54 protein-coding genes (1 of these 54 only partly in view) are annotated in these 57,671 nt (G+C 36.6%); 26 read left to right on the forward strand and 28 right to left on the reverse strand.

All coding sequences use genetic code 11. From position 1 onward, the window contains the following. The 4 genes from acs to nhaA all read left to right on the forward strand — a co-directional run. Window positions 1–263, forward strand: partial view of an acetate--CoA ligase gene (acs, locus tag DBR39_RS20215; RefSeq protein WP_228447885.1) — the final stretch only. Its footprint begins 1,663 nt before the window's first position; only the last 263 of its 1,926 coding nucleotides appear in the window; its start codon lies beyond the left edge, outside the window; its stop codon occupies window positions 261–263. A gap of 345 nt (window positions 264–608) precedes the next feature. Next, window positions 609–974: a hypothetical protein gene (locus tag DBR39_RS20220; RefSeq protein ID WP_124536109.1), complete on the forward strand. Its 366-nt coding sequence runs from the start codon at window positions 609–611 to the stop codon at window positions 972–974. Between the two features lie 109 nt (window positions 975–1,083). Beyond that, window positions 1,084–3,294, forward strand: a complete 2,211-nt coding sequence (locus DBR39_RS20225; protein ID WP_109738169.1) for a RelA/SpoT family protein — start codon at window positions 1,084–1,086, stop codon at window positions 3,292–3,294. Window positions 3,295–3,296: 2 nt separating this feature from the next. Further along, entirely contained in the window at window positions 3,297–4,475 is a 1,179-nt protein-coding gene (gene nhaA / locus DBR39_RS20230; protein WP_124536111.1) for a Na+/H+ antiporter NhaA, read from the forward strand. Here nhaA and DBR39_RS20235 read toward each other — a convergent pair. Beyond that, window positions 4,472–5,485 (reverse strand): YihY/virulence factor BrkB family protein, encoded by a 1,014-nt coding sequence (locus DBR39_RS20235; protein ID WP_124536118.1) that lies wholly within the window; start codon window positions 5,483–5,485, stop codon window positions 4,472–4,474. The genes nhaA and DBR39_RS20235 overlap by 4 nt on opposite strands. A gap of 274 nt (window positions 5,486–5,759) precedes the next feature. Between DBR39_RS20235 and rlmH the strand changes: the two genes are divergently transcribed. Next, the gene (rlmH, locus tag DBR39_RS20240) at window positions 5,760–6,233 is read left to right on the forward strand and encodes a 23S rRNA (pseudouridine(1915)-N(3))-methyltransferase RlmH (protein WP_103234492.1); all 474 of its coding nucleotides are present in this window, start codon (window positions 5,760–5,762) and stop codon (window positions 6,231–6,233) included. Window positions 6,234–6,373: 140 nt separating this feature from the next. On the opposite strand, the gene DBR39_RS20245 is transcribed toward rlmH, so the two are convergent. The 4 genes from DBR39_RS20245 to DBR39_RS20260 all read right to left on the reverse strand — a co-directional run bounded on the left by DBR39_RS20245 (window position 6,374) and on the right by DBR39_RS20260 (window position 8,638). Further along, on the reverse strand, window positions 6,374–6,826 hold the full coding sequence (locus DBR39_RS20245) for a tRNA (cytidine(34)-2'-O)-methyltransferase (protein ID WP_124536120.1): 453 nt from the start codon (window positions 6,824–6,826) through the stop codon (window positions 6,374–6,376). Window positions 6,827–6,917: 91 nt separating this feature from the next. Next, complete coding sequence (locus DBR39_RS20250) at window positions 6,918–7,730, reverse strand: tetratricopeptide repeat protein (RefSeq protein WP_124536122.1); 813 nt, start codon at window positions 7,728–7,730, stop codon at window positions 6,918–6,920. Then, the gene (locus DBR39_RS20255; protein WP_103234495.1) at window positions 7,727–8,293 is read right to left on the reverse strand and encodes a phosphatase PAP2 family protein; all 567 of its coding nucleotides are present in this window, start codon (window positions 8,291–8,293) and stop codon (window positions 7,727–7,729) included. The genes DBR39_RS20250 and DBR39_RS20255 overlap by 4 nt, the downstream gene beginning before the upstream one ends. A 3-nt stretch (window positions 8,294–8,296) precedes the next feature. Continuing rightward, window positions 8,297–8,638, reverse strand: a complete 342-nt coding sequence (locus DBR39_RS20260) for a twin-arginine translocase TatA/TatE family subunit (RefSeq protein WP_124536124.1) — start codon at window positions 8,636–8,638, stop codon at window positions 8,297–8,299. Window positions 8,639–9,001: 363 nt separating this feature from the next. On the opposite strand from DBR39_RS20260, the gene DBR39_RS20265 reads away from it, so the two are divergent. Further along, a complete protein-coding gene (locus tag DBR39_RS20265; RefSeq protein WP_124536126.1) occupies window positions 9,002–9,952 on the forward strand; it encodes a hypothetical protein in 951 nt (316 codons plus the stop codon). Window positions 9,953–10,044: 92 nt separating this feature from the next. On the opposite strand, the gene DBR39_RS20270 is transcribed toward DBR39_RS20265, so the two are convergent. The 3 genes from DBR39_RS20270 to secD all read right to left on the reverse strand — a co-directional run bounded on the left by DBR39_RS20270 (window position 10,045) and on the right by secD (window position 15,337). Then, complete coding sequence (locus DBR39_RS20270) at window positions 10,045–10,845, reverse strand: arylamine N-acetyltransferase family protein (RefSeq protein WP_124536128.1); 801 nt, start codon at window positions 10,843–10,845, stop codon at window positions 10,045–10,047. Window positions 10,846–10,979: 134 nt separating this feature from the next. Beyond that, a complete protein-coding gene (locus DBR39_RS20275) occupies window positions 10,980–12,200 on the reverse strand; it encodes a TCR/Tet family MFS transporter (protein ID WP_103234499.1) in 1,221 nt (406 codons plus the stop codon). 227 nt (window positions 12,201–12,427) lie between these two features. After that, window positions 12,428–15,337, reverse strand: a complete 2,910-nt coding sequence (gene secD / locus DBR39_RS20280) for a protein translocase subunit SecD (RefSeq protein WP_124536130.1) — start codon at window positions 15,335–15,337, stop codon at window positions 12,428–12,430. A 216-nt stretch (window positions 15,338–15,553) separates the two neighbouring features. Here secD and DBR39_RS20285 point away from each other — a divergent pair, with 216 nt between their 5' ends. Further along, window positions 15,554–16,921: a PQQ-dependent sugar dehydrogenase gene (locus DBR39_RS20285; RefSeq protein WP_124536132.1), complete on the forward strand. Its 1,368-nt coding sequence runs from the start codon at window positions 15,554–15,556 to the stop codon at window positions 16,919–16,921. 134 nt (window positions 16,922–17,055) lie between these two features. On the opposite strand, the gene hemN is transcribed toward DBR39_RS20285, so the two are convergent. The 3 genes from hemN to DBR39_RS20300 all read right to left on the reverse strand — a co-directional run bounded on the left by hemN (window position 17,056) and on the right by DBR39_RS20300 (window position 21,171). Next, window positions 17,056–18,414, reverse strand: a complete 1,359-nt coding sequence (hemN, locus tag DBR39_RS20290) for an oxygen-independent coproporphyrinogen III oxidase (RefSeq protein ID WP_124536134.1) — start codon at window positions 18,412–18,414, stop codon at window positions 17,056–17,058. A gap of 178 nt (window positions 18,415–18,592) precedes the next feature. Then, window positions 18,593–19,606, reverse strand: coding sequence for a WD40/YVTN/BNR-like repeat-containing protein (locus DBR39_RS20295; RefSeq protein ID WP_124536136.1), 1,014 nt, complete (start codon window positions 19,604–19,606; stop codon window positions 18,593–18,595). Window positions 19,607–19,653: 47 nt separating this feature from the next. Further along, complete coding sequence (locus tag DBR39_RS20300; RefSeq protein WP_124536138.1) at window positions 19,654–21,171, reverse strand: amino acid permease; 1,518 nt, start codon at window positions 21,169–21,171, stop codon at window positions 19,654–19,656. Between the two features lie 165 nt (window positions 21,172–21,336). Between DBR39_RS20300 and pnuC the strand changes: the two genes are divergently transcribed. The 5 genes from pnuC to DBR39_RS20325 all read left to right on the forward strand — a co-directional run bounded on the left by pnuC (window position 21,337) and on the right by DBR39_RS20325 (window position 27,332). After that, window positions 21,337–22,014: a nicotinamide riboside transporter PnuC gene (gene pnuC, locus DBR39_RS20305; protein WP_124536140.1), complete on the forward strand. Its 678-nt coding sequence runs from the start codon at window positions 21,337–21,339 to the stop codon at window positions 22,012–22,014. Continuing rightward, complete coding sequence (locus DBR39_RS20310; RefSeq protein WP_124536142.1) at window positions 22,011–22,694, forward strand: hypothetical protein; 684 nt, start codon at window positions 22,011–22,013, stop codon at window positions 22,692–22,694. Before pnuC ends, DBR39_RS20310 begins: the two co-directional genes overlap by 4 nt. Before the next feature lie 89 nt (window positions 22,695–22,783). Further along, on the forward strand, window positions 22,784–23,551 hold the full coding sequence (gene dapF, locus DBR39_RS20315; protein ID WP_124536144.1) for a diaminopimelate epimerase: 768 nt from the start codon (window positions 22,784–22,786) through the stop codon (window positions 23,549–23,551). Window positions 23,552–23,584: 33 nt separating this feature from the next. After that, on the forward strand, window positions 23,585–24,610 hold the full coding sequence (gene mltG / locus DBR39_RS20320; protein ID WP_124536146.1) for an endolytic transglycosylase MltG: 1,026 nt from the start codon (window positions 23,585–23,587) through the stop codon (window positions 24,608–24,610). Window positions 24,611–24,743: 133 nt separating this feature from the next. Beyond that, the gene (locus DBR39_RS20325) at window positions 24,744–27,332 is read left to right on the forward strand and encodes a TonB-dependent receptor domain-containing protein (protein WP_124536147.1); all 2,589 of its coding nucleotides are present in this window, start codon (window positions 24,744–24,746) and stop codon (window positions 27,330–27,332) included. A 45-nt stretch (window positions 27,333–27,377) separates the two neighbouring features. On the opposite strand, the gene DBR39_RS20330 is transcribed toward DBR39_RS20325, so the two are convergent. The 4 genes from DBR39_RS20330 to DBR39_RS20345 all read right to left on the reverse strand — a co-directional run bounded on the left by DBR39_RS20330 (window position 27,378) and on the right by DBR39_RS20345 (window position 30,579). Then, window positions 27,378–27,830, reverse strand: a complete 453-nt coding sequence (locus tag DBR39_RS20330) for an adenylyltransferase/cytidyltransferase family protein (protein ID WP_124536150.1) — start codon at window positions 27,828–27,830, stop codon at window positions 27,378–27,380. A gap of 137 nt (window positions 27,831–27,967) precedes the next feature. Next, the gene (galE, locus tag DBR39_RS20335; protein ID WP_124536152.1) at window positions 27,968–28,990 is read right to left on the reverse strand and encodes a UDP-glucose 4-epimerase GalE; all 1,023 of its coding nucleotides are present in this window, start codon (window positions 28,988–28,990) and stop codon (window positions 27,968–27,970) included. An 8-nt stretch (window positions 28,991–28,998) separates the two neighbouring features. Further along, entirely contained in the window at window positions 28,999–29,451 is a 453-nt protein-coding gene (locus DBR39_RS20340) for a hypothetical protein (RefSeq protein WP_124536154.1), read from the reverse strand. Between the two features lie 3 nt (window positions 29,452–29,454). Further along, window positions 29,455–30,579, reverse strand: a complete 1,125-nt coding sequence (locus tag DBR39_RS20345; RefSeq protein WP_124536156.1) for a DegT/DnrJ/EryC1/StrS family aminotransferase — start codon at window positions 30,577–30,579, stop codon at window positions 29,455–29,457. A gap of 88 nt (window positions 30,580–30,667) precedes the next feature. On the opposite strand from DBR39_RS20345, the gene DBR39_RS20350 reads away from it, so the two are divergent. Beyond that, window positions 30,668–32,269 (forward strand): S8/S53 family peptidase, encoded by a 1,602-nt coding sequence (locus DBR39_RS20350; protein WP_124536158.1) that lies wholly within the window; start codon window positions 30,668–30,670, stop codon window positions 32,267–32,269. A gap of 190 nt (window positions 32,270–32,459) precedes the next feature. On the opposite strand, the gene DBR39_RS20355 is transcribed toward DBR39_RS20350, so the two are convergent. Further along, window positions 32,460–34,994: a phosphoenolpyruvate carboxylase gene (locus DBR39_RS20355; protein ID WP_124536160.1), complete on the reverse strand. Its 2,535-nt coding sequence runs from the start codon at window positions 34,992–34,994 to the stop codon at window positions 32,460–32,462. 132 nt (window positions 34,995–35,126) lie between these two features. Here DBR39_RS20355 and DBR39_RS20360 point away from each other — a divergent pair, with 132 nt between their 5' ends. The 5 genes from DBR39_RS20360 to DBR39_RS20380 all read left to right on the forward strand — a co-directional run bounded on the left by DBR39_RS20360 (window position 35,127) and on the right by DBR39_RS20380 (window position 38,322). Next, on the forward strand, window positions 35,127–35,858 hold the full coding sequence (locus tag DBR39_RS20360) for a hypothetical protein (RefSeq protein WP_124536162.1): 732 nt from the start codon (window positions 35,127–35,129) through the stop codon (window positions 35,856–35,858). Window positions 35,859–36,015: 157 nt separating this feature from the next. Then, entirely contained in the window at window positions 36,016–36,582 is a 567-nt protein-coding gene (locus DBR39_RS20365) for a Crp/Fnr family transcriptional regulator (protein ID WP_124536164.1), read from the forward strand. Between the two features lie 56 nt (window positions 36,583–36,638). Beyond that, window positions 36,639–37,220, forward strand: coding sequence for a peptide deformylase (gene def / locus DBR39_RS20370; RefSeq protein WP_124536166.1), 582 nt, complete (start codon window positions 36,639–36,641; stop codon window positions 37,218–37,220). A 54-nt stretch (window positions 37,221–37,274) separates the two neighbouring features. Beyond that, window positions 37,275–37,679, forward strand: a complete 405-nt coding sequence (locus DBR39_RS20375; RefSeq protein ID WP_124536168.1) for a hypothetical protein — start codon at window positions 37,275–37,277, stop codon at window positions 37,677–37,679. A 37-nt stretch (window positions 37,680–37,716) separates the two neighbouring features. Beyond that, a complete protein-coding gene (locus tag DBR39_RS20380) occupies window positions 37,717–38,322 on the forward strand; it encodes a hypothetical protein (RefSeq protein ID WP_124536170.1) in 606 nt (201 codons plus the stop codon). 251 nt (window positions 38,323–38,573) lie between these two features. On the opposite strand, the gene lpdA is transcribed toward DBR39_RS20380, so the two are convergent. Then, window positions 38,574–39,974, reverse strand: a complete 1,401-nt coding sequence (gene lpdA, locus DBR39_RS20385) for a dihydrolipoyl dehydrogenase (protein ID WP_124536172.1) — start codon at window positions 39,972–39,974, stop codon at window positions 38,574–38,576. A gap of 99 nt (window positions 39,975–40,073) precedes the next feature. Here lpdA and DBR39_RS20390 point away from each other — a divergent pair, with 99 nt between their 5' ends. The 5 genes from DBR39_RS20390 to DBR39_RS20410 all read left to right on the forward strand — a co-directional run bounded on the left by DBR39_RS20390 (window position 40,074) and on the right by DBR39_RS20410 (window position 44,258). Then, window positions 40,074–40,481: a winged helix-turn-helix transcriptional regulator gene (locus tag DBR39_RS20390; protein WP_124536174.1), complete on the forward strand. Its 408-nt coding sequence runs from the start codon at window positions 40,074–40,076 to the stop codon at window positions 40,479–40,481. A gap of 156 nt (window positions 40,482–40,637) precedes the next feature. Next, window positions 40,638–41,801 carry an iron-containing alcohol dehydrogenase gene (locus tag DBR39_RS20395; protein WP_124536176.1) on the forward strand — a complete coding sequence of 388 codons (1,164 nt, stop codon included), beginning with the start codon at window positions 40,638–40,640 and terminating at the stop codon, window positions 41,799–41,801. Between the two features lie 298 nt (window positions 41,802–42,099). Next, window positions 42,100–42,561 carry a lipocalin family protein gene (locus DBR39_RS20400; RefSeq protein ID WP_124536178.1) on the forward strand — a complete coding sequence of 154 codons (462 nt, stop codon included), beginning with the start codon at window positions 42,100–42,102 and terminating at the stop codon, window positions 42,559–42,561. A gap of 64 nt (window positions 42,562–42,625) precedes the next feature. Continuing rightward, entirely contained in the window at window positions 42,626–43,282 is a 657-nt protein-coding gene (locus DBR39_RS20405) for a GDSL-type esterase/lipase family protein (RefSeq protein ID WP_124536180.1), read from the forward strand. A gap of 10 nt (window positions 43,283–43,292) precedes the next feature. Then, on the forward strand, window positions 43,293–44,258 hold the full coding sequence (locus DBR39_RS20410; protein ID WP_124536182.1) for a tetratricopeptide repeat protein: 966 nt from the start codon (window positions 43,293–43,295) through the stop codon (window positions 44,256–44,258). Window positions 44,259–44,298: 40 nt separating this feature from the next. On the opposite strand, the gene DBR39_RS20415 is transcribed toward DBR39_RS20410, so the two are convergent. From DBR39_RS20415 to DBR39_RS20435, 5 genes are all read right to left on the reverse strand, one after another. Then, window positions 44,299–45,651 (reverse strand): DEAD/DEAH box helicase, encoded by a 1,353-nt coding sequence (locus DBR39_RS20415; protein WP_124536184.1) that lies wholly within the window; start codon window positions 45,649–45,651, stop codon window positions 44,299–44,301. Window positions 45,652–45,835: 184 nt separating this feature from the next. Further along, on the reverse strand, window positions 45,836–46,345 hold the full coding sequence (locus DBR39_RS20420) for a hypothetical protein (RefSeq protein WP_124536186.1): 510 nt from the start codon (window positions 46,343–46,345) through the stop codon (window positions 45,836–45,838). A gap of 63 nt (window positions 46,346–46,408) precedes the next feature. Next, window positions 46,409–48,058, reverse strand: a complete 1,650-nt coding sequence (locus DBR39_RS20425) for an ABC1 kinase family protein (protein WP_124536188.1) — start codon at window positions 48,056–48,058, stop codon at window positions 46,409–46,411. A 119-nt stretch (window positions 48,059–48,177) separates the two neighbouring features. After that, window positions 48,178–48,384 (reverse strand): cold-shock protein, encoded by a 207-nt coding sequence (locus DBR39_RS20430; protein WP_124536190.1) that lies wholly within the window; start codon window positions 48,382–48,384, stop codon window positions 48,178–48,180. A gap of 40 nt (window positions 48,385–48,424) precedes the next feature. Further along, window positions 48,425–48,634 (reverse strand): cold-shock protein, encoded by a 210-nt coding sequence (locus DBR39_RS20435; protein ID WP_124536192.1) that lies wholly within the window; start codon window positions 48,632–48,634, stop codon window positions 48,425–48,427. 183 nt (window positions 48,635–48,817) lie between these two features. Between DBR39_RS20435 and DBR39_RS24390 the strand changes: the two genes are divergently transcribed. Both DBR39_RS24390 and DBR39_RS20440 read left to right on the forward strand, forming a co-directional pair. Next, a complete protein-coding gene (locus DBR39_RS24390) occupies window positions 48,818–48,982 on the forward strand; it encodes a hypothetical protein (RefSeq protein ID WP_165790479.1) in 165 nt (54 codons plus the stop codon). 80 nt (window positions 48,983–49,062) lie between these two features. After that, window positions 49,063–49,245: a hypothetical protein gene (locus DBR39_RS20440; RefSeq protein ID WP_103231778.1), complete on the forward strand. Its 183-nt coding sequence runs from the start codon at window positions 49,063–49,065 to the stop codon at window positions 49,243–49,245. A gap of 58 nt (window positions 49,246–49,303) precedes the next feature. Here DBR39_RS20440 and DBR39_RS20445 read toward each other — a convergent pair whose 3' ends face one another. Further along, window positions 49,304–50,812, reverse strand: coding sequence for a carbon-nitrogen hydrolase family protein (locus DBR39_RS20445; protein WP_124536194.1), 1,509 nt, complete (start codon window positions 50,810–50,812; stop codon window positions 49,304–49,306). A gap of 84 nt (window positions 50,813–50,896) precedes the next feature. Here DBR39_RS20445 and DBR39_RS20450 point away from each other — a divergent pair, with 84 nt between their 5' ends. Beyond that, window positions 50,897–51,109 carry a hypothetical protein gene (locus tag DBR39_RS20450; protein ID WP_124536196.1) on the forward strand — a complete coding sequence of 71 codons (213 nt, stop codon included), beginning with the start codon at window positions 50,897–50,899 and terminating at the stop codon, window positions 51,107–51,109. A 51-nt stretch (window positions 51,110–51,160) separates the two neighbouring features. On the opposite strand, the gene guaA is transcribed toward DBR39_RS20450, so the two are convergent. From guaA to purM, 5 genes are all read right to left on the reverse strand, one after another. After that, complete coding sequence (guaA, locus tag DBR39_RS20455; protein ID WP_103231784.1) at window positions 51,161–52,690, reverse strand: glutamine-hydrolyzing GMP synthase; 1,530 nt, start codon at window positions 52,688–52,690, stop codon at window positions 51,161–51,163. 138 nt (window positions 52,691–52,828) lie between these two features. Further along, complete coding sequence (gene purD / locus DBR39_RS20460) at window positions 52,829–54,067, reverse strand: phosphoribosylamine--glycine ligase (protein ID WP_124536198.1); 1,239 nt, start codon at window positions 54,065–54,067, stop codon at window positions 52,829–52,831. Between the two features lie 90 nt (window positions 54,068–54,157). Continuing rightward, the gene (purH, locus tag DBR39_RS20465; protein WP_103231786.1) at window positions 54,158–55,675 is read right to left on the reverse strand and encodes a bifunctional phosphoribosylaminoimidazolecarboxamide formyltransferase/IMP cyclohydrolase; all 1,518 of its coding nucleotides are present in this window, start codon (window positions 55,673–55,675) and stop codon (window positions 54,158–54,160) included. A gap of 141 nt (window positions 55,676–55,816) precedes the next feature. Next, window positions 55,817–56,380, reverse strand: coding sequence for a phosphoribosylglycinamide formyltransferase (gene purN, locus DBR39_RS20470; protein ID WP_124536200.1), 564 nt, complete (start codon window positions 56,378–56,380; stop codon window positions 55,817–55,819). Between the two features lie 142 nt (window positions 56,381–56,522). Continuing rightward, the gene (purM, locus tag DBR39_RS20475; protein WP_124536202.1) at window positions 56,523–57,515 is read right to left on the reverse strand and encodes a phosphoribosylformylglycinamidine cyclo-ligase; all 993 of its coding nucleotides are present in this window, start codon (window positions 57,513–57,515) and stop codon (window positions 56,523–56,525) included. Between the last annotated feature and the right edge of the window lie 156 nt (window positions 57,516–57,671).

The raw sequence follows: 57,671 nt of genomic DNA on the forward strand, positions 1-57,671 counted from the left end.
ATGTCACCCTTAAAGAAACCGGTGAAGGGCGTGATAAAGAAAATCTTAAAAAAGAAATCAATCAGCTGATTGCCGATCAGATAGGACCTATTGCTAAACTGGATAAGATACAGTTTGTATCAGGGCTTCCGAAAACGCGTTCCGGGAAAATTATGCGTAGAATACTGAGAAAAATTGCAGAAGGCGACTTCAGTAATTTTGGAGATATCAGTACTCTGCTCAACCCTGAAATTGTAGAAGAAATCAAAAACGAAAGAATTTAATTAATCATTTTTTTAACCAATAGTGAGCCCTGGAAGTCATTTCCGGGGCTTTTATTTGCTTTAAAACGTTCAATTTTATCACAAATTAATTTCTTAAAACATTAGAGTTATATCGAATTAAGCCTTCTTATTTTTCCTAAAATCAAGAATATAATAGAAACATCAATTTCCAAATAGATACAATTACCCAATTGCTAAAATTAAACATCCGTTCAATAATTATTCTTAAACATTATCATTTTATATTGAAAACAGAATGTTAATTAACAAATTTTATTGACTTAAGCACAATAATAATCAGAAAATAATTACTAACTTTAGTCATAACTTTAAAACCAATGAACTATGTCACATATAATAGCTGGGCTATTTGAGCATCACAGCGACTACAAAAAACTAGAAAGTGATCTGGAAAACTCAGGATTTGAAAATGAAGATTACATGGTATACCTTAACAATGATTCCAATAACTCCCAATATATGGCGAGTGTTACTGTAAAGGATATTGATCAGATTGATCTTGCCCGGAATGTTTTCATTCAAAATGCAGCCTTAAAATCGTATTTATTTGAGAACATGAATATCAATGAAACGAATTATGACACGATTAAAAGGTATATAGATGTGCGAAACAGAGCTGAAATTCAGAACAGCCCTGATATTAAAATCAAAACGTCAAGTGACGGTATGAATTCTGAAGTTAAATTCTAAACGACATAAAATTCAATAGCTAAAGATCCGCAGGGCATTCTGCGGATCTTTTATGTTTGAAAAGACTAAAAAATTTCGTATTTTCGTCTTATTATAGGCATGTACACAAATGAGTTACGATTTAGAACAAGAAAATAAAGAAATCCTGGCCAGATATAAGGACTTGATTTCTAACACATACAGGACGTTGGATGAGGAAAATAACAAACTCATCAGAAAGGCATTCGATATTGCCCTGGACGCCCACAAGGATCAAAGGAGAAAATCCGGCGAGCCTTACATCTACCACCCTATTGCTGTTGCTAAAATTGTAGCGACAGAGATTGGTTTGGGTGCTACCTCTATTGCCTGTGCCCTTTTGCATGATGTAATTGAAGATTCCGATTATACCTACGAAGATCTGAAAAAAATCTTTGGAGAAAAGATAGCCAATATCGTGAATGGATTGACCAAAATATCCATCATGAATCATCAGAACATCTCTGTACAGTCTGAAAACTACAGGAAACTGTTATTGACATTATCCGAGGATTTCAGGGTTATTCTGATTAAAATTGCGGACCGTCTTCATAATATGAGGACACTGGAAAGCATGGCTCCGGATAAGCAGAAAAAAATTGCTTCGGAAACAGTCTATATCTATGCGCCGATGGCTCACCGTCTCGGATTGTACAACATCAAATCTGAGCTGGAAGATCTTTCCTTAAAATATAACAGCCCGGAAGTATATAACGAGATCACGGAAAAATTGGAACTTGCCAAAGAAAACCGTGAGCGATATATTAACGAGTTTACAAAAGAAGTATCAACAAGACTTGGGGAAGAAGGCTTAAATTTTAAAATCAAAGGCCGTGCAAAAGCCATCTCTTCCATTTACAGAAAGATGCTGAAACAGGGAGTTTCCTTTGAGGAAGTTTTTGACAACTATGCCATCAGGATTATTTATAAATCCGATGCGAAAAATGAAAAATTCCTGGCCTGGAAGATCTATTCTATTGTTACAGATGTATATCACAGTAACCCATCGAGAATGCGTGACTGGATTACACAGCCTCGTTCTACAGGATACGAAAGCTTACACTTAACGGTTTTAGGTCCTGACAGAAAATGGATTGAAGTACAGATCCGTTCAGAGCGAATGGATGAAATTGCTGAAAAAGGAGTTGCTGCCCATTATAAATACAAAGAAGGTTACAAACAAAGTTCTGATGACAGAAATTTTGAAAAATGGGTAACAGAGATCCGTGAAGTACTGGAACAACAGCAGAATCTTTCCACTTCGGAGCTTTTGGATAACATTAAGCTTAATTTATATTCTAAGGAGGTATTTGTCTTTACACCCAAAGGAGAAATTAAAATTCTGCCTACCAATGCTACTGCCCTGGATTTTGCTTTCTCGGTCCATTCAGATCTGGGAATGAAGTGTCTGGGTGCCAAAATCAATGGAAAACTGGTTCCTATTTCCTATATTCTTCAAAACGGAGATCAGATAGATATTCTTTCTTCACAGAATCAGAAACCAAAATCTGACTGGCTGGAATTTGTAGTAACATCAAAAGCCAAGTCCAAGATCAAAAGTTATCTGAACTCTCAGAAAAACCAACTGGTAGAGGAAGGGAAAGAAATTTTACAGAGAAAACTTCGTCATGCAAAAATCAACTTTAATGATGAAGAAATTAACAAACTTCAAAAGTTCTTTAATTTAAAATCTTCTCAGGAGTTATTTCTTAAATTCCAAAGCAATGAACTGGATGTAAGCAGTTTAAGAAAATACATTGAAAGCAAAAATGTATTTAACAATTTACTTTCAAGATTCAGAAAGTCACCTAGTAAAAATCACCATTTCGAGGAACCGAAAGAGGAAAACCTTGATATGATTGTCTTTGGGAAAGATGAAGAAAAACTAAACTATAGCTATGCAAAATGCTGTACAGTAATTCCTGGGGACAAAATTTTCGGATTCATCACCATTTCAGACGGAATTAAGGTTCACAGTGACACCTGTCCGAATGCCATTAACCTAAGAGCGCAGTATGACTATCGTGTCATTCCTGCCAAATGGGTGAACGCTGAAAGCTTCAAGAACAGAGTGAAAATTGAAATTGAAGGACTTGACAGAATGGGAATGATCAACGACATTACCACTGTTATCAGCGGAAGTATGGGAATGGATATGAAAAGTATGTCTATTGAATCCAACAATGGGGTTTTCACAGGAAATATAAATCTGGAAGTCAAAAATAAAGGTCAGCTGGAAGAGACCTTTAAAAAACTTAAAAATATTAATGGGGTTTCAAGAGTGAGACGACTACAATCATAGACATGAATTTATCTCTTTATTTTAAAAAATTTTTCAACAACAGTCAGTCCTCAGGAATTATTCTTATTTTCTGTGTACTTATTTCATTGCTTATTGCCAACTCCTCTGCTGCAGAGAATTTTCAGCACTTTTTAGACCAAGAAGTGGGTACTCACCTATTTGGGCTGGAATATCCTGTCAGCATCTGGATCAATGATGGATTGATGGCTGTTTTCTTTCTTTTGGTAGGCCTTGAAATAAAGCGGGAACTTGTAGAAGGAGAACTTTCATCCTTTAAAAATGCTTCGCTGCCCATTTTTGCAGCGGTGGGCGGAATGCTTATTCCGGCGGCAATCTACAGTATTTTCAACTCAGGAACAGAATATGGCAATGGCTGGGGAATTCCTATGGCTACCGATATCGCTTTCTCCTTGGCTATCATTTCGATGCTGGGTAAAAAGATCCCTAATTCTATTAAGATATTTTTAGCGGCATTGGCTATTGTAGACGATCTGGGAGCTATTCTTGTGATTGCAATTTTCTATACCGAGCAGATTCACTGGACCTATCTCCTGCTCTCTTTTGGGGTAACTGCTCTATTATTTATTTTAAACTTTTTAAAAGTAACAAAAACTATATTTTACATTATTCCGGGGTTATTTTTATGGTATTTCCTACATCATTCCGGAATTCATGCTACAATAGCGGGTGTTTTACTCGCGTTTTCAATTCCTACCAATGCTTCGAATGTAGAAATTTCGCCATTGGAAAAACTGGAGCATAAGCTTCACATCCCGGTAAGTTTTCTGATCATGCCTATATTTGCTTTGACGAATACCAACATCACTTTTTCCAGTGAGATGGTAGCAGGAGTTACAAGTACATTAGGATTGGGAATTATCTGCGGTTTGATATTAGGAAAACTGATTGGTATCAATTTATTCTCCCTGATCGCGATCAAATTAAAGCTTAGTTCTCTGCCTCAAAACAGCAACTGGCTTCAGATGATTGGTGTGGGTCTGCTTGCCGGAATTGGGTTTACCATGTCCATTTTTATCGCATTACTTTCATTTAAAGGTGAAATTGAGATTCAGGACGAAGCGAAGTTTGCCATTCTGATCGCTTCATTTATAGCTGCGGTTGCAGGATTTATCATATTAAGTATAAGTTCAAAAGAAAATCCCGAACTGGAAGAAAATTAATCTTTCTTCCGGTTTTCAAGTTTTCTATTATGCTCTTCATCGCTTTTAAAGTCAGGTTCTGTAATCTGAGTGTGATAGTGCAGCGTTTCTTTCTGAATCTCATCAGACAGCAATTTTTCAATTCTGAGTTTTCTGATGGCCATATTCAATTCGTTTCCGAATAGAAGCAGATATACATTCACATTCACCCAAACCATCAGCAGAATCATACTGCCAATAGATCCGTAAAGGACGTTATATCGTGCTATATCCTTTACATAAATCGCAAAAATATAAGTCGTAACCACAAACAGCACCGTTGTCAGAATAGCCCCCGGAACAGCCTGTCTGAATCTTGAGATTTTTACAGTTCCCAGCCAGTAAAATAAGGTCAAAAGTATAAAGTAAAAAAGCGGGAAAGAAACGAATCCAATAATTTTGGAAAGGTTGTCTACAAGCCATGTAACATCATAAGCAGGTGTAAAAAGCTTCATCACGACCTCCGCGTAATACACTCCGAAAAGGGTTAAAAAAACGATAGTAATAAAACCTATTGTAATAAAGAATGAAAGAATAAACTCTTTTACATCACTTAATTTTTCATCCGTATTTTCATTAAAACCATTAATCAGGGAAAATGTACCGTTCGTAGCAAAAACAAGCGCCAGTAAAATGGTCAGATTACTGATTCCCTTCATGTTCGGAATGATATTGTTTACGATATATCCTTTTACGTCTCCTTCCATGTTTGAAGGGAAAACATTATGCAGCAGTACATCAAAAATATAGAACTGCAGCTCATTATAAAGCGGCATATAAGGAAGAACCGAAAGCAGGAACAGAAGAAACGGAAATAAACTGATGGTAAAGCTCCACGAAATAGCCGCAGCCTTTCTTCCTATTTTTCCTTTGAAAATCCCGGAGATATAGATCTGAAACATCTGCCAAAGCGATATTCCCAAAACAGGAATATGAATGCCGTCAAAAAACTCTTGAATCTTCAAAATAAAATTAGGAACCTTTACACCCATCTATTTGTTTGTTTAATACAAATGTAGGGGAATTAAATGAAACAGGGAAAAGATGAGGGAGGTTAGACTTGAGATATTAGGTAGCAGGTGGCAGGGATTAGGTAATATTTGTCATGATGACTTATATTCAACTTCTCAACTCTAACTTCTAAATTAAGATATCCTGATAATAGGTGTCCGACTGGGAACTAGCAGCAAAAAATCATTAACCTTACCCCAAAACTTTGAACTTTGTATCCCGAAGACCTATCTTTGCCGTCTGAAACTTCTTACAATGCGAATCAGTTTACTTTGTATCGGTAAAACAGACGATAAGGAAATCACGTCTTTAATTAATTATTATCTCAACCGATTACCCAAACACTGGAATTTTGAAATTAATGAAATTCCGGATGTTAAAAATGCCAAGAACCTATCTCCCGACCTTCTTAAAAAAGAAGAAGCCAAATTATTTTTAAACCATATCGATAAAAACGATCTTGTAGTCATTCTTGATGAGAAAGGAAAACAATTTACCAGCCGTGAGTTTTCACAGAAAATTGATACCTGGATGAATTCTTCCGTGAAAAAAGTACACATCCTGATAGGTGGAGCTTATGGCTTTTCGGAAGAGATTTACAGCAGAGCCAATGAAAAAATGTCTTTATCCAAAATGACTTTTACTCATCAGATGATCCGCCTGTTTATTGTAGAACAGCTTTACCGTGCAGATCAGATCTTGCAAGGCAAGCCTTATCATAACGATTAAACCAAAAAAGGCTGTCCCAAAAGTCAAATTATTGCCTTTTGTCGTTCTGACGAAGGAAGAATCTTTTTGATATTTAATACACGAGATTCTTCACTACACTTCATTGCGTTCAGAATGACATTTTTGAGACAGCCTTCTTTTTATTTCAGATTGATCTGCCTTTTTGCTTCGCCAACGACAAAAGCAACAGAATTGGCAATATTAAAGCTTCGGATCAGCTTTGACATAGGAATAGTCAAATGATTCTCAAAACGGTCTAAAACGTCTTTACTGAGCCCTACACTCTCCTTTCCGAAAACCAACCAGTCCCCATCCTGAAAATCGGTTTCCAAATATGATTTTTCAGCATGTGAACTCATTAAAAAAACGCGTGACAGATCAGGAATATTTTTAATCCATTCTTCAACATCTGCATATTCAGAAACATCAAGATGTACCCAATAATCCAATCCGGAACGCTTTAAATTTTTATCATTAATTATAAATCCAAAGGGGTGAATCAAATGTAATCTACTTTCTGTTCCTACACATAATCTTCCGATATTTCCTGTATTATTAGGTATTTCAGGCTCTACAAGGACAATATTCAACATCTCTATCTCTTTATTCGTTTTTTAAAGTTAAACCAGGTCTTGGTATCTTAGTATAAATTATTTAAATGATTGGGAATGGAAAAATTGCAGCTTATTTCTTTGCACATTTAGCATAAGAATCTGTCAACACCGCTTTTTCATACCCCAAAGCTACTGCTTTATTCAAATTTTCGCAGGCTTCTTTAAGTTTGGAAGTGTCTAACAAAATCATGGCTTTGCTCACATAAGATTGCGCAAATTTCGGGTCTATCGAAATGGCTTTATTGGCATCGGTAAGGGCTTCCTTATATTTTTTCATTTTAAAATATACATCTGCACGTCCATTGTAAAGTAAGGATTCCGGTTTCTCTGCAAGAAGTGTATTATAATCTTTCAAAGCTCCTTCAAGGTCGCCGTTATTTTTTTTCAGGTTAGCCAGTCCGGTTTTTGCAAAAATATTATCGGGAGCAAAAGTGAGAATCTGGTTCAGGTCTTTGATGGCAAGATCCTTTTTACCCTGGCTGTCATAGATTTTGGAACGGGTAAGATATAAATCAGGCGTTTCGGCATTCACCTTAAGACCTTTTTCTATATATTCCAATGCCTTTACCTTATTCCCTTTCTGGCTGTAAAGTGATGACAGGTTTACATACACAGAAACCGACATAGGATTTGCTTTTAAAGCAGAGTCATAGGATTTAAAAGCCTGAGCAGTCTTTCCAAGTCTTCTCTGAGCGGTCCCGAGATAATCGTAATATTCTGACTGAAATTTCTGGATCTGCTCTTTCTCTGCCAGTTTTAAATACTGCTCTTCGGCACATTTATAATCAGCCTTTGCAAAGCATTCTTCAGCCAGCTTTTTATTCTGGGCGTAAAAATTGAGAGATAAACAGAGGGAAGTTACTAGTAATAAAGTTTTTTTCATGAGGTTATAGATTGTTTATTGATCACTTTCTTGGCGAGTGCACCAAATATCACTCCCAATAAAGATCCAACAAACGCCCCCACCAAAATATCTATCGGGAAATGCACTCCTAAATATATACGGCTGTAGGAAACCACTATAGCCCATACAAATATAGCATATGGAAACCATTTAAGTTTATTTTTTAATAAAATACTTAAAAAGGCAGCCAAAAAGAAGGTATTGGAAGCATGGGCAGAATAAAACCCAAACTGTCCGCCGCATTTCACAATTCTCATGTGATGTTCCAAAGTGGGATCATGACAGGGTCTAAGCCTTGCCACACCATATTTGAAAACACTTGCCAACTGGTCAGAAACCGTTGCACCAATGGCCAAAAATATAAGGATAAAAACTAATGATCTTAGTTTATGATTTTTGTATAAAAAATAGAGAAATATAATATAAAGAGGTACCCAGATCCAGGTACTTGAAATCAGCATCCAAAATTGGTCGAAAGATGAATCGCCCAAATTATTAAGGTAAAGAAATACCTTCTTATCTTCCTGAATAATCTCCTCCATACCTTATCTGCTTACAGGTCCCTCGTAGGTATCATCATCTGCAGGCTTCGGTTTCGGAGGTTCATTAGAAGCAAGAGAACCCGGTTCTGTAAGAATATCTTTCTTGATATCATTCATAGGATTGAAATCTTTTGCAGCATCTTTTACTTTTTCAATTTCACGCTTGATTTCAGAAACAGGATTATCTGTTTCCTTCATGATTTCAGTTTTGATATCTTCTACTGCTCCACGCATTTTTCTAACGCCTGCACCTAAGTCACGCGCAATCTGAGGAAGTTTATCCGGTCCGAATAATACAACAATTGCAATGGCAATGAGTGCCATTTCTCCAATGCTTAATTCCATTCGGTAAAATTACGAAAGATTATTACATTTATTTACTGTAAACGAAAAATTTAAACAAATTTTAAGATTTTATAAAAATTCAGAGTTTTGAGTTGCGGGTTGCCAGTTTATTTTGTCACTGGTTAATTGGTTGATTAAAAATAAATATCATAAATCCAATAAAAAATTCATTATTCACCTGCAAAGCAAAATTCACCCCTTACCTATATTTCACAGAATATCCCCCTAATCCTTAATCCCTATTACCTAGAACCTAATATCTGCTACCTATCACCTATTAATTAACAAATACTTAATTCAAAACAATGAGAATTACGCAACAATTCCGTATATTTATGATACACAATCCATTAAATATTTATTATGAAAAAACTATTGACTACTTTTAAAGTTGTCGCTGTATTATCGGTATTGGCACTCCACAGCTGCCGTAACGAAGACAACGAAATTAATCAGCAGGAAACGGCTCAGGCTAGGGTAACAGCAGATGATCTGAAAAAGGAAATTACTCCTCTTCCATCACAGGTTGTCCCGGATGCAGTACAACTTCAGCTAAATGAATCCGGAAAAAATCTTGAGACTTATCTGAAAAATGATTTACAGATTGCCAAAGTGACTGTATTGGGAAAAATTTCAACCCCAAAAGGTATTGAGCTTTCTAAAAGTCTGATTGCCGATAAAGACCAGTACATTGCATCCGGGAACATTATGGATCCATCTTCTGTAAAAATCGGAAAGATTGGTGATCTCTATAGCGGTGACGACCTTACAACAGCACAGCAGGGATTAAAAGAAGCCATCACTGAAGAAGTGAAGTCTGGCACCAATGTGATGGAAGTAACCTGGAACAGCAAAAACGGAAAATTTACCACGGTATGTTTTTACAATGATTCAGGAATTATCTGGGATAATATCTTCGGAGGCCTTATCATGATGGATACCCGCGGGAATTCGGAAGCTTCCAACAATAATCAGTCAGCAAAAGTAGTTTCTACATGGTATAAACAGTGGTGGACCGCCAACTGGCTATGGGGTTCTAAAAGAGGTGAAGCAGGATATCAGATTACTATTTATTATTCCGGTTCTACGGTTTCCAATGCCGATGTAAGTGACTGGGGATATATCAGTTTAGGGAAAGCAAAAAGTGAGAGCAAAATCACCAAGAAAACAGGAGCTTACGGACAATGCCGTTATGCTTTAGGACTTTGTACTCCTACAGGTTCTTTAAGTTTTAATTCCAGCAATTTCTCGGTGTCATTCTCAGGATTGGGCAGCAATATTGTAAGTAACGGGACAAAATCCCTTTATCCATAACAATTTTCATAAAAATCAGATTTTAAGAGGAACGGGAAGCTCGCTGAGCTTCCCGTTTTTTTATTGTCAAGGATTTATATTTCTGAATTTCATCAAGCATCAGCTTTTGATTTCAGGGCTTCTATTGCATTTTCTTTTAACCCAAAAGTATTAACTAGTATTTCGTACAATTGCATTTCATTTTCTATTGATATGGATTCTTTCGCGCCATTATCAGAACGGATATTCAGTACACGATCTGTATAAGTATAACGGACATTCTCATCCACTTTTGAAAGGATCAGTTTGTTCTTAAAGTGAGAATCCGGGTGGGTAGACAGATACCAGTTGGAAATATCAAGATCAGCAGCTTCTACATGCTCCAGTATAAAACGATATACCGGAAGCCATTGCTCTTTCCACATCCAAAGTGTATAGGTCTCTCCTTGATGGGAAATTTTAAATATCCCATTGGGTGTTTGCTGCTGTTCCTGTTCATCTAAAAGTATAGGTGTCGTAAGTGTTGCTGTACCAAATCCGCAATCTGCTACGTACTTTTTCCCTTCAAAATCAACAATAAGCAATAGATGGGTCTGCGCAGCAATGCTGTCTTCCTGTCTTCCCCATACTACCCTTCCCATCTGAAGCTTTACACTGAATCCTAAATATTGTAATACCTCGCTTAAAAGCAGGTTTTGCTCATAGCAATATCCTCCTCTGGAGTCTATAACCAGTTTTTTGAAAATATCATTTACCTCTAAAGAAGGAACTGTTCCTGTATAAGAATCAATATTCTCAAAAGGAATATACTTGGGATGCAGCTGATGAATTTTCCTTAATGTTTCAAGGTTTGTTTCTACCTCTCCGGAGTAATGAATCCGCTCTAAATATTTTTCTATTTTTAACTCATCCATGATATCAACTTTAATAATAACATAAGTTCAATTACAATTTACATAATTTTTGAAACAGAGCCGCAAAAAATAAGGTTAAGATGCAAATTCACCTTAACCTTATTATTTTGTTTATTTAATATCTAAAAATAGAATTATATTTTCTTCTGTTTCTGAAAAGCAGAATAAGTAACCACCACACTAACAGCCATTAAAATAAATGCTAAAAAGAAGGGGGCTCCTGAAAACTTAAATGGCGCTTCTTCGTGGGTAAAAAAGTAAAACAGATTCGTCATCATCGGAGGTCCGATAATGGATGTAGCACTCATCAAACTCGTTAATGCCCCTTGAAGTTCTCCCTGTTCATTGGAAGGAACGCTTTTCGTAATGACAGATTGCAAAGCCGGACCACAGATTCCTCCTAAACAGTATGGCACCAAAAATACAAACATCATCCATCCTTCAGAAGCAAAAGCAAACAACAACATTCCTACAGCATAGAAAGCCAATCCATAATAGATACTTTTCTGCTCTCCCAGCCTTGGTGTCGTATATCTGATAAGACCTCCCTGTACAAGCCCTACCAATAAGCCTACTACTCCTAATGAGATCCCCACCATTCTTTCTGTCCAGTTGAACTTATACATTGTAAAGAAGCTCCAGTTGCTCTGTACAGCGTGACCTGCGATATAAATCAATATTAATGAAAAAATAAGTCCCGAAATTTCAGGGTGTTTTCCTAAAAACTTAAATGAGCCTATAGGATTCGCACGCTTCCAGTTAAACTCCCTTCTTTTATCTTTATCCAAACTTTCAGGGAGGATGAAGTATCCGTAAAGAAAATTAAGCAGGCACAAGCCCGCAGCAGCATAGAAAGGAACTCTAGCACCATAATGCCCAAGAACCCCGCCCAGAACCGGACCTATAATAAATCCGAGCCCAAAAGCCGCTCCTATCAATCCGAAATTTTTAGCTCTGTCTTCATCTGTGGAAATATCTGCAATATAGGCGCTGGCAGTCGTTACACTGGCACCCGTAATTCCGGCAATGACCCTTCCTAAAAACAGCCACCATATCGTGGGAGCCAGCGCAAGGAAAATATAATCTACTGCAAAACCGAAAAGGGAAATCAGGATAATAGGTCTTCGTCCATATTTATCACTCAGATTCCCGACAAGCGGAGAGAATATAAATTGGGTAAATGCGTAGGCAAATCCCAGCCATCCCCCATATTTTGCAGCTTCACTGATGTCTGCATGAATGAGTTCCTCAATCAATTTGGGAACCACAGGAATGATGATTCCCCATCCTGTAATATCGATCAGTAAAGTAATAAATATAAAGCCTATGGCCGCTTTTTTCCTTGAATTTTCCATGATGGTGCAAAATTAATCAAATCTGGAAAATAATGATTCTAAATTTCACTGTATTAAAGAAGTATAACATCAATAATATATAAAATGTGCAAAAACATTTGTGGAGACATGACTATCTGGTAGTAAGAGATCAATTTGGAAAGTAAATGGACAATACATAAAGAGCATAAAGAGCATAAAAAAAGCCTTTCTTTCGAAAGGCTTTTACTAATTTATTGTAGTTTGTATTACTTTGAAGCAAGTTCTTCTTTCGAAGAAGTGGTTCTTCCATGAACCTCTTCTTCTTTTCCTGTTTTCAGGAAGTCATAAGCAATTGCAGACGCAATAAAGATGGATGAGTAAGTACCGAATCCAATACCTATTAACATAGCAAACATGAATCCTCTCAAGTTATCACCACCAAAGATGAAAATCGCAAGGATAACCAAAATTGTAGTGAATGAGGTGTTGAATGTTCTACCCAATGTACTTGAGATAGAGTCATCAAATAAACCTGCTAATGTTAAAGATTTTTTCTCTCTCAGGTATTCTCTAATTCTGTCGAAGATAATTACCGTATCGTTGATTGAATACCCCAATACTGTAAGAATCGCAGCAATGAAATCCTGATTGATTTCCATGTTGAACGGCATATATTTGTGAAGTAATGAATACGTTCCTAAAATAATAACCGCATCGTGGAATAAAGCTGCAACCGCTCCAAGAGAGAACTGCCACTTTCTAAATCTGATCAAGATATAAACAAAGATCATTGCTAATGCAGCTAATACCGCATAGATACCGTGAATCTGGATATCATCAGCAACAGAAGGTCCTACTTTCTCAGAAGAAACAATACCTGCATGGTCTTTATCAGCAGATTTGAAATCTTTCAATGTTGTTCCTGCCGGTAAATTTCCTTTTAATCCTTCAAATAATTTTTGTTCAATAATCTGGTCAGCTTTTAAAGATTCATCCTCGATAAGATAATCCGTAGAAATCTTCAATTGTTTGCTGTTCCCGAAAGTTTTAGCTTCTACAGAAGAGTTTTTACCGTCTTCAGTTTTGAATAAAGCTACTAATTTATCTTCAACATCTTCAGCTTTTACATCTTTATCAAATCTTACCACGTAGTTTCTACCACCAGTAAAGTCGATACCGTATTTGAAACCGTGAGTTGCGATTGAAACAATACAAATAACGGTAAGGATAGCAGAAACGATGTATGCATATTTTCTCTTTCCAATGAAATCGATCCAGGTATTTCTGAATAAGTTCTTCGTAGCCGGAGTCCAAACAGAAAGACCTTTTCCTTTATTTAATCTTGAGAAGATCATCACTCTTGAAAGCAATACCGATGTGAATAATGTCATCAAAATACCGATCATCAACGTCAATGCGAAACCTTTGATAGGTCCTGTTCCGAAGAAGAACAATACAACTGCCGTTAAGAATGTCGTAGTGTGACCGTCAATAATCGCGTTCAATGCATGTTTGAAACCATCTTTGTAAGCTTCAAGAATACTTTTTCCAGCGAATAATTCTTCTTTAGTTCTTTCATAAATGATAACGTTCGTATCGACGGCGACGGCCATCGTAAGAACGATACCTGCGATACCTGGAAGCGTAAGCGTAAAGTCTCCAGAATCCATGATACCGAAAATATAGAATAAGTTGATCACCATCGCAATTACCGCATAAACACCAGCTCCACCGTAGTAGAAAATGATATAAACGATGATAATTCCAAATGCAATCAGGAATGACATTAAACCAGAGTCAATAGCTTCCTGACCTAAAGATGGTCCTACAACGGTAGCCTGAACTACTTTTGCTCCTGCAGGTAATTTACCCGCACCTAAAACGTCTACCAGTTCTTTAGCTTCCTCCTGAGAGAAGTTACCAGAAATTTGAGTTCTACCGTTAGGAATAGCGTTTACAACGTTCGGAGCTGTATATACTCTGTTATCAAGAGTTACGGCAACCGGTTTTCCTACGTTTTTCTCTGTTAAAGTTTTCCATTCTTTTGCTCCTTTGGAATCCATCTGCATGTCTACCACTACTCTGCTCAGCTCATCATAGCTGATATTAGCAGTTTCAACAGCACCGTCTACAGGAGCTTTTTGATTGATGTTACCTCTGATCGCATACAATACTAAGCTTTCGCTGTCTGTAGCCTCAGGTTTGTAACCCCACATGAACTGTGTATATTTAATATTAGAAGGACGTAAAGACTGACCTACTTTGCTATTTAAAATTTTGTTTACAACTGCAGTGTCAGATAACTTTACGTTAGCAACACCATTAGTTCTTAATTTGTCAAGCTGTAAAAGGTTCATGAAGTTCACATTCTTTGCAACCCCCATAGAATCTCCTTTTGCAGCAACCATAGTTGTCAAAGTCTGGAAATAAGGTGCAATTTCAGGAACTTGCTGTACTTCCCAGAACTGAAGTTTTGCAGAAGTCTGAAGCATTTTCTTCACTTTATCGATGTCCTTCATACCAGGCATTTCAACAGAAATTCTAGCAGTACCAGGAACTCTCTGAACGTTCGGCTGGATGGCTCCAAGCTTGTCAATTCTCGTTCTGATTACCTCAAAAGCTGTTCCTACAGATGCATCGATTTTTCTTTTAACAATACTTTTCACCTGATCATCAGGTGTGTTGTACTTCACCTCAGTAAGGGTTGTTGTTCCGAAAATATCCGGATCTGCCAACTTAAGGTTGGTACCTTTAGCTTTGTTAACAACATCAAACTGATCGAAGAAGTTATCGATGTAAGATCTTGTAGAATTCTTCTGTACTTCATCCGTTTTGTTTAAAGCCTCAATAAGAACAGGATTTGTAGAATAATTAGTTAAATCATTCACAAGATCTCTTTGGTTGATTTCCAAAAGAACGTTGATCCCCCCTTTAAGGTCAAGACCAAGTTTCATTTCCTTGTCTTTGGCTTTAGTGTAATAAAGTTTTGTGAATCCTAGATTCAAAGTATCCTTAGAAAGTTTAGCAATTTCTTTCTGATACTTTTCCGGATTGTCTCCTGCAATAGCAGTTGCCTGCTTTTCAATTTTGCTGGCGTACCATGTTGGTAATAGCTCGTTTAAGCAAATCAACCCTAGTACAATAGCGACAATTGTAATAAGTCCTTTTCCTTGCATTTTGTTATAACTACGTTAAATTAAGTCGGCAAATATAATGATTTTCTTGTATTTTATGAATTTTTAACAACAGAAATGGTTTATTTTCAGATATATTGGTATTCTGATTTCTATTTAAGATTTAACAATTTTTTCCGACTATCCTAATGAAGTCTTCAAATCCGATTGGTATAAAATTTTCATTCATATTTTCAACACACTAAATATCAAAATATTATGAAAAAACTACTTTTTACCCTCAGCATTTTTTCTTCCTTAATCGTTAATTCTCAAAGCATTAATTTGGATGAATTTGTCACAGGATTAACCAGTCCTGTAGAGATCACGAACGCCAATGACAGCCGGCTTTTTGTTGTACAGCAGAACGGTATCATTAAAATTATTCAACCCAACGGGACAATTAACGCAACTAATTTTCTGAATATCACTTCAAAAATTGTTTTTGGTGGTGAAAGAGGTCTTTTGGGACTGGCATTTCACCCACAATACTCTACCAACGGGTATTTTTTTGTGTATTATAACAATCCTTCAGGAAATATTATCGTTGCCAGGTACAGTGTAAGTTCAACAGATCCAAATGTAGCCGATCCCGCTTCCGAAAAAATCCTGCTGAACATTCCCAAGCCATTCGACAATCACAATGGAGGAAGTATTCATTTTGCGCCTGACGGAAAACTCTGGATCATCACCGGAGACGGAGGAAGTGGCGGAGACCCGAATAATAATGCCCAAAATAAAAATATATTATTGGGAAAAATGCTCAGAATTGATGTGGACGCTACCGGTCCCTACAACATCCCTCCAGACAACCCTTTTGCAGGAGCCGGCGTAGACGGTGCTGATGAAATATGGGCGTACGGCCTACGAAACGGCTGGAAATTTTCTTTTGACCTTACCACAGGGAACGCTATGATCGCTGACGTGGGACAGGGAGCCATAGAAGAAATCAACAAAATGCCTATTACTACGGCTGGATTAAACTACGGCTGGCGATGCTATGAAGGGAATAACGCCTTCAATACAACAGGATGTGCCGCACAGTCTACGATGACCTTCCCTATTGCCGTATATGATCATTCCGGAGGGAAATGTTCCATCACCGGAGGCTATGTTTATAGAGGAACCCAATATCCTTCACTTCAGGGGAAATATTTCTTCGCAGATTACTGCTCTACCCAAATCGGAATTCTGGATACCAATAATGCTATAACATGGACCTCTCCTTCTTCCGGAAACAACTTTTCTACTTTTGGAGAAGACTATCAAAAAGAATTGTATGTAGCAGCAGTAACCAGTGGAAAAATTTTTAAAATATCCACAGGTACTTTAGGCACTCAGGAAAATACTTTAGGCAGTATCAAAGTATACCCGAATCCTGCTTCAAAAGAGCTTTTCATTGAGGGGATTAAAGATAAAAAAGCAACGTTGGAAATCATCAGTGCTGAAGGAAGAGTCGTATTGGAAAAAGATCAGATCAGTAATAGCAAAAGTATTGATATTTCCGGAATCCCTGCCGGGGTCTATTTTATCAATCTAAAATCTGGAAATCTGAAGTCTTATAGTCAGAAATTAATTATTAAATAAAGCAACTTACTCATGGAGATGCTTCGATTTTGCTCAGCATGACAGCTATTCCATTATAAGTGTCATTATATGAGCACTTCAACTAAAATTTTAAAGCAAATAAAAAAGCGGTTCAAATCTGAACCGCTTTTCTTTTATATTGTCATCGAGAAAATCCTCGTTTCCGGTTTATTTCTCAACATTCTCAGGTCAAAAACCATAGCAACATTTCTTGTAAAGGCTCTTCCTGCTTCTGTAATTTTGATTTCAGTTCCGTTGATCTCAACCAATCCGTCATTTTCCATCTCTTTCAGCATTTCTAATGCATTATCAAGCTCAGGGAAAGAATTGTTGACATCGAAGGTGGTTTCAAGCTGGCACATAAGGTTCAGAATATGTCTTCTTACAATCAGATCCTCTTCATTCAGAACATGTCCTTTCACAACAGGAATTTCACCCTCTTCAACCATTTTCTGATAGTCTTCCACCGTTTTTACATTTTGAGCAAAAGCATACCAGGAATCTGAAATAGCAGACATCCCAAGTCCTACCATCAGCTGGGTATTGCTGGAAGTATACCCCATAAAGTTTCTGTGAAGCTTTTTATGGATCAGAGACTGATACAGATCATCATGCTCAAGAGAGAAATGATCCATCCCTACTTCAATATATCCCAGATCCTCAAGCAGTTTTTTACCATCTTCATACAAACGGCGCTTTTCTTCCCCGCTTGGCAGGTCATTTTCATCAAAACCTCTCTGTCCCACTCCTTTCACCCATGGCACGTGTGCATAAGAATAGAAAGCCAGTCTGTCGGGTTTCAGCTCCATTGTTTTTCTGATCGTGTGCTCCATTGCCTCCCAGTTCTGGTGTGGCAACCCGAAAACAAGATCATGGCTGATTCCTCTGTACCCAATTTCCTTCGCCCATTCTGTCACATTTTTCACATTTTCAAAGGGCTGAATTCTATTGATCGCTTTCTGTACTTTAGGATCGTAATCCTGAACGCCAAAGCTTACTCTTCTGAAGCCAAGATCATACAAAGTGTGAAGATGTTCCTTCGTCGTATTGTTCGGGTGGCCCTCGAAAGAAAATTCGGGGTGTTCTGCAATATCTACGGTTGAAAAGATTCCTTCCAATAATGTTCTTAGATTCTCAGGAGAAAAAAACGTAGGTGTACCTCCTCCAAGGTGTAATTCTTTCAGTTTGGGTCTTTCTCTGAAAAGATCAAGATACAGTTTCCATTCTTTTAACACACTTTCCAGGTAAGGTATTTCAACACTGTGCTGCTTGGTAATACGCTTATGGCAAGCACAGAACGTACACAACGCCTCGCAGAAAGGTAAATGGATATAAATAGAAATCCCCTCCTCAGCATTACTCTCATGAAACGACCTGATTACGCTTTCCTTCCATTTCTCCGGTGAGAATGATGAATCCTCCCAATAAGGAACAGTAGGATAAGAAGTGTAACGGGGTCCGGGAATATTATACTTATCTATTAAAGAGTTCATTTTGAAAATTAAAATTTTATACGGGTATGAAATTTAACATAACAAAAATTTCATCCTACAAAATTAACTATTAGTTATGAATTTTAGCCTATGAATTATATTAGGTTCTATTTTATAATGAGTCTAAATACGTATGATCAGGCTTTTGACAAATAGTGATAAATTCTATGACTTATATTTAAAATTTTAATTTCATGACGGCAATCTTGCCATTTCCTGCAAGAACCACACTGTTACCATCTATCCATTGGCAGACAAAGAATCCTTTTTCATCGGAAATTTTCTTCCATGTTTTCCCAAAATCTGAGGAATAGCTGATGTGCTTGTCTCCTACTGCAATCATCTCTTTCCCTTTCGTCCCGGGTTTTATTTTCACACAGGTTGCATATCCTGCATTCTTTCCAGAAGCTTGAATCTGCCAGGTTTTACCTCCGTCATTGGTGGTGGCAATATTATTGACATTAGCATCCTGTTTGGTATAATCCCCTCCTGCTGCAATCCCGAAATAGTCATCATAAAAATCAATAGAATACATTCCCTGAGAAGATTCTCCCTGTACAAATGGTGTATTGAAAACTTCAATTTTTTCATCTTTCAGATTCATTCTTAAGATTCTGGAAGCTTTTCCTCCTGTTGCAATCCACAGATATTTTTTAGTTGATGAAATATTGGTATTACTGGCTGCGAAGGCTGCTTCACCATCATTCAATGATACATTGTTTTTAAACATGCTCCATTTTCCTTCTTTATACACCGCCATTTTCAGCAGATGGTCTTTATCTGCATCGCTGAAAGTGTAAGCAAGCTTATCATTCACAAAGTGCAAAGCATCATAAAAAGCTGTTTTTGCAGTATCTTTAAAAATAACCTGTGATTTCAGATCTTTTTTATCAATTTTAAAAAAACGGGCAGGACTTTCAATATTGATGGCATAAAAAGAAGTTTTGTCCTGAGCTAATGTTCTGAACTGAAGTTTGTCATCAGATAGTTTTATCTGCTTTTGATTTTTATAGTCTTTGAGATCTACAAAACCGAATTTGGAGTCTGTACCACTGTACCAGACTTTATGATCATACAGTTCCAGTGCTCTGATACTGATTTTCTCAGTAAGAATTGTTTGCAGGCTTTCCACCTGTTGGGAAAACGCTGTAAGTCCTGCGGACAGAAATAAAATGGAAAAAATCTTTTTCATATACTATTTTAAGACAAAAAAAACCGCCGAAGCGGTTTATATTATGATTAATCTTGGTTCTGATATTTTTCAGGATTGTTAAGCTTACTGTTTGATTTTCCATAAAGGAAGTATACCAAACCACCTAAGAACAACCATACAGCAGAAAGTTCCAATGCATGAGCACTTAAATTAAAAATCAAATAAATATTGATAAATACTCCCAGTGCTACGACTACTTTATAAGCCGGAACTTTGAAAGGTCTGATCAAGTTAGGTTCTTTTTTTCTCATCACCCAAACTGCAATACAAACCAGTGTAAACGCAAACAGGGTTCCAAAACTTGTCATATCTGCCAATGTAGAAATCGGTGTAAATGCAGCGATCAAAGCCACTACAATTCCTAACAAAATAATTCCTTTGTAAGGTGTTTTTGTTTTTGGGTGAAGCTGACCAAAGAATTTAGGAATCAATCCGTCTTTTGCCATTCCGATGAAGATTCTTGACTGTCCCATCATCATTACCATTACTACAGAAATTAATCCTACAGTAGCAGCGATGGTTACCACATTACTCGCCCAGTGCTTGCCTGCAATTTCAAAAGCATACGCTACAGGAGCTTTTATCGCATCAGGATATTTTCCTTCCGGGTTAAAGTCTGTATAATGCATCATCCCTGTCAATACAAGAGAAACACAGATATATAAAGCTGTACACACCAATAATGAAGCAATAATCGCAAAAGGAACATCTTTTTTAGGATTAATAGCCTCTCCTGCCTGTGTAGAAACAGCATCAAAACCAATGTAAGCAAAGAAAATAGCTGCTGCTCCGGAAATAATTCCTTTAATACCGTAGGCAGAGACCAGATCTCCTTCAGAGTTTCTAATCTTTACCGGATCCGGAATAAAAGGTTTCCAGTTTTTAACACCATCTACAGCGTTATAAAGATCAGTATTAGAGAAAATAATATATATTCCGGCAATAATTACAAAGATAACAGCTGAAGTTTTCATCAAAACGATCAGGTTGTTAGCTCCCGCAGCTTCTTTAGTTCCTTTTACCAATAATGCGGTAATCAAAAGAACAAGAATAAAGGCAGGCAGGTTCATAGAAAAACCATCTCCCGTATAACTTGAAGGATCTGACGTCAGATAAGCAGGTAAATGAATGTTGAAAATTTTCAAAAATTTGTTGAAATATCCGGACCAACTCACGGAAACGGCCATACTCGCCATGGCATACTCCAGGATGAGACACCACCCCATGGCCCAGGCAAAAATTTCCCCTACTGTTCCGTATGCATATGCATAAGCTGAACCTTCTACAGGAATAATGGATGCAAACTCTGCATAGCATAATGCAGCAAAAACGCAGGCAATACCTGCTATGATAAAGGAAATTGCAAGTGCAGGTCCTGCATGATAATAGGCTCCCGTTCCCGTAAGAACAAAGATTCCACCACCGATGATAGCACCCACTCCAATTGCTGTTAAACTCCATTTTCCAAGGACTTTCTTCAGCTCACTTTTCTTCATATCTGCCTCATAGGCACTTAGTGGCTTTTTAACCCAAATTTTCGACATGTTTTTTTATTTATTAAGGATTTACGAAAATATAAAAAATTTAGAGACTCTCACGTTAATCGTTAAAAATTCATCATTTATTTTACATTAAAAACTTTAAAAACCTGACCAGCACCTCATTCAAAGTATTTTAATAAGTCTTAAATTTTCTTTATTTTTGATAACATGAATATATATGATCTTTTCGTAAAGCCCTATGAAAACTACGATGCTCTACAGATTATACTGGAAGCTGCGGGGGCAATTTTCGGAACCTTGAGTGTGTATTTTTCGATTAAAAAAAATATATGGGTATATCCTACCGGAATTATTTCTACGCTGATCTATGTCTATATTCTTTTCAATTTCGGATTATTGGGAGACTGTCTGATCAATGTTTATTATTCTGTGATGAGTGTCTACGGATGGATTTTGTGGGCAAAAAATTCCGAAGACAATGTTCACGTGGAGGTTACCTGGGCCACTAAAAAGGAATGGATCTATGCCACCCTCCTTTTTATCCTCAGTCTGGCACTGGTTACTCTTATTTATTATTACAAACCTTATATCGATAATCAGTTTTCTATGGAGGGAGCCAGTTTAGGATTGTATCATCTGGACTGGGCCAATTGGATGGATGTTTTTACCACTTCAATATTTTTAGTAGGAATGTGGTTTATGGCCAAACAGCGCATTGAGAACTGGATTTTCTGGATTATTGGAGATCTTATTTGCATCCCTATGATGATTTTTAAGGGACTTGGGATCACTTCGGTTCAATATTTGGTATTTACTATAATGGCTATCTTAGGATACCTTAATTGGAAAAAAAGTTTTAAAGAAAAAAGTACAATAAAGTCATGAAAAATTTATTAAAAATAGCATTCAGTATTTTTGCTATTACCAGCTTAACATCTTGTTTAGCATATACCGATGGATACGGAAGCAATAATGGTGGTTATGGATACGGTGATCCCTATTATAACAACGGATATTACTATGCTCCTTCCGGATATTACGGAACTGGCGGGTATTACGGTAATGATGGCTATTATTACAGAAACAACGTTAATTACTACTATGATAATGGCATGCCTTATTATTATGATAATTATAATAACTCCAGAAGAAAAGTCTACGTAGAAAGAAGATCTACTGCTTCTTCAAGACCTCAAAATGGATTCCAGAATACACGTACGACCAATAGCAACGGTTCATATAATAACGGCGGAGGTTTCAACAATAATAGTAACAGAACCAACAATGGCGGATTCAGAAACCAAAACAGCGGTTATCAGAACAACCAGGGAAATCAGAATAGCCAAAACAATGGATTCAGAAACCAGAACAGTGGTGGATTTAGAAATCAAAGCAGCGGTATTCAGAATACTCAGGGAAGCCAAAATAACAGTGGATTCAGAAATTCTGAAAGCAGCACCAGATCAGAATCTTCCGGTGGCGGATTCAGAAACAGCTCAGGCAGCCAAAGCAGTGGCAGCAGTGGTTCAACCAGACAACAGAGCAGCGGAGGCGGCTTTAGATAAAACGATTATAAATAAGGAAACGAACAGCTAACACTGTTCGTTTTTCATTTTAAATATATTAATTTTGCTTCTTCATTTAACAAGAAAATATGGAATTTTATAAATATCAGGGAACAGGGAATGATTTTGTAATGGTAGACAATCGTGATCTGCAATTTACTAAAGATAAGGAGAGTATTGAAAAATTATGTGACAGACGTTTCGGAATAGGAGCTGACGGTCTTATTCTATTGGAAAATGATCCTGGCTATGATTTCAAAATGGTATACTACAATTCTGATGGAGGGGAAAGTACCATGTGTGGAAACGGCGGAAGATGTCTTGTGGCATTTGCTTTTTTCCTGGACATTTTTGAAGATAAATGCAAATTCATTGCTACTGACGGGGAACATGAAGCCGAAATCCATAACGGAATCATTAAATTGAAAATGATCAATGTAGATACTGTTTCACATGATGGAAATGACTTTGTTCTGAACACCGGATCTCCCCATTATGTAAAATACGTAGACAATCTGAAAGATTATCCTGTTTATGACGAAGGATATGGCATCAGAAATTCTAAAAATTATAAAGAAAAAGGAATCAATGTCAACTTTGTAGAAAAAATTTCTGATCATGAAATTTTTGTAAGAACCTATGAACGAGGCGTTGAGAACGAAACTTACAGTTGTGGAACAGGAGTTACAGCTTCTGCTTTAACTTTTCTACAAAAACATAATCTAACCTCTGTAAAAGTTAAAACTTTAGGTGGAAATCTTAAAGTATATGCTGAAAAAAGTGGTGATGCATTCCAGAATATTTGGCTGGAAGGTCCTGCAAAGCAAGTTTTTAGAGGTAAAATAGATCTTCTTTAAAAACAAAAAACTTTTAATCAACATTTAATAAGAATGAAAAAAGCTATTCTCATTATCATTCTGCTGGTTTTTGTAGCTGCAGGATTTTTTGGTTTGAGATTTTATAATAAATATTTAGGAAACAACGTAGAAAAGGACGGGTATGTTCTGATTCCTCATAGAGCAGGTTTTAAACAGATCCTCGACTCTATTGCTCCTTATATTAAAGACAGGGAATCTTTTGAAGCTGTGGCTAAAGAGAAAGGTCTTGATGCCAATTTTAAAGCCGGGCGTTATCACATCGAAAGCGGAACGGGAAACAAAAACCTTGTGAATATGATTAAAGCGGGTAATCAAACAGCAAATTCTTACAGAATCGGAGATTTTGGAGATATGTACCAGATGATCGGCAAGGTGACCAAAAAAACAGAAATTGATTCATTACATTTTGTCAATGATCTGGATGCAGTGGCACAGGAGAAAGGCTATAAAAATCTTGAAGATTTAAAAAAATATTTTTTCATTGATACTTATAAATTCTTCTGGACAGTAAGTCCGAGAGAATTCTTCGCAAAGTTTGAGAATCAGTATAATGATTTCTGGACAAGTGAAAGAAAAAATAGAGAACAGCAATCCGGTCTTACAAGAGATCAGATCTATGCTCTGGCTTCTATTGTGTATAAGGAATCAGGAGGAAAGAAAGATGAAATGAAAACGATTGCAGGATTGTATTTAAACCGTTACAGAAAAGGCATGAAACTTCAGTCTGATCCTACGGTAATCTATGCGATCAATAAGCAGACTAATTTTAAAGAATCTATTAAAAGAGTATTATATAAGCATTTGTCTACACCATCACCTTATAACACTTATGCCAATGCAGGTATTCCTCCGGGACCGATTTGTGTAGTGGATAAGAATTCAATAGATGCTGTTTTAAATGCGGAAAACAACAATTATATATTTATGTGTGCTGATCCGGCAAGATTTGGATACCATAAGTTTACAGCAAGCGCTGAAGAGCACGCTGTGAATGCAAAGGCTTATCAGAACTGGCTGAACTCAAAAAATATAAAATAAGCTTAGAAAGCACCTAAAAATTTATACAGCTAGAAAAATAATAAACGACCATAATGTTTTAAATATCAAATTGATATGGATATGAAAAACATTAAGGGTTATTCTTTCACGATTTTATACAAAAAAATAACCTATGAAGAATAAGACAGAAATTGTCAATATTTTCACAAAAAAAACTTTAGGACTAACCCTGGTACTTTCGGCGGCAGCACTGGCTTTTGCACAGGATAAGGCAGGCGTTTCAGGGACTATTGTCAACAAAAAAAACCAGCCGGTTCCTTATGCCTCAGTCACATTTAGCAATAAAGCGACCAAGTCATTGAGCGATGCCGTACTGACAGATGAAAAGGGACAGTATAAGCTTCAGCTTATGCCAGGAGATTATGACATTACAGTAGAGGCGATTGATTACAAAAAAAGTGTAATCAGCAAAAACATTACAGCAGCAGGCAATATCGGAGCATTATCTATTGAGCCTGAAGCAACCTCAACTGTTGACGGGAAAACAAAAGAAATTCAGGGTGTTGTTATCACCGCTTCTGCAACCAAAGCATATAAAGTAGAGCTCGACAAAAAAACGTACGATCCTTCACAGGACATTGTGAGCAAAGGAGGAAATCTTCAGGATGTTTTAACCAATGTTCCTTCAGTTTCTGTAGATACGGACGGAACTGTTTCTATGAGAGGGAATTCCAATGTGAAATTTTTGATCAACGGAAAGCCATCTTCCCTTCTTGGAATAGATGACGGAGCTAATGCATTGCAAAGTATTCCAGCTGATCAGATCGAAAGAATTGAAGTAATTACCAACCCTTCTTCCAAATTTGAAGCAAGTGGAACTGCCGGTATCCTGAATATCATTCTTAAAAAGGATAAGAAAATGGGCTTCAATGGTACTGTAACCGGAACTTTGGGCTATCTTCCAAGAACCAATCTTAACGCCAACCTTAACTGGAGAAAAGGCAACTGGACATGGTTCCTGAATGGCGGCGGCGGCTATCAGAAAAACGAAAGTACCATGAAAAATACGACGACAAGAAAGGATGACATCAACAGCCTGGCTTCTGATGCATTCCCTTTTACACAGTATTCTCAACAAAATGGTAAAACAACAAGAGAAAGTGACACTTACAACGTTACGGCAGGTTTCACTCATGATTTCAGTGATAAAACTTCTATCAACTTCTCAGGAATGATCAGAAGTTTTGACACCGATCAAACAGGTCTTAATTCTTATAATGAAAGGCAGTATACTACTCCTACTTCTGGTGTAAGCAATGTTTTAAGAGAAAGAAACAGCTACGGAAACAATAAAAACCTGGCCACTCAGTTTGACTTTGGGCTTGACCAGAAAATTGGAGATAACGGACAGTTATTATCTGCATCTGCAAGTTACCAGACGAATAAAACAGACGGAACCAATAAAATTGTCCAGAGAACATTTATTCAAAATATTTTACAGCCTCTTGGCAACATTACTAATAATGTAAGCACAGATTCTAAAACTGATACATTCATCGGAAAAATAGATTATGAACTTCCAATAGGTGAAAAATCTAAATTAGAAGCTGGAGCACGTTATGATTATAATAGAAATACCTACAATTATTTTGTAGATCAAATTAATAATGGACAGCCTGCATATACAAGGTATGATTTTACAAGTAACACGGTATATTCTGAAAAGATTTTGGGACTTTATGCTCAGTTTAAAAGTAAAATCGGAGAAAAATTTGCTTATCAGTTAGGATTAAGAAGTGAAACTTCAAAAATTGATGTCAACTTCCAGAATTTTGATATAAACGGAAATCCGGCAAATACTCCGGAAGTCAATAAGAACTATACCAAGTTTTTCCCTTCTGTATTTTTAAGCTATGATCTGGCGAAAAACAATCAGATCTTGTTAAATTATTCAAGAAGAATCAATCGTCCGAGAGCTTTTTCTTTGATTCCTTTCATGTCTTTTGATGATGACAGAAACTATTTCAGAGGAAATCCTAACCTTAATCCAACGTACGAAAACTCTTTTGAGCTTGGATATAACCTTTCGAATAAAAAAATCACCTTCAACCCGACTTTATATTTCAGAAAGTCTGAAGATGAGCAAAACAGATATCAGTATATAGATCAGACAGGAGCCGTAAACACAATTCCTTTTAACGTAGGAACAGAAACCAATTACGGTTTGGATCTTAACGGAACTTATGACCCATTCAATTGGTGGAAAATCATGCTTTCTGCTGACCTTTACGGGTATAAAAATACAGGAAGCTACAACTTATTCCCTGATAATCCGAAAACCTTCAATGATTTTTCTGGTTCAGGTTTCTCTTACAGAATTCGTTTTAACAATACCTTCAAGCCTACCAAGAACTTAAGCTTTCAAATCCAGAGCTTCTACAGAGCTGCTGAGAAAACTGCCATGAATAACCGTAAAGCGATGTATGGTATAGATTTAGGGGTAAGCCAGACGATCTGGAAAGGAAACGGAATTATCGGATTCAATATCCGAGATATCTTTAATACAAGAAAAATGAAAAATTTCTCTGATAATGCACAGTTTACCAGGGAAATGGAGATGCAATGGCAGCCGAGACAATTTGCTTTGTCTTTCACTTACAAATTCAAACAGGGTGAAAAGGTTGATGCCAAACCAAAAGTTAAAAAAGATATTAACTCCAATACAAAAGGAGACGAAGAACAAGGCGGTGGCCCAATGTAATACAACAAAAATCCCGAAAATTACTTTTCGGGATTTTTTATTATTTTATTTTACAGTTTCTATTCTGGCGTCTTTTTCTTTTTCCGCCTCATAGATTCTTCTTCTTAAGTCACTGGTGGAAAATCTGTGATCTCTTTTATTGTAAAAGATTTCAATTCCTTTTTCTTCGCAGTACTGTTTCCCTGTAAAATCTCTATCCATGTAATCGTCTCCGATGATTCTTACATCAATTACAAAAGATTTCAGGATATCCAACAGGTCTTCTTCCGTATAATAAGGAATAATTTCGTCTACAGCATTCACCGCTTTCAGTTGAATATATCGTTCAACGATAGTCTGGCTTGGCTTATTTTTGTTGGGACGATCGTGGGATGGGTCGATCTGAAGTCCTACGATTAAATAGTCACATACAGTTTTAGCTTCTTCAAGCATTTTGATGTGCCCGGCATGCAATAAGTCAAATGAGGAAAATGTAATACCTATTCTTTGTGTCTTCATATTAATGTTAAATTAAAGCTTCGCTGAAATCAATATTCTAAACAGAAAATTCAGAGAAGGTGTTTTTATAATTTGTTTTTATGATCTTTTTTAAATTATTCTTTCATATGACACAGAATATTTCTCAATATCCAAGTCTATGAATTTCTGGTGTTCAGATATTTTTGCCATTCCCAAACCGTTCTTAAGGATTCTTCCAAAGACGTTTCGGACTTCCAGTTCAGTTCTTTCTGAGCCTTCTCAGGATTGGCATAAGCAACCGTAATATCTCCTTCTCTTCTCTCACAGATTTGATAAGGTACTTCTACATTATTTGCTTTTTCAAATGCTTTTACCACCTCCAACACTGATGAACCTTTTCCAGTTCCCAGGTTGTAAGTATCAATCACAGCATCTTTTGTCGGGTCTTCCATCAACTTCTTCAATGCTGCAACATGCGCTTTGGCAAGGTCAACAACATAAATATAATCCCGTACAGGTGTTCCGTCCTCTGTGGCATAATCATCGCCCCAAATATTCAGTTTCTCGCGCATTCCTGCAGCAGTCTGCATCACATAAGGTACTAAATTATTCGGAATTCCTATCGGCAGCTCTCCAAGTTTTGCAGATGGATGGGCTCCGATAGGATTAAAATATCTTAATACCGAAATTTTACGGTGATATGCTTTTGCAAAATCAATCAGGATTTCTTCTCCCATCTGTTTTGTTTTCCCATATACACTTTCAGGTTTTTTCAACTGAGTATTTTCATCTATCGGCATTACATCTGCCTGTCCGTATACGGTACATGATGAACTGAAAATAAAGTTAGAAATTCCTCTTTCTTTAAACTCCTGAAGAATATTAATTAATGAGAATAAATTATTTTCATAATAATCCACAGGTTTGATCTGACTCTCTCCTACCGCCTTAGAAGCTGCAAAATTGATACATCCATCAATCTGGTAAGCATCAAAAACCTGAGTAAGAAGTTCTTTTCTTCTCAAATCAAAAGGATAAAAGGCAGGTTTTGTCCCTGTAATTTCCTCTATATTGTTTAAAATAAATCTCTCCGAATTGGATAAATCATCTACAATAACCACTTCAAAGCCGCTATTGATAAGTTCTACTACAGTGTGAGAACCAATATATCCAAGCCCCCCGGTAACAAGTATTGCCATTTTTATTTTTAATCTTTGTGTTTTCCTATACTTTCTATTTCGTCTCCTGCTGGATGATGTTTAAAATAATTTATTAATACAACTGGGCCAACAACGAATATTATATTTAAAAATATATAAGAAAGTAAATATTTATTAGTAGGATTTTCTATTTTCTGATATTTACCATTAAAAATTACTGCATGAAAAATAAGCATTAAGAATAAAGAAATATTCAGATAAAAAAACATCTTTCTTGATTCTCTAAAAATACAAATAAATGTAGCAGTTAATAATGGAAGTATTAAAAAGTATAATACATAAATAAGTATTTTAAATGTATTATACTCTTCTTTTAATCCATAGCCTCTTAAAAAGATATTAAACATGTTATATGCAAAAAATATCATCCAGCAAAGGATAAAAATAATTGCAAAAAAATACGCAAACTTATGCTTTAATATTCTTTCTTCGTGGAGCATAATTTATCTCATAAACTCAAGCACTGCATCCGTAATATACTTCAGCTGCTCTTCGTCCAGTTCGGTATGCATAGGTAAAGAAATTACCTGATCCAGAAGCTTGTCTGTATTCACAAAATCAGCATCATTACTTTCCTGATAGTATGCTTTCTGCTTTCTTAATGCTACCGGATAGTAGATCATCGCAGGGATTTCTTTTTCTGTCAGGAATTTTTGAAGTTCGTTACGTTTTCCATTCAAAATTCTTAAAGTATACTGGTGGAATACGTGGGTAGAATTTTCCGCTCTTTTTGGAGTCAGAATATTTGGATTTCCTTCGAAAGCTTCATCATAGAAATCTGCAGCTCTTCTTCTTGCTTCGTTATAAGAATCAAGATGTGGAAGTTTCTTTCTTAAAACGGCCGCCTGAATGCTGTCTAAACGAGAGTTCACCCCTACTTCTTCATGGTAATATCTTTCGTACATACCGTGGTTTACAATACCTCTTAAACGGTGAGCCAGTTCGTCATTGTTCGTGAAAATAGCACCACCATCTCCGTAGCATCCCAGATTTTTTGAAGGGAAGAAAGAGGTTGTTCCTACCGTAGACATTGTTCCTGCCTGGTTTACACTCCCGTCAGAGAATGTGTATTCTGAACCAATTGCCTGAGCATTATCTTCGATAACGTATAAGTTGTGCTCTTCAGCAATTTTTAAAATCTCTTCCATATTGGCACACTGTCCGAAAATATGTACCGGGATAATCGCTTTTGTTCTTGGTGTAATTGCTTTCTTAATCTGTTCTGTAGAAATTGTGAATGTATCATAATCCACATCTACCAATACTGATTTTAATTTAAGCAGGTGAATTACTTCTACTGTTGCAGCAAAAGTAAAATCAGCTGTAATAATTTCGTCTCCTTCTTTCAGATCTAAAGCCATCAGAGCGATCTGTAAGGCATCTGTACCATTGGCACATGGAATCACATGTTTTACTTCTAAATAAGATTCCAATTCATTCTGGAAAGACTTTACTTCAGGACCGTTAATAAATGCTGCAGAATCCATTACATTCAAAACTGCATTGTCTACATCGTTCTTTATTTTATAATACTGACTTTGCAAGTCAACCATCTGAATTTTTTTCATATAATAAATATTTGTGTAAAAATAAGGAATTTAAAATCCTATCAAAAATTTTATTGATTTTGTTTTTATCTTTATACAAAATAATCTTATGAAAAAACTTTTACTCTTTTGTTTCCTAACTGGTTATCTCAACGTATCTGCACAGACGGAACTTGTTTTTGTTTATTTCACAGACAAGCCTAACAAAGCTGCGTTTTATGCGAATCCACTTTCGGAACTCAGTCAGAAATCACTCAACAGACGTACTGCATTAGGTGTTTCGCTTAATGATCAGGATGCTCCTATTGAACAATCTTACCTTCAAAACCTTCAAAATTTAGGGTTTGTAGTTACAGATTATTCCAAATGGCTCAACGGAGCAGCGGTAAATGCCACACCGGCACAAAAAACTTTACTTCAGTCCCAATCTTTTGTTTCATCCGTTGAAAGCTTTGCCAGAAACAATTCTACTACCATAAAAACGGCACCCGTAAAATGGAAAGATGATATTATCCTCAATAAAACACTGACCAATTTTAACTATGGTTCCGGTGCAGGACAAATAGACCAGGTCAATATACGGCCTCTTCACCTGGCCGGCTATACCGGAACTGGAATTTCTATAGCAGTAATTGATGCGGGATTTCCCACAGTGAACACAGGAACTGCTTTTTCAAGGTTATGGACAGGCAATCATATAAAGGCATCCTATGATTTTGTAACCAAAACCGGGGATATTTATAATACAGCGCTCAGTCCGCATGGTTCTGTCGTTTTAGGGGCTATCGGCGGCTACCTGGAAAATATTTTTGTAGGAGCTGCCCCCGATGCTGATTTCTATCTTTACCGCAGTGAAAATGCTGCCGTAGAGGTTCCGGAAGAAGAGTTATATTGGATTGAGGCGGCTGAAGAAGCAGACAGAAAAGGGGTGGAAATCATTACCTCATCACTGGGATATAATGTTTTTGATGATACCCGTTACAATTATACCTATGCAGATATGAATGGAAGTACTTCCTTCATTGCCCGCGGAGCAGAAATCGCTGCTGAAAAAGGAATCTTTGTACTTGCAGCTGCCGGAAATTCAGGACAGCAGCCATGGCATTATCTTATGACCCCATCCGATAATGCTAAAGTATTTTCTATCGGATCTGTAGATTCTGCCGGAAATGCATCGGGATTTTCTTCTTTCGGACCCAACTCTCTCGGAATGGTAAAACCTGACGGAAGTGCTCAGGGTACCGGTACCACAACAGTTTATGATAATGCAACTCTTATTGTGAACGGAACTTCTATTGCTACCCCCATTGCTGCGGGAGGTGTAGCGTGTCTTATCCAGGCATTTCCAACGATGAACAGAGAGCAAATAAGGACAAGATTAAGACAAACCGCTTCCCTGTATCCTGCTCATTCGGATCAGATAGGATATGGTATTCTTAATTTCGGAAGCTTGTACAACATCGTTCTGAATACTTCTGAACTCGTAAAAAAGGAAAAATTATCCATATTCCCCAATCCGGTTAAAAACATTCTCAATATCGCTTCAGAACAAGACATCATGTCTTTGGAAATCTATGATAACCTGGGAAGATTAATCAGAAAAAGTAATAACCAGAAATCGATAAAAGTAGAGGATTTTGCGAAAGGAACGTATTACCTGAAAATTCAGACAAAGGATAACGTTTTGTATGAAAAGTTCTTAAAGGAATAAAAAATTTGTTTCTCGCAGATTATACAGATTCATTATAACATAAACATTTGTGTGATCTGCGGGAGATATATTACTATTTTTGATCGTATTACAACATAAAAATAAGTTTGAGCTAAAGCTCCTTGAATGGTTTATAATAAAAAAACGGGCTAAAGCCCGTTTCTATTGATATTTCTGTCTTTTAAATAATTTAAGCTGAGTTTCTGCTCGCATTAATATTCCCGAATAAAGAACGTGTCACCAGTTTCCCATAAGCATCCAAATCACCTTCTCCTTTCTGAATCTTCATCAAGGCATATTGCTGGATACTCAACAATGGAAGTACAATCTTTTCACGGATCTTAACAGATTTTCTGGATAATGGATCTTCTTCCTGAAGCATTTTAAATCCTGTCAGCTCCAGCATGATATCTCTTGAAAGCTCGTATTCATCGAAAAGAACATTCCAGAAGGCACCGAACTTAGGATTGCTTTTGATATAATACGTTAAAGGGAAATAGGACTTGTTCATACTCATCATTGAGTTCAAAACTAAAGTTTTAAAGAAATCCGAACCTTTGTACAGTTCTCTTACTTCTTCAAATCTCCCTTGTTCTTTCATTTTCTGCATCGCATATCCAAAGCCAAAAAACCCGGGAACATTCTGCTTTAATTGTGACCAGGAACCTACAAATGGGATAGCTCTCAAGTCTTCAAATTTCAGTTCACTTCCATTTCCTCTTTTTGAAGGACGGCTTCCAATATTGGTTTTCCCATAATATTCCAATGTACTCATCTCCTGAAGATAGGGAACAAACATAGGATGGGCTTTCAGATCAGAATATTTCTGGTAACTGATATCTGCTAATTCTATAATTAAAGCTCTCTCCTTTTCTGTAAGGTCTTTCTTTGCATTTTTGAATACATCATTTTCTACCCCAGCCGTCAGCAGCTGCTCAAAGTTGTATTTTGCCTGTTCTTTATTTCCGAAAATACTGGTGATCGTCTGCCCCTGAATGGTCAGTTCAATTTTATTATTGGCAATCGTTTTCCCTTGGGAAGCATAAAAGTCGTGGGTTTTTCCTCCCCCTCTGGCTGGCGGACCTCCTCTGCCATCGAAGAATACAACTTTAATATTATTCTGTTCGGAAAGCTTTGTCAACAATTCTTTCGCTTTATAAATCTCCCAATTGGCTTTTAAATATCCTCCATCCTTTGTTCCATCTGAGAACCCAAGCATAATGGTCTGTTGATTTCCTCTTTTTTCAAGATGCTTTTTATACACAGGATTCTGATACAGTTCATTCATCACATGCTCAGCATTGGCAAGACCTTCCATCGTTTCAAAAAGCGGAACAATATCCATATTGATTTCTTCGTCCTTATACCCGCAAACTTTAAAGAATGCATAGACGTTCATCACATCTTTCACCGCATCAGAATTGGAAATAATATAGCGGTTCATTCCTCTCAGCCCGTTTAGGTTCTGAATGTCCGAAACCTGTGAAACTGTTAACAAGGTATCTTTTACAATATCTTCAAAACCTTCTGTATTTATTTTCTCAGAAACCTGAATCAGCTGATTGAACTTCTGTTCATCATCTGCCTCTTCTTTTCCATATACTTTTGCATAAACCTCATCAATGACTTTCTGATGAATCCTGCTGTCCTGGCGAATATCCAATGTAGCAAAGTGAGTCCCAAAGATCATTACACGATCTCTGAAATTAGCCAAAAGATCCAGAAACAAAGAGTTATGTTCATTCACCAATATTTTTTCTGCTTCATCAGCTTTCTTTAAAATATCTTCTGCCGTAATATTTTTTCCATCAAAAATGGCAGCATACAGTTCTTCGCTTAATTGGGTTAAAACTTCAGAAACCCCTCTGAAACTCAATCTTCTTCTGATGAATTTCAAATGGCTGTAATACGACTTCAGAATGGCTGAACGAAGTTCTTCCGCTACTCTTTTTGTCACATCAGCAGTTACAAAAGGATTTCCATCCCTATCGCCTCCAGGCCAGAAACCAAGCTGGATAATATCTTCATGAAGGTGGAAATGCCCGTTGCCAAACGTCTTTTTGATCTTTGTAAACAGCTCTCCAATGGTATCATAATACACATATCTCAGGTATGAAATAATACTCAGGGCTTCATCTATCGGAGTGGGTTTTTCTTTATTAACAAAAGGTGTTTTCCCCAGCTGCTGCAGAAGCATATCAATCTGAGTGACAGAATCACCGGCAATAGCGCCTCTTAAATCCTGAATAATTCTTTGTACTGAGCTTGGGTAAAACTGAGTGGGGTGTGCAGTAAATACAACCTTTATACTAAAATCCTTCAATTTTTCACGTACTTTTTCAATTTTATGATCCTGAAAAGAACGTTCAAAAAGATTGGTCACCGTACCGCTGTCGCTTTCAGAATGAAGGTTGGGAAATGCCGCATCTTCAATACTGTCAAACAAAACCACCTGTCTTTCTATATACTGAATGATTTTGAAAAGCAGTTCAAGCTTTTGCTCTTCATTCTGAAGATCGGTATGGTTTTTAAAAAACTCTTCAACGATATCTTCAGGGGTCTTCCCTGCTTCATAGCCGGTTCTGCTTTCTTCATAAAGAAACGGAAGCAGCATCCCAATATTCGTCATTTTATCATAAGGCAGGCTCATAAATAATGAATTGTAGATCTGGAACTTATTTTCCACAATCTGCCTGAATTTTTCTGCGCGTTGGTCGTGTATCATAGTAACAAATGTAAGTGATTTTGAAATTAATTAGATTGACAAATGACAAAAAATATAGTGATAAAAATGAAATTTATATTAATTTTTGTTCAGGAAAATTGATTAGTTTTGGCTTCCTTTTAAAAACTTACCATGATCAGATTCAACTTCAATGCCGATGTGAATATCAAAACAAATGGAAATAAGGTCGATAAAAAGGGACTGAAGGTCATTTTAATGGTATTTGGTTTGTTTTTTTTGCTTGTTATTTCTTCAATAATAGGTTTTCTCTTTTTCATTTCCAATAGTATAAACTCAATGCAACAGGCTGTGGATGATCACAATGAACAATTAGATTCGGTTGCTGCTTTACCGGTTCTGAAATGTAAAATCTATACTGATAAAGCCATCATCTCCCCTATGTCAGGAAAAGAGGCTGCATTCTATTTTCTTCGTGTTGGTTATGTTAATTATAGTACTTATAAAATGACCAAACGTCCATCTGAAATTTACGAAAAGTTTGATTACAGCGTCATTGCAAAGTATCCTAAAGGGGCTCAGCTTTCCGTCAATGGTCAATTATATCCTATTGATTTTAAACTATGCATCGCAGATAATATAAGTGGTGCAGAACATTTCACACAGGACACTTACTCCACCAATTACAAAACATCTTACTATTTAAAAAATTATAGACCAACAGAAAATCATAAGATTTCTCTCTTAAAAGATCAGCACCCATGGGTTAACTCATTTCTTGAACCCTATGGTTTAACGAATCTGCTGGTGAAAGAATATGTTTTTAAAAATGGTGATTCGGTTTATATCAAAGGTAAAATTGAAAATGGCCGAATTGTTCCGTTTGTGGAGCATATGATCAACTAAATGTTTTGATAAAAAAACAAAATAGACTTTCATATTGTTTTTATTGTTAAAGCATTAAAATAAAGATAGTTTAAATATATTGATTCATCAATTTCAATCAAAAGAGGAATGCCCACCTTTTAAAAAAACAGTAATTTTATAGATTATTTAAATATCTATGGGATATATCAGAGAATATTACGAACAGATTGTCAAGCTTCAGGAATCGGAATGGGCATTTATAGCGGGACATTTCCACAGAAAAGTTTTTGCTAAGAATGAAATTTTAACTCAGCAGGGCGATACAGAGAATTATTTATCTTTTATAGAGTCCGGGCTGGTAAGATTTTATATTCCTGATGATGAGTATGGCTATACTTTCAGTTTTAGTTTTGAAAAAGAATTCAGCTGTGCCTATGATTCTTTTCTTACCCAAACTCCTTCTGAGTATGAAATGCAAGCTCTGACAGAGACTGTGGTATGGCAGATTTCCTATGATGATCTGCAGAAGATCTACAGCCAGACTAATGTAGGGAATCATTTGGGACGTTTTGCTTCTGAGAAACTGTTTCTGGCCAAAAGCAAAAGAGAGCTTTCTTTACTAAAACTTACAGCTAAGGAACGCTATCTGAAGTTATTTACAGAACAACCGGAAATGCTGAGACGTGTTCCTTTAAAATATATTGCTTCCTACATCGGAATTACACCGCAGGCTTTAAGCAGAATCCGCAGACAGATTAATTAACATAGGTTCATTGTATATCCTTTCTCTTCTGCTGAACTTTGCTGAAAAATACGACAATGAATTTATCTATTCTCGCCTATGGAAATCGCATTTTAAAGCAGAAATGCCTGCAGATTGAAAAAAATACTCCTGACCTACAGACATTGATTGCCGACATGTGGGATACGATGGAAAATGCCAATGGCTGCGGTCTGTCCTCTTCTCAAATCGGAAAACCTTTACAGCTTTTCATTGCTGACAGTCAAGTGGCTTTTGAAAATTTTGATTCGGAAGACCGAATCCTGTACTTTGAGAAAAATGACAAAGGCATAAAAGAAACTTTTATCAATGCAAAAATCATCCACACTTCCGAAGAAACCTGGGAAGATTATGAAGGATGTCTGAGTATTCCCGGACTTTCTCAAAAGGTAAAGAGACCCTGGGAAATTACTATTGAATATCTGGATCAGGATTTTATAAAGCATACTAAAGTCTTCAGGGGTTTAACAGCCAGAATTATCCAGCATGAATATGATCACACGCAGGGAATTTTATATACCGACCGCCTGAAACCTCTTACAAAAAAATTGATAGAGTCTAAGCTTAAAAAAATTGTCTGCGGGAATATTGCTGTGGGATATCCGATGAAGTTTTTATAATTTTGATTACAAAACATTAATAACTAATTTTACTCTTCACACCATCCATAATCCATGAAAAAAATATTTACCTTTTTACTCATAACACTTCTGTTCATCTCTTGTGAAAAAGATTGTTACAATGCACCCCTGCCGATCCTTTTTAAGTTTGTAGACTCTAATGATGAAAATCTTATTGCCAACGGGACATTAACTACCTATTCAATTCAGGAAGAAAATAATGCCAGTGTGCAATTATCCAAAACATCCGACAATATGATTATTTTGGAAAACGTGGGTGCCTATAATGGTACAAAAAAATATAGTTTCTCTTCCAATATTAAATCTTTTGATTTTTCAATCCAATCATCAGAATTTAAAGGAGGTTGTGATGGCTATCAAATCAATAAATTAACATTTACAGGCATAGGTATTGATGTAACTGATGAAAAAGGATATTATAAAATTGTATTCAAATAATTCTCTTCCTTAAATTTGCACTGGAAACCCATTCTTTATGAAAGTAATCATCGCATTTTCTCTGATATTCTCCAATCTGCTTTACAGCCAGATCAAAGTTCCTGATGATTATAAAAAAATTCCTGATATTCTTGACACCGTAGATTATCTCTACCCGTTTATTATACCGGCTAAAGAATATGCTTACTGGCGCGTTTTCAGCAATGATATTGATTATGAAAAAGCAGTGATCTATGAAAGTCAGGCTCCCGATTTTATGACGATCAATGAACCTGTTCCTGAAAGAGGTTTCTTCCAGAAATGTATTGGAAACAACTGTTTTTCATATATTCTGGCGTGCAAAAATGAAAGATCTGTTTATTTTTCTAATGAACAGCAGTTGAGAGATTTTATCGGAACGGTGGATAATCTTCCGGAAGCTATTTTACTCGCAAAAACTTATGGTTATTCTGTAGATACCAGTAACCGCTTTACCGGAGCCTATAAAATGGAAGACCGCCATATTTCTATGTATCTTATGCAGTCTAAGGGCTGCCCGGCTGTGAAAGAATCTTTTTTAGTTAAAATCAATAGAAAAACCGGGAAACTGGAAGCAAAAAGTAATGGTATTTATGCTAAGGATGAGAACTGTTCTTCTTTGTAGTAATTTTTTGAAAACGCTAAGGCGCAAATAAATTTACAAATGCTATGCTTTAAGACGCAAGGATTTTATCTTTGATAAAATTGATAACCAAATATTTTAAACCATTAAGATTTTTTAAGCTGATAAGAATAGTTAAGGGAATAGCTAAAGCTATTTTTTAGTGACCTGCTTTATTTCCCCTTCAGAGATAGGTCTTAATTATTCTTCACTTCTTCACAGATCTTAATGGTTTAATTTTAATACTGCTTCTTTTATATATTAATCGCTCCCTGCCTAGAAGCAATCAGGTAAGCTTCTTTCAAAGTTTCAGAATAGGTTGGATGGGCATAGGAAATACGGAACATATCTTCTGCGGTCACTTCAAATTCCTGGGCAATAACACCTTGGGCAATCAAATCGGCAGCTCTGGCTCCAATGATATGAACACCCAGCACTTCACCATATTTCGGATCTACCAAAACTTTGGCAAAACCTTCCATATCCATTGAAGCCCGGGCCCTTGCACTGGCTGAAAATGGGAATTTCCCTACATTATAGGCTATATTATTTTTTTTCAGATATTCCTCGGTATATCCTACTGAGGCTACTTCCGGCCAGGTATACACCACAGAAGGAATTCGGTTGTAATGGATGTGGTGTTTTTGCCCGTTAATGGTTTCTGCTACAAAAACTCCTTCTTCTTCAGCTTTGTGAGCCAGCATGGCTCCTCCAATAACATCTCCGATAGCATAGATATTGGAAGCTGATGTCTGATTATTTTCATTCACTTTAATAAATCCTCTCTCATCAATCTGTATATCTGTGTTTTCAAGACCGAGACCTTTTACATAAGGACTTCTTCCTACCGCCACCAAAATATAGTCTGCTTCCAACTCTCCTTCTGCCCCATTTTTATCTTTAAAAAACACTTTGGCTGCAGAACCTGTATTCTCCGTTTTATAAACAGCCTGATTAAGACGAATATCAATTCCTTCTTTTTTAAGAATTTTCTGGAGATTTTTTCCCAGTTCATGATCCATCGCAGCAATCAGGTGGTCAGCATATTCCAGAATGGTTACTTTCGTTCCGATACGGCTGAAAATAGAAGCCATTTCTACCCCGATTACTCCTCCTCCAATAATTACCATGGATTCCGGTTTTTCTTGTAAAGACAATGCTTCCGTGGAAGTAATGATTCTCTTTTTATCAATTTCCACTCCCGGAATGCTTGAAGGCTTTGATCCTGTCGCAATGATATAATGTTTTGCGGTAATCTCTTTTACTTCAGATCCATTTATAATTTTCACAGTAGAATTATTGACAAATCCTGCTGTTCCTGTCAGCCTTGTAATTTTATTTTTATTCATTAAAAAGTCGAGACCTCCGGTATTCTTTGAGACCACATCTGACTTTCTCCTGTACATTTGTGAGAAATCGAGCTCAATCTCATCTAGCTTAATCCCGTGTTCATTGAATTTATGCTGTGCATCTGCATAATGATGGGTACTGTCCAGTAAAGCTTTAGTTGGAATACAGCCTACATTGGTACATGTTCCCCCCAAGGTATCATACTTTTCTATAATTACTGTTTTATATCCCAGCTGTGCACTTCTTATCGCTGCTACATATCCACCAGGTCCTGAGCCTATTACGGCAATGTCATAATGATCCATTTGATTTATTAATTTTTTATGATTAAATTTACTTGCAAAACAAAAGTAAAATTAATACAAACACTTTTATTTTGCAAGTATTATTTTAACATTAACAAAATGAGTAAAAAAAGATCCACCTGCCCGATCAGCTGTTCACTGGAAATGTGGGGTGACAAATGGTCCCTGCTCATCATAAGAGATCTTATGCTGAAAAAAGAATGTACCTATGGAGACTTTCTTAAAGCAGATGAAAAAATTGCTACCAATATCCTGGCTTCCAGGCTTCAGAATCTATTGGACAATGGCATTATTGATAAGAAAGACCATCCGGACAGCAAATTGAAAATTCTGTATTTTCTGACTCAAAAAGGAATTGACCTTATTCCTGTAATTGTGGAGATCAATCTTTGGGGAGATCAATACCTGACTATTCCTGATGACCGGAAAAAGCTTCTGGAAGACATAAAAAGAGATAAGGAAGATTTTATAAAAAGAGCAAAAGCCTATCTTTCTCCTGAAATTTAATGGACTTGTGAAAGGATATAAAAAGAAATATTACCAATACTTCTAAACAGCTAACGGTAATAGTTTTCATAAAATTTAATAATAGCAATTTTAAAATTTCATTAACTCAGTTTTCCTTTTTCATTCCGTAAATTTGACTAAAATAAATTTAGAACAATGCTTAATTTCGAGTTTAAAAATCCTACAAAAATACTTTTCGGGAAAGGCGAAATCGCTAAAATTTCCAAAGAAATTCCTAAGGATGCAAGAATATTAATGATTTATGGTGGTGGAAGCATCAAAAATAATGGGGTATACGATCAGGTAAAAGAAGCTTTGAAAGATCATGAAGTATATGAATTTGGCGGAGTTCCTGCCAATCCGGAATACGAAGTCTTAATCAATGCCCTTAGCTTTATTAAAGAAAAAAATATCACTTATCTTCTTGCTGTAGGTGGCGGATCTGTGATTGACGGAACCAAGTTTATCTCTGCGGCAGCCCATTATGATGGTGAGCCATGGGATATTCTGAAAATGCCAGTAAGAACATTTGAAGGGCAGGGAATGCCTTTTGGAAGTATTCTGACGCTTCCTGCAACAGGTTCTGAGATGAATTCAGGCTATGTAATCTCAAGGAGAGAAACCAACGAAAAACTATCTTCAGGAGGTCCTGGACTTTTCCCACAATTTTCTGTGTTAGATCCGGAAGTCATCAGATCCATTCCAAAAAACCAAATCGTTAACGGAATTACAGATGCGTACACTCACGTATTGGAGCAATATATGACGGCTCCTTCCTCTGCAGATCTTCAGGAGAGAATCGCAGAAAGCATTCTGATCAGTCTTCAGGAAACAGCTCCTAAAGTGTTGGCCGATGACTTCAATTACGATGCTGCCGGAAACTTTATGTGGTGCTGTACAATGGCTCTGAACGGACTTATTCAGAAAGGAGTGATTACAGACTGGGCAGTACACGCTATGGGACACGAACTGACCGCTTATTTCGGTATCGATCACGCGAGAACCCTGGCGATCATTGCTCCATCACATTACCGTTACAATTTTGAAGATAAAAAAGGAAAACTGGCACAATATGCTGAGAGAGTTTGGGGAATAAAAGACGGAACTGTAGAAGAAAAAGCAGAACTGGGAATCAAAAAAATGGAAGAATTCTTCCACAGCCTTCACATTAAAACCAAACTTTCTGAATATACAGAAGATTTTAACGGAACGGCTGAAAAGGTTGAAAAAGCCTTTACAGAAAGAAACTGGATAGGCCTTGGAGAGTATAAAAAACTGACTCCGCAGGATGCTTATAAGATTGTAGAGATGAGCTACTAGGAATTTAAAGTTTCAACTTTAAAGTTATGATATCCCGTTTTAAGTTTTGACTGAAGCTGGATTGAATGAAAATATATGGTAAGCGGGCTTCAGCCCGCTTCTTTTGGTTTTGGTTGTTGTATTAAAAATTCTTTATTTCTTTAAATCAATTTTAATATTTTAACTGCTTTATCTGCTCAAAAATAGTGATTCGCTGTTCAGAATTATTCAATTTACAAACATTCGTTTAAAAATTCGTTATTTCATTATAGATATTTCAAATTTATTTATATTTTAGCATATTCTTAAATTTGTGAAAATGAAAAAACAGCTACTTTTATTTGCCTTTTCTGCCCTAGCGCTTACTTCTTGTAAAGATGACAATCTTGATGCATACGAAATGGATATCATGAAGGGAGATTGGAAGGAAGTTAAAAGGGAAGTAATTTCCGGAAAAGATAATAAAACAGTGCTTTATACTGAAACTTTAACAGGGTGTGCAACCAAAAATACTCTTTTCTTAAGAACAGATTATTATGTAAGCTACACAGCGTATACGGGAGAAGGAGCCAACTGTACTGCAGCTCCGAAAACTGAAGGAAGATATACCTATGATGCTGATTCAAAGATTATAGGAATCAAACTTGGTGATGATGCATCAATCAACTACAGAGTGGAGGTTTTAACAGGCAAAGATCTTAAACTTGCTCAGCAATCAGGAATCTTTGATATGAATGGAGATAAAATTCCTGACATTCCTTACGTTACCTACAAAAGATAAATCATAGACTCCCGTTAATCGGGAGTTTTTTATTATTTTTATATCTAATTTAAAACTGAATATAATGAAGAAGATTCTTACAGCATTTCTATTGCTGTGTTTTACTATTGCCTTTTCTCAGGAAAAAAAGCCGATGTTCTGGCAGGACATTCAGGAATTCAAAAAACAGGATCAGCAAAACCCGCCACAAAAGGATGCTATTTTATTTCTGGGAAGCTCATCATTCACCAAATGGACTGACATCGCTGATTATTTCCCTGACAAAACGATTATCAACAGAGGATTTGGGGGATCAAGGCTTACAGATCTTAATGATTTTGCGAATGATCTTTTAGCTCCTTATCAACCTAAGCAGATCATTATTTACTGCGGTGAAAATGATTTTGCAGACAATCATCAGTTAAAAGCACAGGTCGTTGTCGACAGATACAAAGCTTTTTATAAAAAAATACGTGAACGATTTCCTGCTATTGAAGTAGATTATATCTCAATCAAATACTCGCCGAGCAGAGAGGTGATCTGGCCACAAATGAAAGCGGCCAACAAAAAGATCGCTGCTTTTATGAAAAAAGAACCTCATGCCGCATTCATTGATGTGACTAAAGCAATGGAAGATGCTAACGGAAATGTAAGAAAAGATATTTTCGTGGAAGATATGCTTCATTTTAAGCCGGAAGGGTATAAAATCTGGACTAAAATAATTACTCCTTATCTGAAATAAACTACAACCCATGATAAAAAAACCAATAACCACTCTTTTTTTTGTTTTACTGTATTCTCTTTCATTTTCTCAGGAAAAACCAAATGAAAAAACAGTTCTTCAGGAACTTTCAGGCAATGCCTGTAAGTGTGCCGATTCTATTAGTCTGTCTAACCGGAAGAAGGAAGATATCCTAAAAGATGTTCATGAATGTATTGATAAATACACAGGAGCACTTCAGATCTCAACTCTTTTGAAAGGAGCAGAAAAACAGTCAGAAAAAGCCCCTGAAGTGAACGGAAAAAAGCAGATTAACCTGACTTTTAACACCAATAAAAATTCACAGCAGTACAAAGACAGTTATAATGAAATTGAGCGCTATCTGATGCAAAACTGCGGAAGTGTAAAAAAAGCTACTCAAACTACTGAAACCAGCTATGACAAGTTCTCAAAGAATAATACGGCCATTGATTTCTATCAGAAAGCTGCTGAAGCAGGGAAATTGGAAAACTGGAAGGATGCGATCCAATACTATGAACAGGCTGTAAAAATTGATCCAAAATTCATTTATGCCTGGGATAATCTGGGAATCACCTATAGAAGAGTGGGAGAATATGATAAGGCTCTTCATGCTTATAAACAGTCTTTAGCAGCTGATCCAACAGGTAAAATGCCTTTACAGAATATTGCCATAACGTATGTTTATAAGAAGGAATACCAGAAGGCTATTGATGCGTATAATGATTTTGACAAAGCATATCCAGGTGATCCGGAGGTTTATTATGGAATGGGACAAGTTTACTTTACTCATTTGAAAAATAATGAGAAGGGACTCGATAATATCTGCAAAGCTTACACAATTTATACTGAGCAGAAATCTCCTTACCGTTCTGATGCAGAAACCATGATAGGTTATATCTACAAAAGCATGAAGGAGGAAGGCAAAACAGATAAGTTTAAGGAAATTTTAAAAAACAACAAGATCCAATTTGATTAAAAAAATAAAAACTCCCAAAAAATGGGAGTTTTTATTTTTCTTATTTCTTTCTTTTCGATTTCGATATTGCTTTCTGCTGAGCTCTGTTGGCTCCGAATTTCTTAGGCGTCTTTCTTTTGGAAGGACCACCCCAGTTTTCTTTTGTATTTTTACTTTTCTTCTCGTGGAAAGCTCCTCCTCCGTCATTCAGTTTTACCTGTACAGGGTTTTTCATGACAACCTGATCTTCTTCAGCAGCGATCTTTTTAGGATTGATCTTAACGTCTTCCGGGAATTCATTAAACTTCAATTCTTTATCCATCAATAGCTCTATATCAAGAATCAAAGGTTCTTCTTTTTTAGCTACAAAAGTAATTGCCTTTCCTTCTTTATCTGCTCTACCTGTTCTACCGATTCTGTGGATATACTGTTCCGGAATATCAGGTGTTTCAAAGTTGATCACATGGGTAATGTTTGAAATATCAAGACCTCTTGCCATTACATCCGTAGTAATCAAACCTCTGATCTCTTCATTTTCAAAACTTTTCATCGCTTTCAGCCTGTAATTCTGAGATTTGTTCGAGTGAATCACATCAAACTGCTCAGGGAAAAGCTCATCAATTTTGGTAAAGAGCAGGTCAGCATGTTTTTTATTATTATTAAAGATCAGCACCTTAGACATATCTGTATTGTTCTTCAGTAAATGTTCAAGTAAATTGATCTTCGTATTAAAGTTTTCTACTTTATAAGCAGTCTGTTCTATTTTTTCAAGCGGCGTTCCAGATTTTGCCAATGAAATTTCTATCGGATTTGCAAAATACACATCCAGCATTTCATCTACGGCTTCTGTCATGGTTGCAGAGAAAAGAATATTCTGTCTCTTCGCCTTCATCATTTCAAAAATATGGGTAAGCTGCGGTCTGAAACCTAAGTTAAGCATCTCATCAAATTCGTCAATGATCAGTTTCTGAACTTCTTTCAGAGAAATAGCATTATCTATGGAAAGGTCCATCACTCTTCCCGGAGTTCCAACCAAAATATCACAACCATTATTGAATAACAATTTCTGAGTATTAATATTTTTCCCTCCGTATATTCCAATGACTCTTGCAGTAATATTTTCTGTCAGTTTCTCAAGAATTTCAGTTACCTGCACTACCAATTCTCTTGTAGGAACAAGCACCAAAACAGTTGGATTCCCTGTTTTGCTGTATTTCCAGGCTTTAAGAACGGGTAAAAGATAAGCTAATGTTTTCCCGGTTCCCGTCTGCGCAATTCCCATCACATCTCTCCCTGAAAGAATAGGCTTCAAGCTTTTCTCCTGAATGGGTGTAGGCTCAAATAATTCTAAATCCGCTAAAACATCAAGAATTTTAACCGGCAGGTCAAAATCTGCAAAAGTGAGTTTTTCCATTTTGCAAAGATAGGTATTTAATTAGAAGTTGAAAATTAGAGGCAGCAGATATTAGGTAGAGGGAGCAGATATTAGGTAGCAGGTGGCAGGTATTTGAACTAAAGAGTATTCTTAGATCATATAAAATGGATCAATATTGTATTTTGTACGCAACTATCAATACAATAACAAGCCACTTTATCTTCTAATTCACCTTAACACTGGTACTTTTGATTTTGATATCATCATCTTCCCATTTGCTCGAGGTAACGATAACGTATCCTTTCTTTTTCGGGTCTTTTTTGATGGGAAATTTGTCCTCTTCCCACTGGTTACAATGAGTGGAAATAGAAGGAATTAAAAGCTTCCAACCCGTTTTTCCTGATGTATACACCAGAAATCCCCGCCAACAGCTTGTACACCATCCGGGATAAATTCCAATTTCATCTTTTCCATCCTCATTAAGATCTCCAAGGTTGTATAAAGTTCCGTCATAAGCCGGCGAAACCGTAAACGGTTTTATCTTTTTATCACTGAAATAAACAGTGGTTTCACATTTTCCGTCGCATTCATCAGTACAATCACTGACTTTTGTATAGGCATATTCTTTGGTTCCGTTTCCGTCAAAATCGCCCTGTACTTTCTCCTCTTTTCCTTCCTGAGCCCAACAATATGAGCTGAATAAGGTAATGGCTGTTATAATAAGTGTTTTCATTGTTATTTTTTGATTGTAAAATGCGGAATCGGAATACATCCGTTTCCAGCATTAACTTTTTCATCACTTCCTCGTAACTCTCAGCAAAAGTATTAAAACCAGAATCACTGAAAAAACAAAACCTAAGACCGCCACCAAAGATAGCTCTCCTATTCTCGGACCGGATTCTGAGGAAAAAACAATGGCTGTCGCTATAATATTTGCGCCTAAAATCATGGCTAAAATCAGATTAACTACACTGGTTTTGATCAGCTGATTGGTTTTATCAATATTTTTAATCTCACTGGAAATGGTAAATTTATTTTCATCCAGCTTTTGGAGAACAGAACGCAGCTCTTTCGGAATTTCATCCACATTGTCTGTGAAATTCATCATCCTGTCCATTCCTGTTTTCAAAAGATTTTTGGGACTTATTTTTCTGGTGAATATCTTCTTTGTATAGGGATGAAGACTTTTAACGATATCCAGATCAGGGTTGATATTTCTTCCAACTCCTTCTATCAGGCTGATCCCCTTAAATAAAAGATAGAAATAATCTGGCATATAAAGCCTGTTGTCTTTCAAAATATTTTTCATCTTGTTGATCATCACCTGAACATTAATTTCCTGTAATGATGAGCTGTGAACAAAGTTCAGGATGTCTTCCACATCATTTTCGAACCTTCTCTCATCGGGAATTTCATAGCTTATCGCCATTTTCTTGAGGTAACGGACTATTTTATGAGAGTTTTTAGCAACAAAACTTACAATAAGATTTTCAAGAATTTCTTTATCATTAGGCTGAATTTTTCCTACAGCCCCAAAATCAATGAAAACGACTTTGCCGTCTTTTTTTACCAGAATATTTCCGGCATGAGGATCGGCATGAAAGAATCCGTAGTCTAAAATCTGGGAAACAAACAACCTCAATCCTGCTTCAGAAACGTTTACAGGATCAATACCATTCGCCAGAAGAACAGATTTATCAGTCACCTTTATCCCATCAATAAATTCCATACAAAGAATATTGTTGTTGGAAAATTCTTCGTAGACTTTAGGAACGTAGGTTTCTTTATTATTTTTAAAATTCAGACGGAACTGCAGGATATTATTTCTTTCATTTGTCAAAGAAACTTCTTCCAGCAATGATCTTTCAAAAGTGGAAATCGCCTGTTTCATATTCAGCTTCTCTCCTATCTCTGAATAAGCAGAAATCAGTTTTTCAATATCTTTGATGAGCAGCAAATCGTCTTCAATAACAGACTGAACATCGGGTTTTCTGAGTTTTAAAATAACAGGGCTTCCATCCTTGAAAACCGCTTTATAGACTTGTGCAATGGAGGCTGTAGCCAGAGGTTCTTTCTGAATTTCCAGAAAATAATCTTTCACGGAGATATTGAATTCACTCTCTAGTGCTTCTTCAACATTCATGTCTACCACTTCTACTTTGTCCTGAAGTTTCTGCAGCTCCTGGATCAGTTCCGGAGGTAAAAGGTCTTCTCTGCTGCTGAATGTCTGACCAAGCTTTACAAAGGTAGGTCCCAACTCTTCGAGAGCCAGTCGTATTCTTTCATACACTGTTCCTTTTGAAATAATTTCATCCGAATTACCGGAAGGCTCTTCCTGCTTATTCCCTCCATTCATCCTTGCCAGCATATCTTTAAATCCATATTTACTCAATACGGAAATCAGTCTTGCGGATCTTTTCAGTTTTCTTTGCTGCTTGTCAAACATAGTGTTTCAATAGTAAGTGCAATTTACTCCAAAAACTATTCCCAACTACAGTTTTATAATAGGGGCTAAAAAAAAACTGCCAGAATACCAGCAGTTTTTTATATGTTTATTTTTAAGATTTACGATGGTAAAACTAAATTACCTGCTTCTAATTTACCTGTTTTTGATGTAACAATTTCAAATTCAACTCTCTCTCCCTCAGATAAAGTTATTAATCCTGCCGCTTTTAAAGCGGAATTATGAACAAAAACATCTACACCTCCATTATCAGGAGCAATAAAGCCATATCCTTTTGTTTGGTTATACCACTTAACTATGCCTGTCATTTCTTTATTAGTTTTTAGCGATTTTTTAACTCTGTTTATTTTAGTTGTTATCTACAACTCTCACATTTTCTGCTTGTGCTCCCTTGTTTCCCTGTACAATACGAAATTCTACAATTTGTCCTTCTGACAAAAATTTCGAAGAGCTGGCAATAGCCGAATGGTGACAAAAAATAGCATCTTCTCTTCCTTCAGGGATGATAAAGCCATAGCCTTTTTCTGCATTATACCATTTTACAATTCCTCTTTGCATAGTTTTTAGTTTTTTATTAATGAATAAATATAATGATTTTAAAGCATATTTTAAAAATTCAAACCAATAATCTATATTTCATAGATAAAATAACAACCATAATAACAAAAATCAACAATTAGTGATAAAGTTTAATATAATTATATATATTTACAGCGTACAAATAAAACAAAAGTATTAGACATGAAAAATTTACGTAACAACAAACTTTCAAGAGAGCAATTAAAAGGAATTGCAGGAAGCGGAATCATTATCGGAAACTGCTCTAACCAGTGCTGCCCTACAGATGGAAGACCAAGATGTCCAAGACTTATCTGCCCTGCGGTAGTATGTCCCGAGTACATGTAATTTACTTCGGTAAACAACAATAAAAGTGATAAAAAATCGGTTTTATTGTATACCACTATACTTAATCAAAAAATATTCAAATGAAAAATTCACGTAACAACAAACTTTCAAGAGAACAATTAAAAGGAATTTCAGGAAACGGGATCTCTACCAATAAAAAGTGTACATATGATTGCTGCCCTACTGATGGAAGACCAGTATGTCAAGATTTCATGTGCCCTGATGTAATTTGTCCTGGTACAGGCACTCCTCCTGAGTATTAATAAAATACTCCATTAAATTTTAGGTAAAAAAAACAGAATGCTTTCGCATTCTGTTTTTTTATTTAAGATAGGTTTCATAGAGATCTTTCCTTCTGTCATTCATCACCTGCACTGAACCATTATGATGGAGATCTTTCAATAGATTAAGGTCTACATCCACAATGAGCGTCATTTCTGTATTGGGAGTAGCTTCTCCTTTTACGGCATTGGACGGAAAGGCAAAGTCTGAAGGAGTAAATACCGCAGCCTGCCCGAACTGGATATCCATATTGTTTACTCCCGGCAGGTTCCCCACACAGCCCGCAATAGCTACATAACATTCATTTTCAATTGCTCTCGCAGCAGCACAGTGACGCACTCTGATATAGGCATTTTGTGTATCTGTAAGGTAAGGAACAAAAAGAACCTTCATTCCCTGATCGGCCAGAATTCTCGGTAATTCCGGAAATTCTACATCATAGCAGATCACAAGTCCTATTTTCCCGCAATCGGTATCAAAAACCCGAATCTCGTTTCCTCCTTTCATTCCGTAATATTTTTTTTCATTTGGAGTGATATGGATTTTTCGGTATTCATCAATACGCCCATCACGGTGCAAAAGGTAGCTTACATTATACAAATCATTATTATCATGATCAAAAACAGGCATGCTTCCGGAAATAATATTGACATTATAACTGATTGCCAGTTCAGAAATTTTATTTTTTATTTCTTCACTTAATTTAGCCAGCTCGATCATACTGTCTCTTTCTGAAAGCTTATTGAAGGGTGCTAAAAGCGGAGTATTGAAAAGTTCGGGGAAAAGAACAAAGTCTGATTTATAATCTCCCATTACATTAACAAAGAACTCTACCTGCTCATAAAAAGCATCGATATTTTTAAAATGCCTCATCTGCCATTGTACCAATCCTAAGCGGATGATACTATCCTGCATTGTATTGGGCTTTTTGCTGTAATAGATATTGTTCCACTGCAGCAAAACAGCATTTTCCAATGATGATTCATCTTCGGGAAGATATTTCTTAAGAATCTTTATGGGAAGGAAGTTATTGGAAAGCTGGAAAGACAAAACAGGATCATAAATTTCCTTGTCTCTTACTCTTCTGATATATTCTCTTGGAGAAAGCTCATCACTATATTTATGATAGTTCGGAATTCTTCCTCCCAGAATAATTGATTTTAGATTGAGCAGCTCACACAATTCTTTTCTGGCATCATACAATCTTCTTCCCAGACGCAGCTCCCGAAATTCAGGATCAACAAACACTTCTATTCCGTACAATACATTTCCTGTTGATAAATGGGTATTGAATGTATAATTTCCTGTAATATCAACATAGGTGTGGTCGTCCCCAAATTCGTCATAATTCACGATAATGGACAGCGCTACAGCAGCTAATTTCCCGTCTACAGTGATACAAATCTGACCTTTAGGAAATATTCTCGTAAGTTTTTCTATACTTTTTTTAGACCAGATAGATTCAGACATCTGAGGATACGCCCTTTTCATTGTCACAACCAATTCATCATAATCCTGAACAGTCAGGGGTCTCGTTTCTATTTGCATTTGATATAATTTTACTTAAATTTAAGGAAAATTTGTTTTAAAAGGATATTACTAAGCAAAACATTAACCAAAAATCAATTCGAAATGGCAATAATTTTTCTGAATCAAAGTGAATGCCCTATTTGCAAAAAAACTTTAGACAAAGGACAGGATATTGTTTTATTTCCGCCTTTTACATCAGATAAGAATCATAAATTTTATCTATTTAATGATGAGGGTGTTCATCGTTCTTATTTACAGAAAACAGAGCTTGGTATAGAAGCACTACAATTTTTAGAAACCAAATTTCCAATATAAAAAAATCCCACCCAAACGGGCAGGATTTATATTTTAAATTCAAGTCAAAAATTATTCCCACTCAATCGTTGCAGGCGGTTTGCTTGAAATATCGTAAGCTACTCTGTTGATTCCTCTTACTTCGTTGATGATTCTGCTGGAAACAGTATCTAAGAACTCATAAGGAAGTCTGCTCCATGTGGCTGTCATAAAGTCGATGGTGTTGGCAGAACGAACTACAGCTGTATATTCGTAAGTTCTCTCGTCTCCCATTACTCCTACAGATTTTACCGGAAGCAGCACTACGAATGCCTGAGATACTTTTTCGTAAAGGTCATTTTTGTATAATTCTTCGATGAAAATATCATCAGCTTCCTGAAGGATTTTCACTTTTTCAGCATCTACAGCTCCCAATACTCTGATCCCTAATCCAGGACCTGGGAAAGGGTGTCTGTATACCATGTGGTGAGGAATTCCCAATTCTTCTCCTACTCTTCTTACTTCGTCTTTGAAAAGCTCTCTTAATGGCTCTAATAATTCGAATTCCATATCTTCAGGAAGTCCTCCCACGTTGTGGTGAGACTTGATTACTGCGGATGGTCCGTTTACAGACTGGCTTTCGATAACGTCAGGGTAAATAGTACCTTGGGCAAGGAATTTAGCGCCTTCAATTTTGTGAGATTCTTCATCAAAAACATGGATAAATTCGTTTCCAATAATTTTTCTCTTTGCTTCAGGATCATCTACTCCAGCTAATTTTGTAAGGAATCTTTCTTTAGCATCCACCATTTTGATGTTCATATGGAAGTGCTCTCCATACTGACCCATTACTTTTTCTCCTTCATTCTTTCTCAATAATCCCGTATCTACGAAGATACAAGTCAACTGGTCACCAATCGCTTTGTGGATCAAAACTGCCGCTACAGAAGAGTCAACCCCTCCTGAAAGTCCAAGGATTACTTTGTTATCTCCTACTTTCTCACGGATTTCCTCAACTGTTTTTTCAATATAATTGGTCAGTTTCCAGTTTTTCTCTGAGTTACAGATTCCGAAAACGAAATTTTCAAGCATTTTCCCTCCTTCTTCTGTATGAGAAACTTCCGGGTGGAACTGAACACAGTATATTTTACTTTCTTCGTTAGAGATAGAAGCAATAACGCCTGATTTTGCATTTAATTCAAAACCTGCAGGCAAATCTCCTACTTCGTCAAAGTGGCTCATCCAAACTACAGAATTCTGAGTAACTCCTTTCAATAAAGAGCTTTCTTTAATGATCTCAAGATTTGCTTTTCCGTATTCTCCTTTTTCTCCTTTGTTTACTTTTCCTCCTAAAAGGTGAGCCGTCATCTGCATTCCGTAGCAGATCCCCAACACAGGAATTCCCTGTTCGTATAATTCTTTTTCAACCAGGTGGGCATTGTCTGCATTTACAGAACTTGGCCCTCCGGAAAGGATAATTCCTTTTGGCTGTCTTGCTAAAATATCTTGTAATGGTGTATTGTAAGGTAAGATTTCCGAGTATACCCCCATCTCACGGATTCTTCTTCCGATAAGCTGGTTGTACTGAGATCCGAAATCTAAAATAATAATACCGTTGTTCATTTTTGATAATTGATTTGTTTGAAAGATATCAGATTTCAGATTTTTGTTCTGAAGTCTGGAATCTAGTATCTTATATAATATTAACTGTTTTACAAAAAAAGACTTGGAATAGCTCCAAATCTTTTTTCATGATTTTTATTAAAACTTTCCGATGTCTTCTCTGTAGAAGCCGTAATCGAAATGTACGTGACTTGCGTCTTCATAAACTTTTTTGCGGGCATCTTCGAAAGTAGCTCCTGTAGCTACAATGTTCAGAACTCTACCCCCATTGGAAACTACTTTGTCTCCTTTGCTGATAGCTCCTGCGTATAATAGTTTACTGTGTTTCAGCTTATCTTCTCCTGTAATTTCGAAACCTATTTCGATATTTCTTGGATAACCTCCTGAACACATTACAAGACAAACTGCTTTTTCGTCTTTAAATTTAAGTTCAATATCTTTTCCATCCATACAGTCCTGGATCACATCCAAAAGATTGTTTTCCATCAGCGCCATCAATACCTGAGTTTCAGGATCTCCGAATCTCATGTTGTATTCTAGAAGATAAGCTCCGTTTTTCGTTACCATCAATCCGAAGAAGATGATTCCTTTAAATCCGAAACCTTCAGCCTTAAGACCTGTAATGGTAGGTTCTAAGATATTTTTCTCAAAATCTGCATAATGCTCCTGAGTAAATTCCGGGCTTGGTGCTACTGAACCCATACCTCCTGTATTAGGTCCTGTATCTCCGTTTCCGGCTTTTTTATAATCTTTTGCTGCTACACATGGGAATAATTTCTCCCCGTTAGAGAAAGCAATGATAGAAGCTTCAAAACCTTGTAAATATTCTTCAATAACTAAACGAATACCAGCATCACCATAAATTCTTCTGATCATGAAATCATGGATCGTAGCTTCAGCTTCTTCCAGAGTATCACAGATCACAACACCTTTCCCGCCAGCTAATCCGCTTGCTTTAACAACTAAAGGATACTGCTGTGCCTTCACATACTCTATAGCTTCGTTATATGAATCAAATACCACAGCTTTAGCTGTTTTGATATCATAGGTCTGCATAAACTTCTTAGAGAAAGCTTTACTTCCTTCCAGACTTGCTACTTTTTGAGTAGGGCCAAAAACTTTAAGATCGTGTTTTTTAAACTCGTCCTTTAAGCCCGCTACAAGAGGAGCTTCAGGGCCTACAATCGTAAGATCAACCTTTTCTTTAATAGCGAAATCTCTAAGTTCTTTGATTTCTGATAAATGAACATTTTTCCCTATTACATCGGTAGTAGCATTCCCGTTGGCAAAAAACATTTTAGAAATTCTTGAGTCATTCTGAAGCTTTGCCGCTAAAGCAGATTCTCTACCGCCTTCACCTATGATTAATATTCTCATACTTTATATTATTATCTAGTCTTATTTTACAAATATATAATTTTGAATGCTAAAAAAACAATCCCTAATTATTTTTTAATTCTATTTTAATTAGTGGAAAAAGTGTCTAACACCTGTAAACATCATTGGAATACCGTGCTCATTTGCAGCTTCTACACTATCCTGATCTTTTACACTTCCACCTGGCTGAATAATAGCCTTGATGCCCTCCTGAGCGCAGAAATCTACCACATCACGGAAAGGGAAAAATGCATCTGAAGCCAGTACCAAATCTCCGGAGAATTTTTCTTTTGCTCTTTCGATAGCCTGCTGAGTCGCCCAGATTCTGTTTACCTGTCCGCCACCGATACCAAATGCCTGAATTCCGTTGGAAACTACAATAGCGTTTGACTTTACATATTTTACCACTCTCTGAGAGAAAAGTAATGCTTTCTTCTGCTCTTCTGTAGGCTGTACTTCTGTCACTACTTTGATATCATCAGAGAAGTGAAGATCGTTATCCTGAACCAAGATACCACCATCTACTTTCACCCAGGTCTGTTTGTCAGAAACAGGGTTTACAATTTTGATGATTCTCAGGTTTTTCTTTTTTCTTAAAACTTCAAGAGCTTCTTCATCGAACTCAGGAGCCATTACAATCTCAAGGAATGTTTTGTTTAATTCCTCAGCTGTTGCAGCATCAATTTTATAGTTCATTGCAACAATTCCGCCAAAGATAGAAACAGGATCACATTCAAATGTTTTTTGATAGGTTTCCAGCGCTGAAGTACCAATAGCAACTCCACAAGGGGTAGAGTGTTTTACCGCACAACAAGCCATTTCTTCCTTAAATTCCGTTACCACTTTCCAGCAAAGGTCCATATCACGAAGGTTGTTGAAAGAAAGTTCTTTACCTCCAAGCTGTTCGAAATCTTTCATTGCTCCATTCTCGAAAGTAGAAACGTAGTAAGCTGCTGTCTGATGAGGGTTTTCTCCGTATCTTAAATCAGCTACTTTTTTGTAAGAAGCATTCAGATAGGTAGGATATTCTTCATCTAAAAGCATTCTGGAGATCGCAGCGTCATAAGCAGAAGTAAGGTTGAATACTTTCCCTGCAAGCTTTTTACGTGTTTCGATGTATGTATCACCGTTTTGCTCCATTTCTATTTTTACAGCGGCATAATCTTCTACATCAGTGATTACGGTAACAGAGTCGAAGTTTTTGGCTGCAGAACGAAGCATTGACGGACCACCGATGTCAATAAACTCTACTTTCTCGTGTAAAGAAATGTCTTTGTTCACGTTTTCAAAGAAAGGGTAAAGGTTTACGATCACCATGTCAATCAGACCAATTCCATGTTCCTGAACTGTTTTCATGTGCTCTTCGTTGTTACGAACAGCTAATAATCCACCGTGAACTTTAGGGTGTAAAGTTTTCACTCTACCATCCAGCATTTCAGGAAAATTGGTAACCTCATCAATCTGAATTGGATTTAAACCAGCGTCTTTCAAATGTTTGAACGTTCCTCCTGTAGAGATCAACTCATAGTTCTGAGCTTCCAAAAACTGCGCGAATTCTATTAATCCACCTTTGTCAGAAACACTGATTAAAACTCTCTTTTTACTCATTTTACTTTCAATTTTTTACTTTTTACAGCTATTTCAAACTGTGTCCGGGTCTTTCACCTCCGAACTTACTTTTATTTTACTTAGATTTCTTTGTATTAATGTAACAATGATCAACTTCTGCGTTGATACATTGTTATATTTTTAATTTCCCAGGACCTTATTGATCGCTATTGGAAATATTTCATATTCAATCTGGTGAACTTTCTGGGCCAATGTTTCAGGAGTATCGTCAGCAGTTACTTCAAAAGATTTCTGAAGAATAGCTTCTCCTTCATCAATACCCGGTGTCACAAAATGTACCGTTGCCCCACTCTCTACTTCTTTGGCTTCAATAACGGCATTGTGAACGTTCATTCCCCACATTCCTTTTCCTCCGAATTTCGGAAGCAAAGCTGGATGAATATTGATTATTTTACGATTCCAGTTTTCACAGAATTCAGATTTTAAGATGGATAAAAATCCTGCCAATACAATAAGATCTGTATTTTCAGGGATTACTTTAGCCAACTCACTGCTGAAATTCTTTCCTCTTGGAATGAGTATGCTTTCTATATTGTGATTCTTTGCTCTTTCCAATCCGAAACATTCTCTGTCAGCCACAACTAAAGTTACTTTTGCATTCTGGATTTCTCCAGCTTCAATCGTATCGATAATTCTCTGCAGATTGGTTCCTGAACCGGATACAAGTACAACGATGTTCTTCATATTTTTTTGGCAGCCTTGTCAAGGTTTAGAACCTTGACAAGGCTTTCTTTAATTAGCCCCGATTGCAGCGGCATCCTTTTTTGAAATGGCTTTGTAAAAAAGCATTGGCGAAAAAGATATAGCGGAAAGCGGGATTAAGCTTCTAAAATTTTAAATTGATTTTTTCTGCTCCTTCAGTGATTTCTCCGATTTCGTAAGCATCATCTAAAAGGTGTAATATTTTTTCAGCATGTTCAGCATCTACAACGATTACCATACCTACCCCCATATTGAATGTTCCATACATTTCCTCACGGGCTACTTCACCTCTCTTTTCAAGCTCAAGCATAACGCTAGGAATTCTGATTTTTGACTCGTCGATAGAAGCACAAAGTCCTTCAGGAATAATTCTTGGAACGTTTTCGTAAAGACCACCTCCAGTGATGTGAGCAATTCCTTCTACTTTCACTTCTTCCAATACTTTATGAATATCTTTATAGTATAGTCTTGTAGGAACTAAAAGGGTTTCATATAAAGGTTTTCCTTCAAATTCTTCTTCGAAGTTCGGGAATACTTTTCTTACTAAAGAGAATCCATTTGAATGGAATCCTGAGCTTGGCAATGCAATGATTTTGTTACCTACCTGAATCTTTGAACCATCAATGATCTGATCTTTTTCTACGATTCCTACACAGAATCCTGCAACATCATAATCTCCAGGCTGGTACATTCCTGGCATTTCAGCAGTTTCTCCACCGATCAATGCACAGTTGTTGTCCTTACAAGCTGCTACCATTCCCAGAACGATCTCAGCAGCAATTTCTGAATCAAGCTTTCCACAAGCCAGATAATCCAGGAAGAATAAAGGTTTTGCTCCGTGACAAAGAATATCATTGGCACACATTGCGAAACAATCAACACCAATAGAATCATATTTTTTGGTATCTAAAGCTACCTTAAGCTTTGTTCCTACTCCATCTGTTCCTGATACAAGAACCGGATTTTTGTATCCACCGATCTCATAGAAAGCTCCAAAACTTCCCAAATGATTAAGAACATTGGAATTGTGGGTTTCACCGACCGCTTTTTTGATCTTGTCAACCGTTTTGTATCCTTCTTCTTTGTCTACTCCTGCTGATTTGTAAGTGTTGCTCATGTCTGCTTAGATTTTTAGATCCTAAATTTCAGATTTCAGAGTATTGATGATCTCGTATCTGGCTTCTGAAGTTTTATTATCTTTTAATATTTCAATTACTTTTATATTCGATTTTAGAAAACAAAAAAGCCGACAATCTTTTCAGATTATCGGCCG

This window comes from Chryseobacterium sp. KBW03, assembly GCF_003852415.1.
GTDB classification, from domain to species: domain Bacteria; phylum Bacteroidota; class Bacteroidia; order Flavobacteriales; family Weeksellaceae; genus Chryseobacterium; species Chryseobacterium viscerum.

What these genes read in the sequence shown, in the direction of transcription:
- DBR39_RS20220 (WP_124536109.1), top strand. Translation starts at nt 609, where the DNA reads ATGTCACATATAATAGCTGGGCTATTTGAGCATCACAGCGACTACAAA.
- DBR39_RS20225 (WP_109738169.1), top strand. Translation starts at nt 1,084, where the DNA reads ATGAGTTACGATTTAGAACAAGAAAATAAAGAAATCCTGGCCAGATAT.
- nhaA (WP_124536111.1), top strand. Translation starts at nt 3,297, where the DNA reads ATGAATTTATCTCTTTATTTTAAAAAATTTTTCAACAACAGTCAGTCC.
- DBR39_RS20235 (WP_124536118.1), bottom strand. Translation starts at nt 5,485, where the DNA reads ATGGGTGTAAAGGTTCCTAATTTTATTTTGAAGATTCAAGAGTTTTTT.
- rlmH (WP_103234492.1), top strand. Translation starts at nt 5,760, where the DNA reads ATGCGAATCAGTTTACTTTGTATCGGTAAAACAGACGATAAGGAAATC.
- DBR39_RS20245 (WP_124536120.1), bottom strand. Translation starts at nt 6,826, where the DNA reads ATGTTGAATATTGTCCTTGTAGAGCCTGAAATACCTAATAATACAGGA.
- DBR39_RS20250 (WP_124536122.1), bottom strand. Translation starts at nt 7,730, where the DNA reads ATGAAAAAAACTTTATTACTAGTAACTTCCCTCTGTTTATCTCTCAAT.
- DBR39_RS20255 (WP_103234495.1), bottom strand. Translation starts at nt 8,293, where the DNA reads ATGGAGGAGATTATTCAGGAAGATAAGAAGGTATTTCTTTACCTTAAT.
- DBR39_RS20260 (WP_124536124.1), bottom strand. Translation starts at nt 8,638, where the DNA reads ATGGAATTAAGCATTGGAGAAATGGCACTCATTGCCATTGCAATTGTT.
- DBR39_RS20265 (WP_124536126.1), top strand. Translation starts at nt 9,002, where the DNA reads ATGAAAAAACTATTGACTACTTTTAAAGTTGTCGCTGTATTATCGGTA.
- DBR39_RS20270 (WP_124536128.1), bottom strand. Translation starts at nt 10,845, where the DNA reads ATGGATGAGTTAAAAATAGAAAAATATTTAGAGCGGATTCATTACTCC.
- DBR39_RS20275 (WP_103234499.1), bottom strand. Translation starts at nt 12,200, where the DNA reads ATGGAAAATTCAAGGAAAAAAGCGGCCATAGGCTTTATATTTATTACT.
- secD (WP_124536130.1), bottom strand. Translation starts at nt 15,337, where the DNA reads ATGCAAGGAAAAGGACTTATTACAATTGTCGCTATTGTACTAGGGTTG.
- DBR39_RS20285 (WP_124536132.1), top strand. Translation starts at nt 15,554, where the DNA reads ATGAAAAAACTACTTTTTACCCTCAGCATTTTTTCTTCCTTAATCGTT.
- hemN (WP_124536134.1), bottom strand. Translation starts at nt 18,414, where the DNA reads ATGAACTCTTTAATAGATAAGTATAATATTCCCGGACCCCGTTACACT.
- DBR39_RS20295 (WP_124536136.1), bottom strand. Translation starts at nt 19,606, where the DNA reads ATGAAAAAGATTTTTTCCATTTTATTTCTGTCCGCAGGACTTACAGCG.
- DBR39_RS20300 (WP_124536138.1), bottom strand. Translation starts at nt 21,171, where the DNA reads ATGTCGAAAATTTGGGTTAAAAAGCCACTAAGTGCCTATGAGGCAGAT.
- pnuC (WP_124536140.1), top strand. Translation starts at nt 21,337, where the DNA reads ATGAATATATATGATCTTTTCGTAAAGCCCTATGAAAACTACGATGCT.
- DBR39_RS20310 (WP_124536142.1), top strand. Translation starts at nt 22,011, where the DNA reads ATGAAAAATTTATTAAAAATAGCATTCAGTATTTTTGCTATTACCAGC.
- dapF (WP_124536144.1), top strand. Translation starts at nt 22,784, where the DNA reads ATGGAATTTTATAAATATCAGGGAACAGGGAATGATTTTGTAATGGTA.
- mltG (WP_124536146.1), top strand. Translation starts at nt 23,585, where the DNA reads ATGAAAAAAGCTATTCTCATTATCATTCTGCTGGTTTTTGTAGCTGCA.
- DBR39_RS20325 (WP_124536147.1), top strand. Translation starts at nt 24,744, where the DNA reads ATGAAGAATAAGACAGAAATTGTCAATATTTTCACAAAAAAAACTTTA.
- DBR39_RS20330 (WP_124536150.1), bottom strand. Translation starts at nt 27,830, where the DNA reads ATGAAGACACAAAGAATAGGTATTACATTTTCCTCATTTGACTTATTG.
- galE (WP_124536152.1), bottom strand. Translation starts at nt 28,990, where the DNA reads ATGGCAATACTTGTTACCGGGGGGCTTGGATATATTGGTTCTCACACT.
- DBR39_RS20340 (WP_124536154.1), bottom strand. Translation starts at nt 29,451, where the DNA reads ATGCTCCACGAAGAAAGAATATTAAAGCATAAGTTTGCGTATTTTTTT.
- DBR39_RS20345 (WP_124536156.1), bottom strand. Translation starts at nt 30,579, where the DNA reads ATGAAAAAAATTCAGATGGTTGACTTGCAAAGTCAGTATTATAAAATA.
- DBR39_RS20350 (WP_124536158.1), top strand. Translation starts at nt 30,668, where the DNA reads ATGAAAAAACTTTTACTCTTTTGTTTCCTAACTGGTTATCTCAACGTA.
- DBR39_RS20355 (WP_124536160.1), bottom strand. Translation starts at nt 34,994, where the DNA reads ATGATACACGACCAACGCGCAGAAAAATTCAGGCAGATTGTGGAAAAT.
- DBR39_RS20360 (WP_124536162.1), top strand. Translation starts at nt 35,127, where the DNA reads ATGATCAGATTCAACTTCAATGCCGATGTGAATATCAAAACAAATGGA.
- DBR39_RS20365 (WP_124536164.1), top strand. Translation starts at nt 36,016, where the DNA reads ATGGGATATATCAGAGAATATTACGAACAGATTGTCAAGCTTCAGGAA.
- def (WP_124536166.1), top strand. Translation starts at nt 36,639, where the DNA reads ATGAATTTATCTATTCTCGCCTATGGAAATCGCATTTTAAAGCAGAAA.
- DBR39_RS20375 (WP_124536168.1), top strand. Translation starts at nt 37,275, where the DNA reads ATGAAAAAAATATTTACCTTTTTACTCATAACACTTCTGTTCATCTCT.
- DBR39_RS20380 (WP_124536170.1), top strand. Translation starts at nt 37,717, where the DNA reads ATGAAAGTAATCATCGCATTTTCTCTGATATTCTCCAATCTGCTTTAC.
- lpdA (WP_124536172.1), bottom strand. Translation starts at nt 39,974, where the DNA reads ATGGATCATTATGACATTGCCGTAATAGGCTCAGGACCTGGTGGATAT.
- DBR39_RS20390 (WP_124536174.1), top strand. Translation starts at nt 40,074, where the DNA reads ATGAGTAAAAAAAGATCCACCTGCCCGATCAGCTGTTCACTGGAAATG.
- DBR39_RS20395 (WP_124536176.1), top strand. Translation starts at nt 40,638, where the DNA reads ATGCTTAATTTCGAGTTTAAAAATCCTACAAAAATACTTTTCGGGAAA.
- DBR39_RS20400 (WP_124536178.1), top strand. Translation starts at nt 42,100, where the DNA reads ATGAAAAAACAGCTACTTTTATTTGCCTTTTCTGCCCTAGCGCTTACT.
- DBR39_RS20405 (WP_124536180.1), top strand. Translation starts at nt 42,626, where the DNA reads ATGAAGAAGATTCTTACAGCATTTCTATTGCTGTGTTTTACTATTGCC.
- DBR39_RS20410 (WP_124536182.1), top strand. Translation starts at nt 43,293, where the DNA reads ATGATAAAAAAACCAATAACCACTCTTTTTTTTGTTTTACTGTATTCT.
- DBR39_RS20415 (WP_124536184.1), bottom strand. Translation starts at nt 45,651, where the DNA reads ATGGAAAAACTCACTTTTGCAGATTTTGACCTGCCGGTTAAAATTCTT.
- DBR39_RS20420 (WP_124536186.1), bottom strand. Translation starts at nt 46,345, where the DNA reads ATGAAAACACTTATTATAACAGCCATTACCTTATTCAGCTCATATTGT.
- DBR39_RS20425 (WP_124536188.1), bottom strand. Translation starts at nt 48,058, where the DNA reads ATGTTTGACAAGCAGCAAAGAAAACTGAAAAGATCCGCAAGACTGATT.
- DBR39_RS20430 (WP_124536190.1), bottom strand. Translation starts at nt 48,384, where the DNA reads ATGACAGGCATAGTTAAGTGGTATAACCAAACAAAAGGATATGGCTTT.
- DBR39_RS20435 (WP_124536192.1), bottom strand. Translation starts at nt 48,634, where the DNA reads ATGCAAAGAGGAATTGTAAAATGGTATAATGCAGAAAAAGGCTATGGC.
- DBR39_RS24390 (WP_165790479.1), top strand. Translation starts at nt 48,818, where the DNA reads ATGAAAAATTTACGTAACAACAAACTTTCAAGAGAGCAATTAAAAGGA.
- DBR39_RS20440 (WP_103231778.1), top strand. Translation starts at nt 49,063, where the DNA reads ATGAAAAATTCACGTAACAACAAACTTTCAAGAGAACAATTAAAAGGA.
- DBR39_RS20445 (WP_124536194.1), bottom strand. Translation starts at nt 50,812, where the DNA reads ATGCAAATAGAAACGAGACCCCTGACTGTTCAGGATTATGATGAATTG.
- DBR39_RS20450 (WP_124536196.1), top strand. Translation starts at nt 50,897, where the DNA reads ATGGCAATAATTTTTCTGAATCAAAGTGAATGCCCTATTTGCAAAAAA.
- guaA (WP_103231784.1), bottom strand. Translation starts at nt 52,690, where the DNA reads ATGAACAACGGTATTATTATTTTAGATTTCGGATCTCAGTACAACCAG.
- purD (WP_124536198.1), bottom strand. Translation starts at nt 54,067, where the DNA reads ATGAGAATATTAATCATAGGTGAAGGCGGTAGAGAATCTGCTTTAGCG.
- purH (WP_103231786.1), bottom strand. Translation starts at nt 55,675, where the DNA reads ATGAGTAAAAAGAGAGTTTTAATCAGTGTTTCTGACAAAGGTGGATTA.
- purN (WP_124536200.1), bottom strand. Translation starts at nt 56,380, where the DNA reads ATGAAGAACATCGTTGTACTTGTATCCGGTTCAGGAACCAATCTGCAG.
- purM (WP_124536202.1), bottom strand. Translation starts at nt 57,515, where the DNA reads ATGAGCAACACTTACAAATCAGCAGGAGTAGACAAAGAAGAAGGATAC.